General features: G+C 48.8%; 55 protein-coding genes and 3 riboswitches. Of the genes, 23 read left to right on the forward strand and 32 right to left on the reverse strand.

Annotated elements, in window-relative coordinates; all coding sequences use genetic code 11:
* Positions 1 to 124: 124 nt before the first annotated feature.
* Complete coding sequence (locus ACE3MQ_RS22950; protein ID WP_379397124.1) at positions 125 to 1,885, reverse strand: B12-binding domain-containing radical SAM protein; 1,761 nt, start codon at positions 1,883 to 1,885, stop codon at positions 125 to 127.
* Positions 1,886 to 1,897: 12 nt separating this feature from the next.
* On the reverse strand, positions 1,898 to 3,733 hold the full coding sequence (recQ, locus tag ACE3MQ_RS22955) for a DNA helicase RecQ (RefSeq protein ID WP_379397126.1): 1,836 nt from the start codon (positions 3,731 to 3,733) through the stop codon (positions 1,898 to 1,900).
* A 294-nt stretch (positions 3,734 to 4,027) separates the two neighbouring features.
* Here recQ and rlmD point away from each other — a divergent pair, with 294 nt between their 5' ends.
* The 4 genes from rlmD (at position 4,028) to ACE3MQ_RS22975 (ending at position 7,764) form a co-directional block, all read left to right on the forward strand.
* Positions 4,028 to 5,692: a 23S rRNA (uracil(1939)-C(5))-methyltransferase RlmD gene (gene rlmD, locus ACE3MQ_RS22960; protein ID WP_379397129.1), complete on the forward strand. Its 1,665-nt coding sequence runs from the start codon at positions 4,028 to 4,030 to the stop codon at positions 5,690 to 5,692.
* A 92-nt stretch (positions 5,693 to 5,784) separates the two neighbouring features.
* Positions 5,785 to 6,351 carry a DUF4256 domain-containing protein gene (locus tag ACE3MQ_RS22965; protein ID WP_379397131.1) on the forward strand — a complete coding sequence of 189 codons (567 nt, stop codon included), beginning with the start codon at positions 5,785 to 5,787 and terminating at the stop codon, positions 6,349 to 6,351.
* Positions 6,352 to 6,675: 324 nt separating this feature from the next.
* On the forward strand, positions 6,676 to 7,233 hold the full coding sequence (locus ACE3MQ_RS22970; RefSeq protein WP_379397133.1) for a helix-turn-helix domain-containing protein: 558 nt from the start codon (positions 6,676 to 6,678) through the stop codon (positions 7,231 to 7,233).
* A gap of 54 nt (positions 7,234 to 7,287) precedes the next feature.
* Positions 7,288 to 7,764 carry a YbaK/EbsC family protein gene (locus tag ACE3MQ_RS22975; RefSeq protein WP_379397135.1) on the forward strand — a complete coding sequence of 159 codons (477 nt, stop codon included), beginning with the start codon at positions 7,288 to 7,290 and terminating at the stop codon, positions 7,762 to 7,764.
* A gap of 149 nt (positions 7,765 to 7,913) precedes the next feature.
* Here ACE3MQ_RS22975 and ACE3MQ_RS22980 read toward each other — a convergent pair whose 3' ends face one another.
* From ACE3MQ_RS22980 to ACE3MQ_RS22990, 3 genes are all read right to left on the reverse strand, one after another.
* Positions 7,914 to 8,585 (reverse strand): CatB-related O-acetyltransferase, encoded by a 672-nt coding sequence (locus ACE3MQ_RS22980; RefSeq protein ID WP_379397137.1) that lies wholly within the window; start codon positions 8,583 to 8,585, stop codon positions 7,914 to 7,916.
* A gap of 195 nt (positions 8,586 to 8,780) precedes the next feature.
* Complete coding sequence (locus ACE3MQ_RS22985; RefSeq protein WP_379397139.1) at positions 8,781 to 9,977, reverse strand: hypothetical protein; 1,197 nt, start codon at positions 9,975 to 9,977, stop codon at positions 8,781 to 8,783.
* Positions 9,978 to 10,462: 485 nt separating this feature from the next.
* Positions 10,463 to 10,819, reverse strand: coding sequence for a hypothetical protein (locus ACE3MQ_RS22990; protein ID WP_379397141.1), 357 nt, complete (start codon positions 10,817 to 10,819; stop codon positions 10,463 to 10,465).
* 330 nt (positions 10,820 to 11,149) lie between these two features.
* Positions 11,150 to 11,232: riboswitch (ZMP/ZTP riboswitch) on the forward strand.
* A gap of 55 nt (positions 11,233 to 11,287) precedes the next feature.
* Between ACE3MQ_RS22990 and ACE3MQ_RS22995 the strand changes: the two genes are divergently transcribed.
* Positions 11,288 to 11,860 (forward strand): DJ-1/PfpI family protein, encoded by a 573-nt coding sequence (locus tag ACE3MQ_RS22995; protein ID WP_379397143.1) that lies wholly within the window; start codon positions 11,288 to 11,290, stop codon positions 11,858 to 11,860.
* 151 nt (positions 11,861 to 12,011) lie between these two features.
* Here the strand turns inward: ACE3MQ_RS22995 and ACE3MQ_RS23000 are convergent, their stop codons facing one another.
* The gene (locus ACE3MQ_RS23000) at positions 12,012 to 12,386 is read right to left on the reverse strand and encodes a VOC family protein (protein WP_379397145.1); all 375 of its coding nucleotides are present in this window, start codon (positions 12,384 to 12,386) and stop codon (positions 12,012 to 12,014) included.
* A 112-nt stretch (positions 12,387 to 12,498) separates the two neighbouring features.
* Here ACE3MQ_RS23000 and ACE3MQ_RS23005 point away from each other — a divergent pair, with 112 nt between their 5' ends.
* The 3 genes from ACE3MQ_RS23005 to ACE3MQ_RS23015 all read left to right on the forward strand — a co-directional run bounded on the left by ACE3MQ_RS23005 (position 12,499) and on the right by ACE3MQ_RS23015 (position 14,272).
* On the forward strand, positions 12,499 to 13,032 hold the full coding sequence (locus tag ACE3MQ_RS23005) for a DUF4269 domain-containing protein (RefSeq protein WP_379397342.1): 534 nt from the start codon (positions 12,499 to 12,501) through the stop codon (positions 13,030 to 13,032).
* Between the two features lie 144 nt (positions 13,033 to 13,176).
* Positions 13,177 to 13,605 carry a MarR family winged helix-turn-helix transcriptional regulator gene (locus ACE3MQ_RS23010; protein ID WP_379397147.1) on the forward strand — a complete coding sequence of 143 codons (429 nt, stop codon included), beginning with the start codon at positions 13,177 to 13,179 and terminating at the stop codon, positions 13,603 to 13,605.
* Positions 13,606 to 13,630: 25 nt separating this feature from the next.
* A complete protein-coding gene (locus ACE3MQ_RS23015; protein ID WP_379397149.1) occupies positions 13,631 to 14,272 on the forward strand; it encodes a nitroreductase family protein in 642 nt (213 codons plus the stop codon).
* Positions 14,273 to 14,311: 39 nt separating this feature from the next.
* Here ACE3MQ_RS23015 and ACE3MQ_RS23020 read toward each other — a convergent pair whose 3' ends face one another.
* Positions 14,312 to 15,145, reverse strand: coding sequence for a methyltransferase domain-containing protein (locus ACE3MQ_RS23020; RefSeq protein WP_379397151.1), 834 nt, complete (start codon positions 15,143 to 15,145; stop codon positions 14,312 to 14,314).
* Positions 15,146 to 15,300: 155 nt separating this feature from the next.
* Positions 15,301 to 15,861 carry an AAA family ATPase gene (locus tag ACE3MQ_RS23025; protein ID WP_379397153.1) on the reverse strand — a complete coding sequence of 187 codons (561 nt, stop codon included), beginning with the start codon at positions 15,859 to 15,861 and terminating at the stop codon, positions 15,301 to 15,303.
* A gap of 629 nt (positions 15,862 to 16,490) precedes the next feature.
* Between ACE3MQ_RS23025 and ACE3MQ_RS23030 the strand changes: the two genes are divergently transcribed.
* A complete protein-coding gene (locus tag ACE3MQ_RS23030) occupies positions 16,491 to 17,090 on the forward strand; it encodes a DUF2087 domain-containing protein (RefSeq protein ID WP_379397155.1) in 600 nt (199 codons plus the stop codon).
* Between the two features lie 125 nt (positions 17,091 to 17,215).
* Here ACE3MQ_RS23030 and ACE3MQ_RS23035 read toward each other — a convergent pair whose 3' ends face one another.
* Positions 17,216 to 18,133, reverse strand: a complete 918-nt coding sequence (locus ACE3MQ_RS23035) for an aldo/keto reductase (protein WP_379397158.1) — start codon at positions 18,131 to 18,133, stop codon at positions 17,216 to 17,218.
* Between the two features lie 131 nt (positions 18,134 to 18,264).
* Between ACE3MQ_RS23035 and ACE3MQ_RS23040 the strand changes: the two genes are divergently transcribed.
* From ACE3MQ_RS23040 to ACE3MQ_RS23050, 3 genes are all read left to right on the forward strand, one after another.
* A complete protein-coding gene (locus ACE3MQ_RS23040) occupies positions 18,265 to 18,639 on the forward strand; it encodes a MerR family transcriptional regulator (protein ID WP_379397160.1) in 375 nt (124 codons plus the stop codon).
* 77 nt (positions 18,640 to 18,716) lie between these two features.
* Positions 18,717 to 19,238 (forward strand): ankyrin repeat domain-containing protein, encoded by a 522-nt coding sequence (locus tag ACE3MQ_RS23045; protein WP_379397162.1) that lies wholly within the window; start codon positions 18,717 to 18,719, stop codon positions 19,236 to 19,238.
* 433 nt (positions 19,239 to 19,671) lie between these two features.
* Positions 19,672 to 21,732 (forward strand): glycosyl hydrolase family 18 protein, encoded by a 2,061-nt coding sequence (locus tag ACE3MQ_RS23050; RefSeq protein ID WP_379397164.1) that lies wholly within the window; start codon positions 19,672 to 19,674, stop codon positions 21,730 to 21,732.
* A gap of 86 nt (positions 21,733 to 21,818) precedes the next feature.
* Here the strand turns inward: ACE3MQ_RS23050 and ACE3MQ_RS23055 are convergent, their stop codons facing one another.
* From ACE3MQ_RS23055 to ACE3MQ_RS23065, 3 genes are all read right to left on the reverse strand, one after another.
* Positions 21,819 to 22,805: a zinc-dependent alcohol dehydrogenase family protein gene (locus ACE3MQ_RS23055; protein ID WP_379397166.1), complete on the reverse strand. Its 987-nt coding sequence runs from the start codon at positions 22,803 to 22,805 to the stop codon at positions 21,819 to 21,821.
* A gap of 87 nt (positions 22,806 to 22,892) precedes the next feature.
* Positions 22,893 to 24,860 carry a serine hydrolase domain-containing protein gene (locus ACE3MQ_RS23060; RefSeq protein ID WP_379397168.1) on the reverse strand — a complete coding sequence of 656 codons (1,968 nt, stop codon included), beginning with the start codon at positions 24,858 to 24,860 and terminating at the stop codon, positions 22,893 to 22,895.
* A gap of 19 nt (positions 24,861 to 24,879) precedes the next feature.
* Positions 24,880 to 25,452, reverse strand: a complete 573-nt coding sequence (locus ACE3MQ_RS23065) for a TetR/AcrR family transcriptional regulator (protein ID WP_379397170.1) — start codon at positions 25,450 to 25,452, stop codon at positions 24,880 to 24,882.
* Positions 25,453 to 25,854: 402 nt separating this feature from the next.
* On the opposite strand from ACE3MQ_RS23065, the gene ACE3MQ_RS23070 reads away from it, so the two are divergent.
* The gene (locus tag ACE3MQ_RS23070) at positions 25,855 to 26,448 is read left to right on the forward strand and encodes a 50S ribosomal protein L25 (RefSeq protein WP_379397172.1); all 594 of its coding nucleotides are present in this window, start codon (positions 25,855 to 25,857) and stop codon (positions 26,446 to 26,448) included.
* Between the two features lie 75 nt (positions 26,449 to 26,523).
* Here the strand turns inward: ACE3MQ_RS23070 and ACE3MQ_RS23075 are convergent, their stop codons facing one another.
* On the reverse strand, positions 26,524 to 27,090 hold the full coding sequence (locus tag ACE3MQ_RS23075) for a GNAT family N-acetyltransferase (protein WP_379397174.1): 567 nt from the start codon (positions 27,088 to 27,090) through the stop codon (positions 26,524 to 26,526).
* Positions 27,091 to 27,257: 167 nt separating this feature from the next.
* Here ACE3MQ_RS23075 and speD point away from each other — a divergent pair, with 167 nt between their 5' ends.
* The gene (speD, locus tag ACE3MQ_RS23080) at positions 27,258 to 28,067 is read left to right on the forward strand and encodes an adenosylmethionine decarboxylase (protein ID WP_379397176.1); all 810 of its coding nucleotides are present in this window, start codon (positions 27,258 to 27,260) and stop codon (positions 28,065 to 28,067) included.
* 53 nt (positions 28,068 to 28,120) lie between these two features.
* On the opposite strand, the gene ACE3MQ_RS23085 is transcribed toward speD, so the two are convergent.
* From ACE3MQ_RS23085 to ACE3MQ_RS23100, 4 genes are all read right to left on the reverse strand, one after another.
* The gene (locus tag ACE3MQ_RS23085; RefSeq protein WP_379397178.1) at positions 28,121 to 29,368 is read right to left on the reverse strand and encodes a metal ABC transporter solute-binding protein, Zn/Mn family; all 1,248 of its coding nucleotides are present in this window, start codon (positions 29,366 to 29,368) and stop codon (positions 28,121 to 28,123) included.
* 46 nt (positions 29,369 to 29,414) lie between these two features.
* Positions 29,415 to 30,284: a metal ABC transporter permease gene (locus tag ACE3MQ_RS23090; RefSeq protein WP_379397180.1), complete on the reverse strand. Its 870-nt coding sequence runs from the start codon at positions 30,282 to 30,284 to the stop codon at positions 29,415 to 29,417.
* Positions 30,221 to 30,937, reverse strand: a complete 717-nt coding sequence (locus ACE3MQ_RS23095) for a metal ABC transporter ATP-binding protein (protein WP_379397182.1) — start codon at positions 30,935 to 30,937, stop codon at positions 30,221 to 30,223. The genes ACE3MQ_RS23090 and ACE3MQ_RS23095 overlap by 64 nt, the downstream gene beginning before the upstream one ends.
* A gap of 105 nt (positions 30,938 to 31,042) precedes the next feature.
* Positions 31,043 to 32,260, reverse strand: a complete 1,218-nt coding sequence (locus tag ACE3MQ_RS23100) for a GTP-binding protein (RefSeq protein ID WP_379397185.1) — start codon at positions 32,258 to 32,260, stop codon at positions 31,043 to 31,045.
* Between the two features lie 205 nt (positions 32,261 to 32,465).
* Here ACE3MQ_RS23100 and ACE3MQ_RS23105 point away from each other — a divergent pair, with 205 nt between their 5' ends.
* Positions 32,466 to 33,557: a permease gene (locus ACE3MQ_RS23105; RefSeq protein ID WP_379397188.1), complete on the forward strand. Its 1,092-nt coding sequence runs from the start codon at positions 32,466 to 32,468 to the stop codon at positions 33,555 to 33,557.
* 33 nt (positions 33,558 to 33,590) lie between these two features.
* Positions 33,591 to 34,457: a TIGR03943 family putative permease subunit gene (locus ACE3MQ_RS23110; RefSeq protein WP_379397190.1), complete on the forward strand. Its 867-nt coding sequence runs from the start codon at positions 33,591 to 33,593 to the stop codon at positions 34,455 to 34,457.
* 14 nt (positions 34,458 to 34,471) lie between these two features.
* On the opposite strand, the gene ACE3MQ_RS23115 is transcribed toward ACE3MQ_RS23110, so the two are convergent.
* The 5 genes from ACE3MQ_RS23115 to ACE3MQ_RS23135 form a co-directional block, all read right to left on the reverse strand.
* Entirely contained in the window at positions 34,472 to 34,879 is a 408-nt protein-coding gene (locus tag ACE3MQ_RS23115; RefSeq protein WP_379397192.1) for a NusG domain II-containing protein, read from the reverse strand.
* A 335-nt stretch (positions 34,880 to 35,214) separates the two neighbouring features.
* Positions 35,215 to 36,009 (reverse strand): ABC transporter ATP-binding protein, encoded by a 795-nt coding sequence (locus tag ACE3MQ_RS23120; protein WP_379397194.1) that lies wholly within the window; start codon positions 36,007 to 36,009, stop codon positions 35,215 to 35,217.
* Positions 36,009 to 36,926: an ABC transporter permease gene (locus tag ACE3MQ_RS23125; RefSeq protein WP_379397195.1), complete on the reverse strand. Its 918-nt coding sequence runs from the start codon at positions 36,924 to 36,926 to the stop codon at positions 36,009 to 36,011. Before ACE3MQ_RS23125 ends, ACE3MQ_RS23120 begins: the two co-directional genes overlap by 1 nt.
* A gap of 31 nt (positions 36,927 to 36,957) precedes the next feature.
* Positions 36,958 to 38,022 carry an ABC transporter substrate-binding protein gene (locus ACE3MQ_RS23130; RefSeq protein ID WP_379397196.1) on the reverse strand — a complete coding sequence of 355 codons (1,065 nt, stop codon included), beginning with the start codon at positions 38,020 to 38,022 and terminating at the stop codon, positions 36,958 to 36,960.
* Between the two features lie 316 nt (positions 38,023 to 38,338).
* The gene (locus ACE3MQ_RS23135) at positions 38,339 to 39,841 is read right to left on the reverse strand and encodes a copper amine oxidase N-terminal domain-containing protein (protein ID WP_379397198.1); all 1,503 of its coding nucleotides are present in this window, start codon (positions 39,839 to 39,841) and stop codon (positions 38,339 to 38,341) included.
* Positions 39,842 to 40,004: 163 nt separating this feature from the next.
* Positions 40,005 to 40,048: riboswitch (PreQ1 riboswitch) on the forward strand.
* Positions 40,049 to 40,189: 141 nt separating this feature from the next.
* On the opposite strand from ACE3MQ_RS23135, the gene queC reads away from it, so the two are divergent.
* From queC to ACE3MQ_RS23160, 5 genes are all read left to right on the forward strand, one after another.
* The gene (gene queC, locus ACE3MQ_RS23140; protein WP_379397200.1) at positions 40,190 to 40,858 is read left to right on the forward strand and encodes a 7-cyano-7-deazaguanine synthase QueC; all 669 of its coding nucleotides are present in this window, start codon (positions 40,190 to 40,192) and stop codon (positions 40,856 to 40,858) included.
* Entirely contained in the window at positions 40,855 to 41,349 is a 495-nt protein-coding gene (queD, locus tag ACE3MQ_RS23145; RefSeq protein WP_379397202.1) for a 6-carboxytetrahydropterin synthase QueD, read from the forward strand. Before queC ends, queD begins: the two co-directional genes overlap by 4 nt.
* Positions 41,342 to 42,079 (forward strand): 7-carboxy-7-deazaguanine synthase QueE, encoded by a 738-nt coding sequence (gene queE / locus ACE3MQ_RS23150; RefSeq protein WP_379397204.1) that lies wholly within the window; start codon positions 41,342 to 41,344, stop codon positions 42,077 to 42,079. The genes queD and queE overlap by 8 nt, the downstream gene beginning before the upstream one ends.
* Positions 42,080 to 42,124: 45 nt before the next feature.
* Positions 42,125 to 42,622 (forward strand): preQ(1) synthase, encoded by a 498-nt coding sequence (queF, locus tag ACE3MQ_RS23155; protein ID WP_379397206.1) that lies wholly within the window; start codon positions 42,125 to 42,127, stop codon positions 42,620 to 42,622.
* A gap of 90 nt (positions 42,623 to 42,712) precedes the next feature.
* On the forward strand, positions 42,713 to 43,690 hold the full coding sequence (locus ACE3MQ_RS23160) for a 2-hydroxyacid dehydrogenase (protein WP_379397208.1): 978 nt from the start codon (positions 42,713 to 42,715) through the stop codon (positions 43,688 to 43,690).
* A gap of 86 nt (positions 43,691 to 43,776) precedes the next feature.
* On the opposite strand, the gene ACE3MQ_RS23165 is transcribed toward ACE3MQ_RS23160, so the two are convergent.
* Complete coding sequence (locus ACE3MQ_RS23165) at positions 43,777 to 44,019, reverse strand: hypothetical protein (protein ID WP_379397210.1); 243 nt, start codon at positions 44,017 to 44,019, stop codon at positions 43,777 to 43,779.
* A 64-nt stretch (positions 44,020 to 44,083) separates the two neighbouring features.
* Complete coding sequence (locus ACE3MQ_RS23170; protein WP_379397344.1) at positions 44,084 to 45,613, reverse strand: MDR family MFS transporter; 1,530 nt, start codon at positions 45,611 to 45,613, stop codon at positions 44,084 to 44,086.
* A gap of 373 nt (positions 45,614 to 45,986) precedes the next feature.
* Here ACE3MQ_RS23170 and ACE3MQ_RS23175 point away from each other — a divergent pair, with 373 nt between their 5' ends.
* Positions 45,987 to 47,072, forward strand: coding sequence for a M24 family metallopeptidase (locus ACE3MQ_RS23175; RefSeq protein ID WP_379397212.1), 1,086 nt, complete (start codon positions 45,987 to 45,989; stop codon positions 47,070 to 47,072).
* 65 nt (positions 47,073 to 47,137) lie between these two features.
* Here the strand turns inward: ACE3MQ_RS23175 and ACE3MQ_RS23180 are convergent, their stop codons facing one another.
* Entirely contained in the window at positions 47,138 to 47,836 is a 699-nt protein-coding gene (locus tag ACE3MQ_RS23180) for a queuosine precursor transporter (protein ID WP_379397214.1), read from the reverse strand.
* Positions 47,837 to 48,062: 226 nt separating this feature from the next.
* Between ACE3MQ_RS23180 and ACE3MQ_RS23185 the strand changes: the two genes are divergently transcribed.
* Positions 48,063 to 49,751 carry a methyl-accepting chemotaxis protein gene (locus ACE3MQ_RS23185; protein WP_379397216.1) on the forward strand — a complete coding sequence of 563 codons (1,689 nt, stop codon included), beginning with the start codon at positions 48,063 to 48,065 and terminating at the stop codon, positions 49,749 to 49,751.
* A gap of 76 nt (positions 49,752 to 49,827) precedes the next feature.
* Here the strand turns inward: ACE3MQ_RS23185 and cobS are convergent, their stop codons facing one another.
* From cobS to ACE3MQ_RS23220, 7 genes are all read right to left on the reverse strand, one after another.
* Entirely contained in the window at positions 49,828 to 50,655 is an 828-nt protein-coding gene (gene cobS / locus ACE3MQ_RS23190) for an adenosylcobinamide-GDP ribazoletransferase (protein ID WP_379397219.1), read from the reverse strand.
* Complete coding sequence (cobU, locus tag ACE3MQ_RS23195; RefSeq protein WP_379397221.1) at positions 50,652 to 51,236, reverse strand: bifunctional adenosylcobinamide kinase/adenosylcobinamide-phosphate guanylyltransferase; 585 nt, start codon at positions 51,234 to 51,236, stop codon at positions 50,652 to 50,654. The genes cobS and cobU overlap by 4 nt, the downstream gene beginning before the upstream one ends.
* Positions 51,233 to 52,312, reverse strand: a complete 1,080-nt coding sequence (cobT, locus tag ACE3MQ_RS23200) for a nicotinate-nucleotide--dimethylbenzimidazole phosphoribosyltransferase (RefSeq protein ID WP_379397223.1) — start codon at positions 52,310 to 52,312, stop codon at positions 51,233 to 51,235. The genes cobU and cobT overlap by 4 nt, the downstream gene beginning before the upstream one ends.
* 137 nt (positions 52,313 to 52,449) lie before the next feature.
* A complete protein-coding gene (locus ACE3MQ_RS23205; RefSeq protein WP_379397225.1) occupies positions 52,450 to 53,235 on the reverse strand; it encodes an ABC transporter ATP-binding protein in 786 nt (261 codons plus the stop codon).
* Positions 53,232 to 54,278: a FecCD family ABC transporter permease gene (locus ACE3MQ_RS23210; RefSeq protein ID WP_379397227.1), complete on the reverse strand. Its 1,047-nt coding sequence runs from the start codon at positions 54,276 to 54,278 to the stop codon at positions 53,232 to 53,234. The genes ACE3MQ_RS23205 and ACE3MQ_RS23210 overlap by 4 nt, the downstream gene beginning before the upstream one ends.
* On the reverse strand, positions 54,275 to 55,294 hold the full coding sequence (locus tag ACE3MQ_RS23215; protein ID WP_379397229.1) for an ABC transporter substrate-binding protein: 1,020 nt from the start codon (positions 55,292 to 55,294) through the stop codon (positions 54,275 to 54,277). The genes ACE3MQ_RS23210 and ACE3MQ_RS23215 overlap by 4 nt, the downstream gene beginning before the upstream one ends.
* A gap of 197 nt (positions 55,295 to 55,491) precedes the next feature.
* Positions 55,492 to 55,741: riboswitch (cobalamin riboswitch) on the reverse strand.
* A 69-nt stretch (positions 55,742 to 55,810) separates the two neighbouring features.
* Positions 55,811 to 56,767 (reverse strand): TRM11 family SAM-dependent methyltransferase, encoded by a 957-nt coding sequence (locus ACE3MQ_RS23220; RefSeq protein ID WP_379397231.1) that lies wholly within the window; start codon positions 56,765 to 56,767, stop codon positions 55,811 to 55,813.
* Positions 56,768 to 56,972 lie beyond the last annotated feature (205 nt).

The following is a 56,972-nucleotide window of genomic DNA, read 5'->3' on the forward strand; positions in this document are numbered from 1 at the left end:
GCTAGTGGACGTTCAATGATCCAAATGCAGCTTTTAAATGGACTAAATCCATTTATTATCGCTTCATGTTTGTTGGATAATAATAAAAAAATCCAATCCAGTATGGTTTAATGCTTTTACCTGTTTAAACCTTCGCTAGAGGCTGCGAGAAATACAGCGGCTTCTCATCCTCGGTCTGCTGATAGAGAACGACGAGGAGACTGGATTCCGAGCTTGCTGCTGACAGTTCTTTGCCCTGCAGCACGTCCTCCAGCAGGAAGGGCAGCTCCTCGACAACGGCGAACTTTTGCAGCTCACGTTCATTCAGCTTCAGTTCGGCAATATGCGTCGGCAGCTCCTCCGGCAGCTCGGCCAGCCTATTTAGGTGGCTTCCCCGCTGATCCTTGCCGAGACGGTCATCCCACCAAATTTTACGAGGCTTATATTTATGGCCCAGAAAGTAGTCCAGCTTCATCAAGCCAAGCACGATGTCCGGCGTCTTCAATGTGCGCTGGCCAAGGAATTCGTCCAGGCGGAGGAACAAATCCTCAAGCTGGTGACCGATGCGCTGCCAGCCCTGCTCCTCCCAATAATCTCCGAATTCCTGAAAGAAATCGAACGGAGAGTCAAACTCTACTTTCATCAAATAATTTAGCGTATAATCCATCCTGTGCGCATTCCAGTATTTCTCCAGCACATCCTCCAGCCGCTTCAGGCGGACGATGTCCGCAAAGGACAGCACGTCATTGCTCAGCATTTCGTAAGGAGCGTGCTCCATATACGTGTAGTTGTATTTCGCCGCATCGTTCCGCAGTCCGGTGCCGCGCAGCATTTTCAGGAATCCGAGCTGCAGCTCCTCCGGGCCAAGGGCGAACACGTCGTTAAATGTCTTGCGGAAGGTCGCATAATCCTCTAGCGGCAATCCGGCGATCAAATCCAAGTGCTGGTCGATTTTTCCGCTATTTTTTATCTTGGTCACGGTGCGCGTCAGCTTCGTAAAGTTCTGCCGGCGCTTCACCAGCTCATTCGTCGGATCATTCGTCGATTGCACCCCGATTTCGAAGCGGAAGATGCCCGGCGGCGCATTTTCGGCGAGGTAATCAAGCACCTCCGGCCGCATAATGTCCGCGGTAATCTCGAACTGGAACACACAGCCGCGATGGTTCTCGATCAGAAACTCAAACATTTCCATCGCATAGCTGCGGTTGATGTTAAAGGTTCGATCAAGGAATTTAATGATTTTGGCGCCGTTATCGATCAGATACAGCAGATCCGACTTCACGCGCTCGATATCGTAATAGCGCACGCCGACCTCAATGCTGGACAGGCAGAACTGGCAGCTGAACGGACAGCCGCGGCTCGTCTCGAAATAGACGATGCGTTTGCTGAGATCCGGGATATCCTCGGGAAATCGATGCGGCGAAGGCAGCGTGTTTAGATCCGATTTGGGACGTCCCGGGTTAATGATCACTTCGTCGCCTTTGCGGTAGGCGGTTCCGAATACATAGTGGAACTTCCGATCCCCGGACAGCTCCTGCAGCAGATGGTGGAAGGTCTCTTCCCCATCCCCCATCACGATGAAATCCACGCTCTTGACGCGCTCCATCCAGTACTGCGTATCATAGGACACTTCCGGCCCGCCGAGGACGATGGTCGTCTCCGGCAGCACTTTTTTCAGGATATCGACGACGCGGATCGTCTCTTCAATGTTCCAAATGTAGCAGGAGAACCCGATCACATCGGGCCTGCGCTGAAATAAATCCGATACGATATTCATCGTCGGGTCTTTGATCGTATATTCGGCGAGCTCGATATCGAAATCGTTCCCGCTGTAAGCCTTCAGCAGGCGGATAGCGAGTGAGGTGTGGATGTATTTCGCATTCAATGTAGTTAAAATAACCTTCATGATTTCACAGTCCTATTCCATATTTTGAAAAAAATCGAGAAACGCCTGTCCGTATTTCCGGTACTTCACTTCCCCGACCCCTTTAATGTTCAGCATATCCGCTTCACTGGCCGGGCAAACGATACTCATCTCGCGAAGGGTCGCATCGTTAAATATAATGTACGACGGCACGCGCTCCTTCTCCGCCAAATCCCGGCGGATCAGGCGAAGCTGCTCAAATACCGTCTCGTTGACAGCAGACGGCCCTTCGTCGTACGCTCCTCTGCGGCGACGGCTGCTTCCGGCCGTCTGAGCCGCGGCAGGCTCCGGCTCGCGCATCATCACCTGATGCTGCCCCTTCAGCACATCGACCGCCAAAGGCTGCAGCCGCACGACCGGGTACTGTCCCTCGGACAGGGCAAGATAGCCTTCGGCTATAAAGACATTGATGAGCTCGGAAATTTCTTTCTCAGTGCGCCTTGGCATCATGCCGTAGGTCGGCAGGCTGTCAAAGCCGTATTGCAGCACCTTTTTATTGCGAGAGCCCTTAAGCACCGAGGCAACCAGCGTGACACCGAAGCGTTCCCTCATCCGGTGGATGCAGGAGAAAACGATTTGGGCATCGCGGGTCATGTCGACCAGCTCGCGCTCATCCGTACAGGAGCTGCAAATGCCGCAGGGCTTCCGATCATGGTTCTCCCCAAAGTAATCGAGCATGCCCCAGCGCAGGCAGCTGGTCGAGTAGCAGTATTCGATCATCTGCTGCAGCTTGCGGTACTCATTGCGCTTGCGCCCTTCATCCTGCGGGTTCTGCTCGATCAGGAATTTCTGCGTCATGATGTCCTGCGGACTGAACAGCAGAATGCAATCGCTCGGCTCGCCATCCCGCCCGGCGCGGCCGGCCTCCTGCACATAAGCTTCCATATTCTTCGGCATATTAAAGTGAATCACGTAACGGACGTTGGACTTATCGATCCCCATGCCAAAGGCATTCGTCGCGACCATCACGCGGATATCGTCATAGAGAAACGCTTCCTGGCTCGCATCCCGCTCATTGTCGGACAGCCCGGCGTGGTATCGTCCAGCCGGAATGCCGCTCTGCCGCAAACGCTCGTAAAGGTCGTCCACCTCTTTGCGGGTCGCCGCGTAGACGATGCCCGGCTGATGACCGTGCGACTTCGCATAGTTCAGCACGAATTCACGCTTGTTCTCGCCGCGCAGCACGGACATGGCCAAATTGTCGCGGCCCAGTCCGGTGACGAATACTTCCGGCTCGCGCAGCTGGAGCAGCCGGGTCATATCGTCCATGACCTCCGGCGTCGCCGTCGCCGTAAAGGCGGCCACGATCGGCCGCTCAGGCAGCCCGTTTACGAACGGCGCTACGGCAAGGTAGCTTGTCCGGAAGTCATGGCCCCATTGCGATACGCAGTGGGCCTCATCGACAGCGACGCAGGAGATCGTCAGGCTGCCCATCTCCTCGCGGAACCAGTCGAGCTCCAGCCGCTCCGGGGCGACGTACAGCAGCTTGAGGTCGCCCCTTCTCGCTGCTCGGATACGTTCATTCACTTCCTTGCCGGACAGCGTGCTATTAATATAAGCCGCGGATACGCCGGCTGTAGTGAGCGCGTCCACCTGATCCTTCATTAACGAAATGAGCGGCGAGACGACCAGCGTCAAGCCGGGCAGCATGAGCGCCGGGATTTGGTAGCAGATCGACTTCCCGCCGCCTGTCGGCATGATGCCGAGCGTGTCAGCGCCGGACAAGACGCTCTCGACGATTTTTCGCTGGCCTTCCCGGAAATCCGGGTAGCCGTAATATTTTTGCAAATAAGATTTGGCTTGTTCCATTAAAGTGGATTGCATATTCATTCGAAATAAGCTCCTTACTCATAACCATCGTTCTTGCATACGTTCCTTATTCAGTTTACCGGGAGTGGGCGCGTTGGGCAAACCATTTTGATTTTTTTGTGGATGCTTTGGAAAAGCTGGTAGCTTGAAGTCCATTGAAAAGTCTAGTTGCATGAGGGTGTTTGTTATAAGCGCTGCCTCATTCTCGGGACGTCAAGCTTGTAGTCTTCCTTTCCGCCCTCTGCATGGTGGTTGTCCGTTCAGCATGGTATATTGGATTTGTACAATTCATAACAGGATGGAGCTAACTTAACTATGAAGGAATCGCCAGGATCCCATAATAAACATAAAAATAATCATAAACATAATAATCAACCCCATAAATCTAAATCCAACCAGTCGAGCGGGAAATCAGCTATATCCGGGGACTTCCGTGGAGCGCGGCAACAGGAGTCACGCAGCAGTAAGCAATATCAACCGCATAGCGCGAAGAACGAAGCACAACGAAAGCAGCAAGAGCTTCGCACTGCCAAGCCGAACAAATCCCACCAGGCAAGGCCGGACAGACTTCGCAGCGCTAAAGGGCAGCAGCCTCGCATCTCTGGACGCGAGCATGCCGAGGAGCTGCGAACCGGCGATCAGATCGTTGTCACGATCAAGCGGCTTGGCATCAATGGCGAGGGGGTTGGCTATTTCCGGCGCAAGGCCGTTTTTATTACGGGAGGTCTGCCGGGTGAAGTCATTCAAGCCAAGGTGACCCGGGTCGAGAACAAGTTCATCGGCGCAGAAATGACAAAAATCGAGAAGCGCTCGCCACAGCGTGTAGACGCTCCCTGCCCGGTGTTCGGCATTTGCGGCGGCTGCCAGATTCAGCATATATCGTATCCGGGACAGCTTACGGACAAGGAGGAGATCGTCCGCGAAGCGTTCTCGCGTTATGCCGGCTTGCAAGAAATTCGCATGAAGCCGATTCTCGGCATGGAGCATCCTTGGGGATATCGCAACAAAGCCCAGCTTCAGCTGGGCATGCAGGAGGAAGGCGTCATCGCTGGACTGTATGCCGCGGATTCACATAAGCTGATCGACATTACGGGCTGTCCGATCCAGCACCCAAAGGTGAATGAGGCGGTCGACAAGACACGCAATGTATTGCAGCGGCTGAATATTCCCGTCTATCAGGAGAAAGGCAATCAAGGGCTCGTACGCACGATCGTCGTCCGCTGGGGCTTCCAATCCGGGCAGCTGCAAGTGACGCTAGTGGCCGCAAACGAGCGCATTCCGCGGCTGGATCAGCTCATTAAAGAGCTTAGATTGGCCATGCCAGAGCTCACTAGTATTGCGCTGAATGTCAATCCGAAGAACACTTCACTCGTGTTCGGCAACAAAACGACGATTCTGTGGGGCAAGGACAGCATTGAGGAGGCACTGGGCGATCTGGAGTTCACCCTCTCCCCTCGCGCCTTCTTCCAGCTTAACCCCCTGCAGACGGTCAAGCTGTATGAATCGGTACGCACGGCGGCTGCCCTCACGGGCAAGGAAATCGTCGTAGACGCCTACTGCGGCACAGGCACAATCGGGCTGTGGCTCGCTCCTTACGCCAGCGAGGTTCGCGGCATCGAGTCGATTCCCGAAGCGGTGGAGGACGCTAAGGCAAACGCGGCCCGCAACGGACGCGATAACGCCTCCTTCTACGAGGGACATGCCGAGGAGCTGCTCCCACGCTGGGTGAAGTCCGGCTTCAAGCCCGACGTCATCATCGCCGACCCGCCGCGTACCGGGCTTGATCCGCGCTTCATCGACGCGGTGCTGCGAACGAAGCCGAAGCGCTTCGTATACGTATCGTGCAATCCTTCGACCTTGGCGAAGGACTGCAAGGAGCTGCTCGACGGCGGCTACTCGCTGGAGTGGGTGCAGCCAGTGGATATGTTCCCGCAGACGAGTCATGTGGAGACAGTATGTTTAATGCAAAGCAAAGCGTAGGAAACAAATCAGGATGGAAAGACTATGAAATAAGGGTTTAGGAGCATGATATTATTATTTTGAAGTTTCGCCAATTTCAAGGAGGTTTCATTATGATAAATGAAAAAAGGGAGTTATCACCAGAACAACGTGAAGAACTACTCAGATCATTGAAAACCCGTTTTGAGAAAAACATGAACCGCCATAAAGGATTTGAATGGGCTGAAGTACAAGAAAAGCTGGAAGCTAGTACTGTAAAACTGTGGTCGCTCCATGAAATGGAAAGAACCGGCGGAGAACCAGATGTTGTTGGTCATGATAATAAGACAGGCGAATACATTTTTTATGATTGTTCAGCGGAAAGTCCTAAAGGCCGCAGAAGTGTTTGTTACGACCATGAAGCGCTGGAGTCAAGGAAACAACATAAACCGGAAAATAGCGCTATTAATATGGCGGCTGCCATGGGCATTGAGCTTTTAACGGAAGAACAATATAGAGAGCTGCAGAAACTTGGAAATTTCGATACGAAAACATCAAGCTGGGTGAAAACACCTTCAGAGATTAGAAAACTCGGTGGTGCCATCTTTGCTGATTTTCGCTACGGCAATGTCTTCGTGTATCATAACGGTGCGGAATCTTACTATGGCGCCAGGGGGTTCCGTGGCTCGCTCAGAGTCTAAATTTTGCAGAGACAGTGAAGTGTGATGACTAATATTACCAGATGAATCAAAATATTATTAAGGCTCAAGCAATCATATGCTTGAGCTTGTTTAGGTTTCATGAATTCTATAGAAAGCAACCCCCGTAAATGCATTAAACTCCGGTCTGCTGTATGGAGTGAACTATGCTGTAAACAATTTGGAGTCAGAAATTTTTCTAAACAATGATCCGTATTTAATTTCTCTGAACGGTGGTTATTGTTTTTGATATCTGTCATCGCATCTTGACTTGTATTTTATATTGTTATATTTGTATAATATACTAAACGAAAGTAGGTAAATAATTTGGATGCTATTCACATTAGAATAGGACAAAACTTGCAACGCTTGAGAAAGCAAAGGCAGTTAAGTTTAGGCAAAGTGGCAGATTTAACTGGAGTTAGCAAGGGGATGCTGCATCAAATCGAACGAGGGGACACACAGCCGACAGTAACCACCGTTTGGAAAATTGCTACGGGACTTAATATTTCTTTTTCATCACTAATAAAAGACGATGATTCTACAATATCCATTGTTAATCGAAAGAAAGAACCTGATATAACAGAGGATAATGGTAATTGTCTCGTTTATGTATTATTTCCGTTCAACCCACAAACCCAAATTGAAATTTTCACGATTGTATTAAAACCTAAAGCAAGCTATGTTTCTACTCCACACAATGAGGGGGTTTTAGAGTACATTACTGTTGTTTCAGGAGAGTTTAAGATTATGGTTAAGGATGACGCATATACTTTACATGCAGGAGACGCGATACGGTTTGCAGGTAATGTTCTGCATCAATATATTAATGACACGAATGAGGATGTGGTCATACAAGTCGTCATGCATTATCCAGATTCGTAAGGGAAAGAAAGAACAGAAATTTAGGTGATCGAATAATAGGAGGTAAACATGTTGATGAGTCAACTTAAAGAAAGCGCACAACAGGTTCAAAACAAGCTAATAGAGTTAGGTTATCCTAATAAAGTAATAGAATTACCAGATAGCACAAGAACTGCTCAGGAAGCTGCCGACGCGATAGGCTGTAAGGTTGCACATATAGCTAAGTCAATTATCTTTCGACTAAAAAATTCCGACAAACCGTTATTGGTTGTAGCAAGTGGAGTAAATCGAATTAATGAGAAACAGATTGGTAACCAACTCGGTGAGAAATTAGGAAAAGCTGACGCTGATTTTGTCCGTGAACACACAGGATTTGTTATTGGGGGCGTCCCACCTTTAGGGCATATAGAGTCAATCCTAACTCTTATTGACGAAGACTTGTTTCAATATGATGAGATATGGGCTGCGGCCGGACATCCAAGGGCAGTGTTTGAATTAACACCCGAACAATTAATGCAAATGACCAAAGGCAAAGTAATCTGTGTAAAATAAATACGAAGTTAACGATACAATCCCTTATTTATAGCTAAAACAACAAAAAAATGGAGCAAAAATGATTCTGCTCCATCTTTTTGTAGATTGATTTATTACTTCACTTGATCCAAGTTCTTGTTCCTTGCCATCCGTCATTCTTGTCTATATTAAATGCGATTACCATATGGTTGTATTTCCCTTTGATAAAAGTCATATAATTGATTAATAGAAGAACTTGAGAGGATATGACTGGATCGTTCAATTTTCTTACGTTCCCAATCGAACCAACGCATTTCCTTTAATTTTTCGATTTCTTTGTCTGTGAAGCGTTTCTTTATCTCTTTAGCAGGGTTGCCGCCTACTATCGTATATGGTGGGACATCTTTTACAACAACCGATCCTGCCGCAACAATGGCACCTTCACCTATTTTCACACCGGGCATAATCATTGCATTCATGCCAATCCAGGAATCACTTTCGATGATTGTATCCCCTTTTGGTTCGTAAGAGGCTTCAATCTGCTCCACAAACGGATACACGGTAATCCATTCAGGATGATGATTGTGATTTCCACCCATTAAAATAATTACACCACTTGCAATGCATACGTAATTTCCTATAATCAATTTATCTAAATGCCAACCATAGTCTTCGGTGGGGTTAAATAACTTTCTTGATTTTTCATCTCCCCAAAGGTATCTAACGCACCCATCTTCAAAATCATGATTATCGTAATAACCAGAGTAGTAGGAGTATTCCCCTACTTCAATCATTGGGTTAGTGACAATATCCTTTAGATACTTGATTTCCGACCAGTGGTTAAACCGATGTTGTTTCATTTTTACCCCTCGCTTCTAAGTAATATAAATATTTTTTTACTTAGAAGCTTAATGCAGTAGCAACATTCTTAAACCGTTTCAAACGACGAACCATCGTTCTCATCCTTTTCCTATTTGATGGGGACATTGTAACAAACGAATCTTTTGTTGGTCAAATCATACCTCACTGCCCTAACTTATTGGAGGATCGAAACACTAATTACTCTTGACTATAAGAGCCCCTTTTTCCTTATCCATATTTACGGCAGTGTTGCTTATCATTTCAAGGTCGGATTGCGAGATTCCCCCACACTCATGGCCACTGTATTTCAGCAAGTTGCTTCCTCCGTTCTTTTGGAGGGACCAGTCTTTCAATTTCCTGACAGTGTAAGTGTCTGTGCCCACTTGCCAATCTATAGGCGCTGAGTAATTTTGGGATTTTGATACCTTGTATCCCAGCAGAGTCAGGATATCTTCAAAATCTTTAATATGATACTGCTCTGTAGCTGCACAATAATTTACGCTATCTGCAAAAAAATAGATACCTTCTTCCTCGTAATTCTCTCCAACATCATACTCTTTGCCGTTAATTATCACATTATCGAGTTTTTTTAAATTTCCATCTATGTACTTCAGCGATTCCAGATAATCCTCCATAGTGATCCAAGTAAACGAGTCTGTCTCCTTGTTATATGTCCCATGGTATCCGCTATCATAGTTTTCCCCCTGCACTTCAACGGGAAGGAGATCATAATTATCCACATACTTAGCATAATCTATTAATGCCTGTTCTATTTTTGCTATCAGCTCTTTCATCTGGTCATCGTCGTCGTCGATTAAAGTATTGAACTTAAAGCTATAGGAAGCCCCCCATTCATGAATAAGTTGCTTCGGATGAATCGTTTTCAGTTGAAGCCCTTTTTTGGGGTGAACAAAATTTGTATAATAGTCGTCGCCTTTAAGTGGATACTCATTCATGACTAAAACAGATGTTTTCGTTTCATTCGTACTGTCTTCTTCTTGTAATCCGATTTCGTCGGGATGGAAGTATTTAAGAAGCACATCCGTTATAATTTGCTCTTTGCCTAAGCTCATGGCATATTCCATTACAGCATACCCGAAATTGGATTGATCCCCGCCTTGCGTATACCCGTAATTGCGAAATTCAAAATCTCTTTCGTTCCCCCGGTCGTCCGTAAAGCCTACAACCCACCGCAGACCCGTTCCGCTTACAGGCAGAGGGTTCGCTCTCCACTTGATTTCCTGCTTATCGATAACTTCGAATTCCCCTAAGGAATATTGGAGATAGGAATCGAATTTCTTAAGAAAATCTGTTCTGTAATGTTCCGAGCAGCCTGCCGTGATTGAAGCCAGCAGGATAGATAACAACAAAATGCATATGGATCGTTTCATGCAGCACCTCTCGCATACAGTTTAAGTCATGGACACCATTTCAATAGTTGGTATTTCTTGACTTAATACTAACCGAAGGGTAGTTTTTTTAAAAGTGCTAATCTTTTTGTAGTGCTATGGGGGGATTTATCCACATGTAGCAACCCTTTACTGTAAAAGCAGCCGTGTGAAATGTTCTTTTGAAATTATACGATTCTTCGCGCAGCAACTATAGTGCCAGACCGCCTTGCGCACGCCTTTGTACGATTCTTCGTTCAAAATTCTTGCTGCGGGCGCTTTCGAGAGCGTCTTTGTACGATTCTTCGTTCAAAACTGCCTCAACTGACCGCCTCATAAGCTCTTTTGTACGATTTTTCGTTCAAAATTGTTGCTGCAGCCGACAAGGTCGGATTCCGCTTGTTTTTACCTCCGTATAACCATCAGTTGAATAGCGGAAAAACGATAATTTGTCCTCCGGATAGGCATATGATTGCTCACACATTCTGTTATTCCTGAGCATCATTAAGATAATATTGTAAGGACTGATATGGGGGCATCTTAACAGCGTTTCTTAATAACTGAATTACTCCCCTAACGTTAGCGAGGTACTCACTAGGAGATAAAACCTCAATTAACTCTTTAGAAATATCATCGAAGGAAGGTTTATTAGTATCTTGCTCATGATTAAGGAGCAATACATACTTCTTTAGGATAGCTTTAATTTCATTAAATTGCTCCCCATTTAAGCCATTTGCAATTATCCAATCCCAGAGACGATATTGTTCCGGTTCAAGTGTAATTTGGCGTAACAAGTTCACATATAATTCCAATCGCTGTACCTTTTCTTCTAGGGATTCAGACAAATTGTTTCACCCACTTATTTTATAGAAATATAAAAACTAGAACATTCGCAATCGTATTTGCCGTCGAACTATTGATTGAACCGCCTGCTACACTCATAATAGCCTGAACGATTGCATTTTGTACTGCTTCTTCTAATTGATCACCAAGTGATGCGATAAATTTCAATTCATTAGCAATCTCGCTAGCCGCCTAATCGAACGCATCCTTCAACTTGTCACCTTGCAAATAGCTTTTGACGTCATCAATACATTTTCGATCGGAAAGTTTGTCTGCCAACGCTTCACTAGTTGTTAAATTCAGGAATATTTGATATAAAGAGATTAGGATTATTGGGTATGTGCGACTGGCGTAAATGTGGAGAACCACCAGGAAGCACATATGATCATATCAGCCGTACGCCTGGGCAAAAGTATTTGGTAAAATGACCAGATGCTTTTTTTATTTCATGAAAAGGTCAGGTGTTCTTGATGAAAATGGCTTTTATTCTGTTTGACAACATGACTGCGCTCGATTTTGTTGGCTTCTATGAAGCCGTTACCTGGTTGGGTATTCTAAACGTCAAAGAAAATGTGCGATGGGATTTTTGTTCAACGAAAGAAGAAGTCAAGGATGACCGACGATTAACTGTAAAAGTAAATCATGTTTCCCCTGATCTGTCAGGCTATGATTTAATATTTATTCCTGGAGGGTTATCCACAAGGCAGCTAAGGCATGATCCCGAATTCATTTCATGGATTCAGACGGCCAGAGATGTGGAATACAAAGTGTCCGTTTGTACAGGAGCTTTGATTTTGGGTGCGGCCGGATTTCTACATGGCAAAAAAGCAACCACGAATCCATCGGCTTACGAACTATTGGCTCCTTACTGTTCGGAAGTCGTCAAGGAACGTTGCGTAAAGGACGGGAACACATTTACTGGCGGCGGAGTGTCGGCTTCCATCGACTTAGGGCTGTATGTAATTGAATCGCTTACCAATAAAGATGTGGTTCGGCAGGTTCAAGAAAAGATGGATTATCCTTATTACCGATCAGCTAAATAAATTAAGATTATACGGTTTATATACGATTGAATAATTGAATGTTAAAGGGGAACTAAGAGGTGCATATTCGGCCGCTAGCATAAAGAACAAGTAATGCCGAAGCCATTATAAGAGAACATCTCTTCAGTTCCCCGAGTTCATTATTAAGAATTTATTTTTCCATGACAGCAAAATAATTTTCTTCATGGTCTGCAAAGTTGAACACTCGTCCGGAAGGCATATTTACGATGTCTCCGACTTTGATATTTTTATGGGATAAGTCGCTATGCAATTCATCCAGATTTTCCGTAAAAAACATTAAAGACGGTGTGCCAAGATTTAAGCCAGGCGACATTTTAGCAACGAACTCCTTATTGTGCAGAATGATGCTCGTTTCCGCCCCAGTTGGAGCTACTTCAATCCATCTCATGCCTTGGCCGTTGTCTTCTTCGGAAATTATGCTAAAACCAATTTTTTCTGTCCAAAAGTTTACGGCCTCATCCTGGTTATTGACGTATAACATAATTTGACCTACTTTGCTAATCATGGATTGTTCGCTCCTTTTACATATCTATTTTGAGTTTGATGACAAATTCTATATCCCTCAGGAACTTTCCTTTAGATTTTCAAAAATATTTTCAGAAAGGGAGGAAATCCTTATTTTTAAGACGATAAGCTATTTGGAGTTTGGTAGCCCTGTTCAGCGTCAAGCCTTCAAGGCTATCAATAAATTGAATATTGTTCACAATATGGCACAATACACACCAGTCCTATGCGGAACGATTCCCATTTCAATTGATGTTCGTAATTCAGACTTGGATATAATCATGGAAGTTTATGATTTTGAAAATTTTAAAGAAGATGTCACGCTTCTATACGGCAATTTGCCAGGATTTCTTCTTCATGAGTCAGTGATTAAAGGAACTCCGACAATTACGGCCAATTTTCGCTATGGCGGATTTGAGTTCGAATTGTTCGCCCAGCCGAGGCCCATAGAGCATCAAAATGCATATCTTCACATGTTGGTTGAACATCATCTTTTAATGACAAATCCGCACCTGAGAACGGAAATCATTCGCTTGAAGGAACGGGGGATAAAAACAGAACCAGCCTTTGCTCAAGTTCTTGGATGGAATGGCGATCCCTATGATGAGCTTCTTATTTATGGGCGGACATTAGGCATCATAAACTAACAAACTGCCCTCTTGCATTATTAGCTTTTTTGTATTACATTGATTGAGGGGTCAATGATTGACCCCTCAATCATTGAGTTCTAGATTAGATAACCTGCCTCACGCATGCAGGCTCGTTGGTTACGGAACTTAGGAGGTCATCACATGAATTCCCCCGCTTCAGATCAAGAACGCATTTTGTTCCTGCTTAAAGAGCTCTGCAATCAGTTTGGCCCCAAGTTTGAACGCAACACCAATATGAGCTTGTCCCGATTCGAGCTCTTGCATCAATTGTATCAGGAGGACGAGGTTAATCAGTCCTCTCTGCAAAAATCGGTCAATATCGACAATGCAGCCGTCACCCGTCATTTGAAGCAGCTCGAATCCCAAGGGATGGTAACTAGACGCAGAAATCCGTCCGATCATCGGGAGACCTTCGTCAGCCTGACGAAAGAAGGACGCGAACAAATCCTTAGCTGCAGTACGGAAAAGCGCTGCTTTGTGAATCAAATGCTGCAGGATTTCAGTCCAGAAGAGCTGGATACGCTGACCGATATGCTGATGCGGATTCAGCAAAATATAAGTAGATACTAGATCCTTAGGAGAGGAAGAAACTAAAATGAATACAAATACAATCCATGCTAAAGATTTCAAAGAAATCATGCTGGGGCGCCGTTCCGTCAAAAACTATGATCCAACCGTCAAAATAAGCCGCGAGGAAATGACGGAGATTCTGGCAGAAGCAACTACCGCCCCATCCTCAATCAATATGCAGCCATGGCGCTTCGTGGTTATCGACACGCCGGAAGGCAAAGCCAAACTGGCCGAGCTGGCTGGAGCCAATACGAACCAGGTCACCACATCTGCGGCTGTGATCGCCGTTTTTGGCGATATGAAGTCCATTGAAAAGGCCGATGAGATTTACGGAAAATCGGTAGAGCTTGGTTATATGCCCGAAGATGTCAAAGAGAAGCTGCTCTCTTCCATCAAACCGCTTTATGAAAAATTGCCGGATCAAACGATGCGGGACATCGTGCTTATTGATGCCGGTCTCGTCTCGATGCAGCTTATGCTCGTCGCGCGTGCTCACGGCTATGACACGAACCCGATCGGCGGATATGACAAGCAGCAGATTGCCGAAGCCTTTGGCCTCGATAAGGATCGTCACGTTCCTGTCATGATCATATCGATCGGCAAGGCCGCTACCGAAGGCCGCCCATCCTATCGTTTGCCCGTCGATGCCGTGACTACCTGGAAATAATATTCCAGCATATTAAAAACCGCCCTATAGGCGGTTTTTTTAGTGGTCTAGCGAGGTCATTTTCTGGGCAATGAGGCTAGTCATCGCGTGCTTATGGGGAATGCCGGACGAATTGCAGTCAAATACAATTTCCGAACTCTCTTGAATAAACCAGTCTTGGTAGTGCGCAAGCAGCTCGCCGGAGTGCCACTTGTATGCGTTAGGTTCTTTTTCAGGAGGAGGTGCAATAAACGGCTTATTTACAAACACATTTAAAAAATGTATACCGTTTGGATTTGTAAACTGCTTATAATTATCAAATATTTCTTGGCGAAATTCCGGTTTTATGTAGTGCAGGACACCACTAGAAAAGATAACGTCAAACTGCTGATCCAAACGATAATCTAAAATATCGGCCTTAAACACATTAACATGGACACCGATCTGATCAGCCAATCTTTTGGTTTTCTCGATGCCTGCGTCTGAAACGTCGAAGGCTGTAACCTCATACCCGTTTCTTGCAAAGAACACGGCATCTTTGCCCTCACCGCAGCCAATATCCAGCAACTTTATGGGTTTCGTAGGCGGCATCCTTTGCAGCACCTGGTAGCATGCTTGGTTAGGTTCAGTGCCCCAGTAATAATCCTGCGTCAGGTAGGCTTCCTCATAAATGGTAATCGGCCTATCCTGCGAGGCGTACCCGAGCAGCTTGTCGATGCTTACCTCCAAGGTTCTTGATAACTGAGGCAGCAGCGCAATATCGGGCATGGTCTGAGCATTTTCCCATTTAGATACGGCTTGAAATGAAACCCCTAGTATTTGCGCAAGTTCCTCTTGTGTAAGTCCTTTTTCTTTGCGGTATATGTTTATATTTCTTGCTAATTTTTCTTTCATTATTTCTCACGCCCCTTTCGTAATCCCATTTTATTGGAGCTGCTAGGAGGGGACAATAACTTCATATTTGATTTTCTATAATATTCAACCACGAGTTGAACGAAATCATCATTTTGTGTTATAAGATGATGTACTATTGCCGGCCTAACACTCCGTCACTCTTTGTCAGCGATGCTCGACCGGATGTATTCGGCGCGTTCTTCGATGCTGCAACGCGGAAGCTCGACTAATTCGTATCCAAGCTCGGTGTAAACGGCTGCCATCGTGTCAAAGGTTCGGCAAGCTGTCTTCAGATCCTGTTTTCGCTCGGCATCCTGACGATAAATGTCCGGCCAGGGCGGGGCGATAAAGACGCGTTTATTGTAGCGAAATAATTCGCCAGCGCGCTGGATATGAACCGGAACATCCAACCCCTCCAGTCGAAGATACCCGATGACGTCAGGCACACCTCGATCAAACAGCACGGGGGCGGTATTTCCTTGCTTCAATTCTTGTCGGTATGAACGCGCTTCCCAAGATAGCATAAGCTCTGCGAAGAGTATTCTGTCTTTCCAAGGCAGAGCGGCACCGCCAATCATCGTCTGCTCCTGAATGATGCTTCGTCCCGCTTCGACCGACCGCTTGAAGCCTTGCCCTTCGAGATAATCGAGGAGCGTACTCTTCCCAGAGCCAGGGCCACCTGTGATGACAAAAAAATGATGTCCTTCTAACTGCATAAAATCCTCCTTAGATAGAGCTTGGATAGGCGAGTTCGGCCCGTCCGTGATTTCGTTAAACGTAGAATGAATAGAATAGGTGCGGTCAACTTTCAAGGATGGCGAAGCAATAAGCATCGGATGTGGTGACAAATGAGGATTGCAGCGGCGTATGTTGTAGGCATATGCAATCTGTAAGAGGTGAACTACGGAGTAATTAAATTCTATGGAGCATTATATCATACAGTCGAAAAACATGGTGGTGTAGAAATGGGCTTTTCGCCTTGTCACCAAAGTCTTAGAAAATCCCGAATCAAGCTCCTTGCTGACATCCATAATGATAAAGTACAAAACATCTTGTTTCAAAGTGCTGAATTTAACGCAATCAATAATGCCCTTCATAACGGAAGCGCGTTGGAGGATTTATGACGGACCCTTTAGTAGTATTCGCGCCTGAGAAAATCTCTGGAACTTCATCATCGTGATCAATAAAAGCGATAAACCCGTCTTGAAAGGAAGGCTCAAAATGAATATTGCCATACTAGGCGTTTTTCATTTATTCATTGACAATGCCCTCCAGTTTCCTTAGAATCTAATTTAACATATATCTAATTAGATGATTGTTAAATCTAGTACGGAGGTGTCCTGGTTTGCAACTAGACAAGGTCGTGACCTACCATAAGGCACTCGCCGATCCTACTAGGATTCGAATGCTGATTTTACTTGCGGACGGCGAACGGAATGGTCAGGAGCTAGCAAAGAGGCTTGGCGTAACCCCGGCTACCATTACTCACCACGCTGCAAAGCTGCGAGAAGCGAGCCTGATTAACGAACGCAGAGACAAGAATACAATTTTTTTCTCACTAAACCATTATTTTCTGAAAAATAACGCCGACGCCACGCTCAATTTGATTAACCGGGCATCCGAAGGAGGAACAGGCATGTTGAATGAGCAGCAGCAACACATGAAGGAATCTGTCATTAGGAACTTTTTTACTACTGAAGGCCGGTTGAAGAGCATTCCTGCCCAGCTTAAGAAGAAGCTGATTGTACTCGAGCATTTGGTCTCCCGGCTGGAAACCGGCCGCAAGTACAGCGAGCCGGAAATGAATGCGTTCATCAAGAACTATCACGAGGATTTTGCCACGATTCGCAGGGAATTTATTATGCACCAGTTCATGTTCAGGGAGAATGATATTTATGAGCTTAACCCGCAGGAAATGTGGGCGAAGTGGGAGATACTTTCGTGAAGGTCAAAGCAAACATAGGAAAAGCGGGAGCATATTGAACATGCACCCGCTTTACTATTGTTTCTCACAAACGTACAGAAACTTTATGGCTTGAGCCGATTGAATTTACTTACTCCTCGCTCCACTTAAGGAAGCACATTCCCCGCAGCGCGGTAAATTTCGTACCATTCTTCACGGGTTAGCGTAATATCGGCTGCCTTGCTGCAATCCTGGATTCTTTCCAGATTCATCGTCCCGGTCACCGGCTGCATCTTCGCCGGATGACGGAGAAGCCACGCAATCGCGATCGTCGTGTTGGAAACCTCGTATTTCGCGGAGATTTCATCGATTTTCCGGTTCAGCTCCGGGAACTTCTCGCTGCCAAGGAATACACCCTCGAAGAAACCGTATTGGAAAGGCGACCATGGTTGAATCGTGATATCATGCAATCGGCAATAATCCAAAATGCTGCCATCACGGTTCACTGCAGCAGCGTTCTCCATATTGACGTTAATTCCATTTGAAATCATGGTTGCGTTCGTGATGCTCAACTGCAGCTGGTTGGCAACTAGCGGCTGTTTTACATACTTTTTAAGAAGCTCGATCTGCATCGGATTTTGGTTGGATACTCCGAAGTGTCGTACTTTGCCTGAGCTCTCAAGCTGGTCGAAAGCCTCTGCCACCTCTTCCGGCTCCACCAAAGCATCGGGACGGTGCAATAGCAGCACATCGAGATAATCCGTTTTCAATCTTTTCAGGATACCGTCTACCGAATTTAATATATGCTCTTTAGAGAAATCGAACATCCCCTGGCGAATGCCGCATTTGGACTGCAGGATGATTTTCTCGCGGACGTCGTCATTCATCTGGATCGCATCGGCGAAAATCTCCTCGCATTGGCCCCCGCCGTAAATATCTGCGTGGTCAAAGAAATTTGCACCGGCTTCGAGCGCCGTCCGAACAAACTTCTCCGCCTCAGCTTGTCCCAGCGAATTAATGCGCATACAGCCAACGGCAATCACCGGCACCTCTAGGTTGCTGGTTCCAAGTTTCATTGTTCTCATCGTTTATATCCTCCTCGTCTTGACCTTTTGAATCATCATCATGTATTGTACAATAGAATTTTAAAGCTTAAAGTTAACTTCAAGTCAAGAGTTTGCTGCTCCTGTTTGAAATATATGAAGGGAAGATGCCAATGAGCTACTCCATTAAACAAGTATCTGAACGCACCAAACTGGCCAGTCACACACTGCGCTATTATGAAAAAGAAGGCCTGCTGCCGTTCGTCAAACGAAGCGAGGGCGGAATTCGCCGCTTCTCCGATGATGATTTGGAGTGGCTGGGATTAATCTGCTGCCTGAAGGAAACCGGTATGCCTATAAAGCAAATCAAGGAATTCGTTGACTTAAGCCTACTAGGCGGCGATACGCTAAAGCAGCGCTGCGAGATGTTAATCAAGCACAAAAAAAGCGTAGAAGATGAAATCAAAACGATGGAAAAGCACCTGCAAAAAGTGACGATGAAAATCAACCACTTCACCGCGCAGTATGAGGAGCACACTCGCCCTTGACTATTGCAATTGAGCAAGGTCTTTGGAATAATCAATAGTATAGCTTATCCAAATGATGCAAATGGAGGCGAATGAAAATGGACTTATCCCCAATCCTCAATGAGTTTTTTCAAGCCGTTCAATCCGGCGATGCAGCCCGGCTGAAAGAACTCTTGGAAGCTCACCCCCATCTGGCGAATGCGGAAAATAACGATGGACTTGCTCCCTTAGGGTATGCAGCTCATTTCGGCCAAAAAGAAGCGGTACAGATCCTGTTGGATCACCAAGCCGATGTAAATGCGGTGTCTCATTCAAAAGTTTCCTATATTCCCTCCAATACGGCTCTGCATGCCGCCATCGCAGGGGAACGGAGCTTGGAGGTCATCCGCCTGCTGCTTGCCCATCGCGCCAAGACCGACATTCTAGACAGCAATGGTCATACTTGTCTGCATACCGCTGCTTTTCACGAGGATAATGTAGAAATCATCTCCTTGTTGATTGAAAACGGCGCAGATGTAAACGCTCAGGCTGAAGATGGCGAAACTCCTTTATCTCTTGCTATTAAGCAAGGAAATCATAAGGTAGCAGAGCTGCTTCGGGAACACGGTGCCCTGTTATGATAGACAACAGGGCTGATCTCAATCCCCTTTAGGAAATTTCGTAAATCCGCCCCTTTTTCCCTCACGAATCCGAAGGTCTTGTGACATTTTTAATTGCAATAATTGAATGATAACAGATTTTTCTCCCTCCACTACACAAACCTCTCCCTTTATGGGATTTAATCTACCATTTACAATGATAGTTAAATTAAACCAATAGAATCCAACTTACCTTTTCACCGAAAAATGAAAACGCTTTATAATTACCCGCCGATCGCTCTTATTCTTTCATGATCCTCATCTTGATTATCAGCTGCCGCTCGCATCCCATAGACATAAGCATTGGGTTTTGCCTTGCTGATCATTCCATGAAGGAGGTGATAGACTCATAGATTTGCCGTTTTATATGGTACATGCACCAAAAAAAACTATGAGAAAGAGGTGGATTTTAGTAATGACACTGCGTAAACAATCATTTTCAAAGGGTAGTATCGTCCTGTTGGCATTTGTCGTGATTCTATCATTGTTTTCCTCCTTAGCCTACGGAGGGCAAAAAGCGGAAGCGGCTTCGGATTACAAAATCATCGGGTATTATACATCTTGGGGGGCCTATGAACGGAACTACAATGTTACAGACATAGACGGCAGCAAGGTGACGCATATCAACTATGCATTTGCGGATATTTGCTGGAACGGAAGACACGGAAACCCAGATCCTACCGGACCAAATCCAGTTACATGGACTTGTCAGGACGAGGTCGGATCGATCAACGTTCCGAACGGAACAATTGTGCTAGGCGATCCCTGGATCGACGCTCAGAAATCATTTCCCGGCGACACATGGGACAAACCCTTAAAAGGGAATCTCGGACAGCTTATTAAGCTGAAGCAACAAAACCCGGGCCTGAAGACGCTTATTTCCGTCGGCGGCTGGACCTGGTCGAACCGCTTCTCCGATGTAGCGGCGAACGCTCAGACCCGCGAGAATTTCGCTAATTCGGCGGTCGATTTCCTGCGCAAATATCAATTTGACGGCGTTGACCTGGACTGGGAATACCCGGTTAGCGGCGGCTTGGCAGGCAATAGCGTGAGAGCTGAGGATAAGCAGAACTATACGCTGCTGCTGCAAAAAGTCCGCGAGAAGCTCAATGCGGCCGGAGCTGCAGACGGCAAAACCTATCTTCTGACCATCGCTTCGGGTGCCGGACCATCATTTGCGCAAAATACCGAGCTCGCGAACATTGCTACGATTGTCGACTGGATCAACATTATGACCTACGACTTCAATGGAGGATGGCAGACCATTAGCGCGCATAACGCTCCTCTCTACCACGATCCTGCCGCAGCCGCCGCAGGAGTTCCCAATGCGTCGACATTTTATGTAGCCGCCGGAGTGCAAGGCCACTTGGATGCAGGCGTTCCGGCTAGCAAAATTGTACTAGGCATGCCGTTCTATGGAAAGGGCTGGGCCAATTGCGGCAATAGTGGAAACGGTCAATATCAAAACTGCTCAGGAGTATCCAATGGGACATGGGAATCCGGCGTTTTCGATTTCAGCGACCTGGAATCGAAATATATTAACAAGAACGGATATACCCGGTATTGGAACGACGCGGCCAAAGTGCCGTACTTGTACAACGCCTCGAACCGCACATATATTTCTTATGACGATGTTGAATCCTTTGGCCACAAAACAAGCTTCATCAAGAGCAAAGGACTTGGCGGGGCCATGTTCTGGGAGTTCAGCAGCGACCGGAACAAGACACTCTTGAATAAGCTGGCGAGTGACTTGTCTACTGGCTCGGGTAATACGGACACAACGCCGCCAACGGCGCCGACAAACCTTCAAGTGACTGGGAAAACATCGTCAAGCATAAGCCTTTCATGGACCGCCTCTACCGATAACGTAGGCGTTACTGGCTATACGGTCAGCTATGGCTCCAACGAGGTGAACGTCTCGGGAACAAGCACTACGATCAGCGGGCTTACACCGAATACGGCTTATACCTTGACGGTGAAAGCACGGGATGCGGCGGGCAACGTATCCGCCCCTAGCAGTCCGCTCTCCGTCACGACGAATCCGGACTCAGGCGACACAACGCCGCCGACAGCGCCGACAAATCTTCAAGTAACTGGAAAAACGTCATCAAGCATAAGCCTTTCATGGGCGGCCTCTACCGATAACGTAGGTGTTACTGGCTATACGGTCAGTTATGGCTCGAACGAAGTCAACGCCTCGGGAACAAGCGCTACGATCAGCGGGCTTGCACCGAATACGGCTTATACCTTCATCGTGAAAGCACAGGATGCGGCGGGCAATGTATCGGAAGGCGCATCGGTTACGGAAACCACCGATGCAGACAGCGGAAACGCCGCTCCTTGGGCACCCAACGTCAGCTACAAGGTGAACGATCAGGTTACCTACGGAGGCAAAACGTACTATTGCATCCAGCCCCATACATCCCTGCCAGGGTGGGAACCAGCCAACGTCCCTGCATTATGGGGATTGCTGTAGAATAGAAGAAAAGCAGACCAAAGCAGCAGCCAAAGAGGTGATCTCTTGGCTGCTGTTTTTTTATCTATCAAACTATCATTCCAATATTAAATAAGAAAGCATTTCCCCTGATTGCCTTCATTGCTTTCAGCCGCACGCACGGCCTCGCTTATCTTTGACAGTTCAAAGCGCAACCGCGGCGGCGGCAACAACAGCTTCTTCGCTTGTGTCAAGGAGATCAGCTCACGAAAAGTATCCTGCCAGCCCTGAACGCTGACCGTCTCATTCCAATGCCGAAGATGGAACATGGTCGCCCTTGCATTCGTTTTGCGCTTTATTTCAGCCCAATCCAAAGGAACCCCCGACAATAGCCCCAATGTCACGAAAATGCCAGTTGCGCGTACGCAGCAAGCCAGCTCCGTACCGGGCTCTCCCCCGACCATATCGACGGCTGCGTTCGCACCAAGGCCGCCGGTCAGCTCCATTAGGGCTGGCAGCAGAGCAGTATCCCTCGTATTGATCACAGAGGCTGCCCCGAGCTGAAGCAGCTCTTTCGCGTGCCGATCATTCCTCGTCACGGCGATGAGCCGAATGCCGAAATGCTTGCATAGCTGCGCAAATATCCGGCCAAGCGAAGAACCGCTCGCATTGACAATGAGAACATCGTCCGGCTGCAAGTGCAGTATTTCGCGGCAAATAAGCCAGGCGGTTACCGGATTTATATATAGCTGTGCCGCGGTATCATCCGCGACGGAATCCGGGAGCGGCACAGCCCATGACGCCGGCGACTTTACATATTGCTGCCATGTGCCCTCGCCACGCAAGGGGAGCACGCGCTTGCCGATCAGCTCTTGGTCGACGTCCTCGCCCACAGCTTCAACGATGCCCACGCCTTCATACCCCGGAATGCCGGGGAGCGGTATGCGATGCGAATAAGCCCCCCGGATCGGTATCAGATCGGATGGATTAATAGGCCGGGCTATCATTCTCACAAGCACCTCTCCCTGCTGCGGGCCGGAAATGCTCCTTTGCTCAATCTTTAGGACGTCGCCAGGACTTCCAAATTCACGAAAAGTAATATATTGGTTTTCCACGCTAACGCCCCTCTCCCGCTATGTCCTACTGCGGTTATTCACTTCTACTCATCCGAAATATACTATCATTCATCAAATGTAAATTTATTATGAAATGAGCTGCCAGTACATAAACAGCGATAACACGATCCAGGCCGAGGCGGTAAACAGAATGTAGTGAATACGCCCGGAAATTTTCCAATATCTTCTCCACAAAGCTAATAAAGCGAAAATAAGCAAGGCTGCCCCGACTTCGACCATGAGCCATGGAAGTACATCCAGCACAGGATTCCACGAAGGTAAAATGCCAAGCGCGGCATTTGGCAGACCGTATACCGGGTCGATTTGGCCGTTCAGGGCGACTCCGACCAGGCTGGCTACAGTCAGCACGCCGAAACCAATCGCTGCTCCTACTCCGGCATTGGCCCATCTAGGCTGCTGAATACGGGAACGTCTCATCAGGCGAAATATCGCTCGAAGCATCCAAAATATAAGGGAAATGATAATAAATAGTAGAGCGGCAATCAAGGTCAGGAATGTAAAGGAGCTCGTGGCATACCAAGGAGCTTTTGAGTAAGTCATCGGGCCGTCGGACATCAGCATCGTATTCCCCATGGGGTCGGTGCCAAACACGATCGTCTTGAAGTCGCCATAATAATCCTGTGTCCGGTGCTCCCTGAGATTGCGGTAGATGCCGGGTTCTATTTCCACAAAGCGATTGGCTTCTCCTGCATGGTTCACAATCAAATAGCCCTCTTTATCCATCTGCACATGAATGAGCCCCATCGTCAAGCTCAGAAATCGTTCCGAGGTCGTAAAGCTGCGGCGGTTCTGCTGGTATTCCCCGACATATTGGCGGGAGCGCTCCATAGTACCTTCGGGAGGCGTGAGATTTGGATCATGCGCTGCGGCTGTCGGATAGTATTGATCCATAAAGGCTTGAAAAAGCCCGGTATGCGCAAGGTAACTGCCCCCGCTGAGGGAGACAAATAATCCCACCTTGTGCTCGGGAATTAAATACAGCCCCGTATCAAACAGCATGGTGCTTCCGCCATGAAAAAGCGTTCTCTCCCCGTTGAAGCTGCCCTCTATAAAACCAAACGCTGTACCACTCAGCAGCGGATGTTGGGTAAACTGCTGATTCTGCATGGAGCGAATCGTTTCATCGGCAAGAATCCGCCCTGCCTGACCACGTCCCCCTTGCAGATAGGCCAGCATGAATCGGGACATATCGGAGGCCGAGCTGCTCATGCCGCCAGCGGGCTCCGGCACATATTCAAATCGCCCCTCCTTGTATTCTTCTTGAACGAAGCGATAGGCTCGAGCCATATCGGGCTGCAATTGTACCGGGAGCGGTTGGCGGAAGCTGCTATGTTTCATCCCCAGCGGGGTAAAAATATGCTGTTCGATATAGTCCGCGAAGGGCTGACCCGATACTCTCTCAACAATGTACCCAGCCAGAGCTGTACCGTAATTGGAATAGGCCGCCACCTCTCCCGGCGGGAATACACGCTTCGGCATATAGACCTGCAAATAATCGGCAAGGGGAAGCATTTGCTGCTCTTCCAGCCTGAAAATAGTGTCCGGGTAATCCTCGAATCCGGCGGTATGCGTCATCAGATGAGTTAATGTGATAGGCGCAAGCGGCTCTTGGGAGGAGGCGTGATGGAGCTGGCCGGGAATTTGAAAATCCAAGTATGTACGGATATCCGCTTCCAGATCCAGCTGCCCCTGTTCCACAAGCTGCATGACGGCGATCCATGTGAATAGCTTCGAGGTTGAGCCTATCCGAAAAAGCGTACGCTCCGAATCAACGGGGGTTTGCTGCTGCAAATCCGCATATCCGTAACCTTTGCTGACGCCAACCCTTCCATCGGCCACGACAGCTACAGCGGCGTTCGGGATGTTGAATCGTTCCATTTGTATTTTCATTTCTTGATCGATAAAAGCTTCTATATCCGTATCTGTAAAATTTGCCTTACTCTCCTGATTGCCGGCCTGAACAGCCTTGCCGGGAAACAGCACCATGCCAAGCAATAAACTGAATAAAGGAACAAACGTCCACAGCCTCCGCATATCGAACCTCCCCTAAAAATCAAAATCCTTGTCGCAAGCGAGCGCCCGCAATCACATCAGCAGCAGCACTGTCCAGCATCGCAATGGCCTGCTCTTCGCTGAAGGAATCGGGAAGCAATCCGTTTGCGATCATGACTGACAGTCCTAATTGGAATATTTTCATTTTTAATAAAATAAGTTTTAATTCTTCGTCTGTGAAGCCGGCTAGATCAGAATCCCCCCTCATCTGCTCGACGAGGAGCGAAGCCATATCTTGATCTGAATCCTTCATGTGATCGTTTCTCTTCATCACCAGATCCCTGAACAGTACACTATATTCTTTAGCAAACCGCAAGCTGGCTACGCCAATGTCATGAAAGGGATTGCCCGTGTCCTGTTCCCGCAGTATTTCCCTGCTAAGCTCGGAAATTTTACCGATGACGGCCTGAATCAGCTCTTCCACGCTTGCAAAATTGACATAGATCGGAGCAATGGAGCTGCCCAGCCGATTAGCTACTTTTCTAATGGTGATCTGATCCAGCCCTTCCACCTTGGCAATTTCAAAGGCGGCCTGAATAATCTCTTCTTTGGAAAATTTCGTTTGAGGCGGCATGGCCTGCTCACTCTCCTTTCGACACCATGTAGAACACATGATACATATCACTTGATATATTAAATGCAATGATGCTAAACGTCAATATTTTCCTTTAAAAAAACAATCATCCTCTCAGCCTAGAGTATAATACTGGAAACTGATACAATTTGATGAATAACAGCTAACAGTTGTCGACATACCACTGGGTTTATGCTATCGTAAAATAACAAGGCATTTCGCTCCGCCGGAGCGAGATGCCTTCATGTATATACGCATCTATTAACATTTAATGTAACCAAGGCGGTGATGTCATGGTGCTCTTTATATCCCCCGAGCAGGGGGCGAAATCAATGTTCATTGACGGATAAAGATTTTGGGAGCACAAAATATTATTGTTGAAATATAAGGAGTGTTGTAGTGATGAGAGCATGTTTTGCAGCGGAACAAAGATCACCAATGAATAGGTCCGGTCTAAAGCGTCTACGCAATCAGGGACGTCTGCCGGGAGTAGTTATGGGATTGAACAAAGAAAGTGACATGATTCATATTTCATCGCAGGAATTTCAACGTTGGGTCAGAGGCGGAGGATCAGGGTTATTGGAAGTTCAAGTCGGAGGCACTGATAAAATCCCTGTTTTGCTCGAAGGATTGCAGCGGGATGCTGTGACGCGCGAATATATTCATGTTGACTTCCTCCGCGTAAGGACGGATGAACTCGTTCGAACGAGAGTAACGCTGGATTACGTCGGTACCCCTAAGGGTACAAAGCTAGGCGGAATCGTACAAACGCAGAGCACGTTCATCGAGGTCGAAGCATTGCCTCACCAATTGCCGTCATCAATCAGCGTCGATATTAGCGAGCTGGAAATTGGCGATTCACTTCTAGTTGGAAATATTGAGCTTCCTCCTGAAGTAACGTTGCTGTCTTCGGATAAAGAGCTTCTGGTTTCTGTCGTTACACCAAGAATCCAAGCGGAAGATCTTGAAGCACAGGACGAGTCGGCAGAGGAATAACCATAAATGCAAATCATAGCGGCAGGCCCGGCATCATGCTGGGCCTGCCGCTTTTTCTAATAGCTTAGAAGGATATTATGCGTAATCCTCTTTCAGAATGCCGTAGATCTCCAAGTCGATCACGCCCTTGCCAGACCATAAATGAGCTTGCCTCAGCACGCCTTCCTTTTTGAAGCCATTTTTGAGCAGCACCTTCTTGGAAGCATCATTGGAGGGCATCACGTCCGCCTGGACACGATTTACGAGAGCGTTTTCAAAAAGAAACTTTACTAGCGCCTGAACCGCTTGCGTGGCAATCCCTTGCCCCCAGTACGACTCTGACAGAAAATAGCCGATGGTCACCATGTTCACCTTCGGATTGAAATCAAAGGCTTCCAAAATACCAAGCAATTTGGTGTCGTCCTGTCTTTTGAAAATGCCCCATTTTATCCGGGAGCGCTTCGTGAAATCCCGCTCAAAATGCCCGATCATCGATTTGACTGTCTCTATGTTATGCTTGGGAATAATTCCGCAATATTCAAATACGTTGTCGTTGCTATAAATGGAATATACCTCGTCAAGATGACTGAGCTCAATCTTCTTCATGATCAGGTCACTGGATTCCAGTACCGGGAATGAGTCGAAAATACGGTGAAGATTCATTGCATCGCCCCTTTTACGAAATGAATGTCTCCAGCCAATTATAATCTTTTGGGCGGCCGATCGGCAAAAAGTTTAATAGAGCGGGAAGATTTTTTTTCAATCGTTAGGGATAAGGAAGAATGGGTATAAAGATAATTAGGGCATATCACATTGAAATGGAGGACACTATGACACTGACACCCGAGCAGCGAATAGAATTGCATGAATTCAACAATTTGACGAAGTCTTTAAGCTTCAATATGTACGACATTTGCTACACCAAAACAAAAGAAGAGCGTCAAGCCTATATTGAATATATTGACGAGCAGTACAATTCCGATAGACTGACCCAGATTCTGATGGCCGTATCCGATATCATCGGAGCCCATGTTCTCAATGTGGCGAAGCAGGACTATGTCCCGCAGGGAGCGAGTGTGACCGTGCTCGTATCCGAGGGGCCAGTCGTGGAGGTTCCGACGGAATCTTTTGAGGAGTCGCCGGGGCCGCTGCCGGACAACGTGGTTTTGCAGCTGGATAAGAGCCATATTACCGTTCATACGTATCCCGAATATCATCCAAATGAAGGAATCAGTACGTTTCGGGCGGATATCGATGTGTCCACCTGCGGGGAAATTTCACCGCTTAAGGCACTCAATTATTTAATCCATTCCTTCGATACGGACATTATGACGATCGATTATCGGGTTCGCGGATTCACGCGGGATATTAATGGGCAAAAGCTGTTCATTGACCATGAGATCAGCTCCATTCAGAACTATATCCCCGATGAGGTCATTGATGCCTACCAAATGATTGACGTGAACGTGTATCAGGAGCATATTTTCCATACAAAATGCAAGCTGAAAAAATTTGACCTGAACAATTATCTGTTCGGCTATACAAAGGATAAATTGAGCTTGGAGGAGCAGACAGAAATCACTGATCGGCTCAAAACCGAAATGGATGAGATTTTCTATGGCAGAAATATCTCATCCTAGTTATGGCTAGTCAATTACTGTTATTGCTGATCAATACGCTGGCGTTCCCAATCCTACTCATTAAGCGCTGTCTGTAGTGCCGCCAAATTTTGGCGCATGATGGCGATATAGTCCAAATTATTGTTCAAGTCTTCCTCCGTCACCCCTTCGAGAGTGTGAAGCACAGCAGCCTTGGCGCCGATTTCTTTCGAGATCGTTTCAGCTACTTTGGAGGATACCAGGGTCTCAAAGAAAATAGTCTTCACATTATTTTCACGTGCAAATTTGACGATCTCCGCCATTTTTGCCGCTGACGGCTCCAGATCCGGCGACAGCCCTGCAATCGGCACCTGTCTAAGTCCGTATTCTCTCGCCAAGTACCCGAATGCCGCATGCTGCGTAATAAAATCCTTGCGCTTAGCCGTAGTCAAAGTGTCTCTGAATTCCTGATCCAATGCCTCCAGCTTGGCGACATATGCATCCGCATGCTGTTTAAACTGTTCTATATGCTCTGGGGCGGCCTGGGAAAGGCCAGCTTCAATATTGCGGACTTCCTTAATCGCCAAAGCCGGAGAGAGCCATACATGCGGATCCAACCCGCCATGGCTGTGATTATGGCCATCGCTGTCCTCTGCATGCGCATGATCGTGTTCATGGCCATCGTTGTCCTCTGCATGCTCATGATTGTGTCCTTGACCATGGGCGTGATCCTGCGTATGATCGTGTTCGTGGCCATCGTTGTCCTCTGCATGCTCATGTTCGTGTCCATGACCATCGGCGTGATCATGCGTATGATCGTGAGCCTCACCTTCAGCATGCCCATGCTCTCCGTCATCATGGTGATCATGTGCTTCCGTTTCCTCAATGATATCGAGTCCACGACTGGCTTCGATTGTGATGAGCTTGTCACTGCTGACAGCAGATAGAACCTGCTCAACCCAGCCCTCCATGCCAGCGCCATTATAGATGAATACATCGGCCTTCTCCAATTTTGCAATATCCCGCGGCGCAGGCTCCCAATCATGCGGCTCAACGCCACTCGGGACGAGCATTTCCACATCAGCCAAATCTCCGGCAACCTGTCTCGTAAATTCATACATGGGATAGAAGCTTACCTGAATGTTCAGTTTGTTCTCCGTACCGGAGGTACGAACGCCCGATGATACAGCTTCCGATTTTTCAGCACCGTTAGAACCGGAATTCCCCTTTGCCCCGCAAGCCGATATCACCATCATAATGGCAAGCAGCAATGAGGCGGCAGCGATTCCTTTAATCCCTATCCTTTTCCCTGTATTCCTTGCTCCGCTTCCTGATTTATTCACAGACTCCACTCTCCTTCAATATTTTCAATTCGGATTTTTCTTAAAACTAGTCCTTATCGACAGCGACCCATCTCTCTTGGCCCGCGACTATTGTTCCTTGTTTAGATTTGGCCCGCCTTCTCCTTAACTTTTGCGCAAGCATGGCGGATAATAGCAAAAGCAGCAGCATAAGCGAAATCGTTCCGCCCGGCGGAATACTAACGTAATAAGAAATAGTCAAGCCGCTGAAAATCCCCACCCATCCGACCAAGACCGAAACCAGCAAAGCCATCGCGAACCCGCTGGCTACTCGGAGCGCGAGAGAGGCTGGCAGAACCATAAGCGCCGATACGAGCAGAACGCCGACGATCGGCATCGCCGCCGCTACCGTCATCCCCGTTAACACGGCAAATGAAAAGGATAGCCATTTTACTTGCAAACCGCCGATTTGCGCCGTTTCTTCATCAAAGGTCATATTATAGAGCGGTCTTCGCAACACGAAAAAATAGGCCACGCCCGCTAATGTTACTCCGCCGATCCACCACAATCCCGTATTATTTACCGCAACGATCGACCCGAACAAATAGGAGCTGAAGCTTTTGCTTAAATTGCTCTGCAGACTCATAAGAACAATGGCAAGGGCAAGTCCAGAAGTCATAACAATCGCTACAGGCACTTCGCTGTATGTTCGATAAGCCCGTCTTAGTCCATCCACAAGTACTCCGCCTAACACAGCGGCAGCGATACCCGTAATCACTGGATGTAGCCCAAGAATGGAACCGAGTGCTACTCCCGCCAAAGAAACATGCGACAGCGTATCTGCCATCAGCGCCTGACGCCTGAGCATCAAATAGACGCCTAGAACGGGAGCGATTATTCCAAGGAAAGCTCCGGCCCAAAACGCACGCTGCATGAATTCGTACTCAAACATTGCCATCCCTCGCTCTCCTGCTGTTCCAGCGAAATAATGCGATCCAAATATTGGCCTGACTCCTCTAGTCCATGCGTAACCATAATCACTGTCATCCCGTGTTCGGATACATAGTGGCGCATAAGCTGGTAGAAGCCCATTCTTCCCTGTTGATCCATTCCCGCTGTAGGCTCATCCAAAATAAGCACGTTAGGCTGTCCCGCCAAAGCTCTAGCGATGCATATTCGCTGCTTTTGCCCACCCGAAAGCTCCCCGACTTTACTCTGCCGGTACTCCCACATGCCCACCTGCTTTAAGCTCTGCTCGACGATATCGTGCTGCTCCGCCGTAAATCGCTTGAACAGCCCTAGCCGAGAATAGCAGCCCGACCTGACCAATTCCAGCACCCGGCTGGGAAAGCCGCTATTGAAAGAAGCCACGTTCTGCGGTACGTAGCCGATATTCAAGCTCTGACTCTCTAACGCTTCGGCATAGATTCGCACTGTCCCACTCCACGGCTTAAGCAAGCCGAGCAGCAGTTTCAGCATCGTTGTCTTAGCAGCTCCATTAGGCCCGGTAATTCCGACAAACTCTCCTTTGTAAATATCCAGAGAAATGCCGCTCAGCACAGGGGTATCCCCGTAGCCGAACACGACATTCCGCATGGAAGACAAAATCATTCTATCCCCTTCTTTATCCGTAATAATTACGATTAACAAAAACGACACTACGACCTGCAATTTTCCTATCTGGCTTCGCAATAAAACGTATTTTTCGATCTCTACCTAGTCCATGCTGGCGGCCAGGTATTCCTCATCACTGATCCACGGAAGCGGGTTATGAAAGACAGCCCAATCCAAGTTCATCTCTTCTTCCGTCAAAAGACAACGATCCAGCCATTTCTCTACTTTCGGACGGTTCATATCAATGCCAATAAAGACAATTTCGTTGAGTCGATCCCCCCACACTTGATCCCATCGCCGTAAAATCTCCGGCTCGCTGCGGAAGACCTCCTGCTGCTCCTCCTCGGAAAAGGAAGCCAGCCACCGCCCGGCAGGCCCAAACTGAATCGATGATCCAGCCTGACTTAAGCTCGCCGCCAAATCCGCCTTTGCCGCGATCCAGACTAATCCTTTTGCCCGTACGACCTCCTCAGGCCAATCGCCCATAAACCCAGCCAGCCGCTCAGGATGGAACGGCCTAGCTCTACGATATACGAAGGAGCTGATACCATATTCTTCGGTTTCAGGGGTATGGCCTTCTTGCTGCAGCTCCTTAATCCAGCCGGCGGATGTGCTCACCCGTTCGAAATCAAACAAACCCGTATTCAATATTTCTTTAGGATCAATGCTGCCATTCTGCGTTCTAATGATTTTGGCGGTCGGCTGCAGCTTCCGCAATACGCCCTCCAGCTCATCCAGTTCCTCGTTTAAGACTAAGTCGCATTTATTCAGCAGCAGCACATTACAGGTCTCGATTTGGTCGATTAACAGATCTACGACATCTCGCGTATCCCCTTCCCCGCTGGCCTCGCCCCGCTCCAGCAGCGTCTCTCCACAAGAGAAATCATGCCAGAAACGATATGCATCCACGACGGTCACCAGGCAATCAAGCCTGGCCAGGCTGCGAAGATCTATTCCTGTCTCCGTATCCTCATAGGTGAATGTCTGAGCAATCGGAATCGGCTCACTTATGCCGGTAGATTCGATAAGTATGTAATCAAATCTCCCCTCTTTCGCCAGCTTCCGCACCTCCTGCAACAAATCATCGCGCAAAGTACAGCAAATGCATCCATTAGACATCTCCACCAGCTTCTCTTCCGTGCGCGATAAATTAGCTCCTGCGCCCACTAGCCCTGCATCGATGTTAATTTCGCTCATATCGTTGACAATAACGGCAACCTTCAGCCCCTGGCGATTGTTCAGCACGTGGTTTAACACCGTAGTTTTCCCGGAACCCAAGTACCCACAGAGTACAGTAACCGGTATTTGTTGATCCGTCATTCCTTATCTCCCTTCGTTAATCAATATGATCCAGCGCATTTAATCGTAATTATTACGATTAACAAACCCTAATATAATACCCTGGTTGCCATTTGTCAATCGAGTACGCCCATTAAATATCATGAAATTATGTTCTGAACCCCGATTTTCATTAATAGTAATTATTATGATTAAGCTAAACCTATGAAATATTAAGGAGATTGCTATGAACCAAATGAACCCATCGCGGTGGCTTCCATTTCTGCTTCCCGCCGCCTTAGTAGCGGCCTGCCTCATCGTTATCGTTCCCCCTCTGCTGGCCTCGGTTTCGATGGACTTTAATTACATACATTTGTTCAAGACAAGCTTTATCGGCATTTTGCTGGAGGCACTCCCTTTCGTGCTCATCGGGGCACTGCTCTCCTCACTTGTGCATCATTATATTTCTGAAGATACGTTAAGCAAATGGATTCCGAAAAACCCTGCCGTCGGCATTCTATTCGCTTGTACCCTAGGATTCATATTTCCGGTATGTGAATGCGGAATGATTCCCCTTATTCGCAAGCTCATCCAAAAGGGGATGCCCGTATACATCGCAGCCGTGTTCATCCTTGCCGGCCCTATTGTGAATCCTGTCGTGTACGGCGCTACCTATATGGCCTTCCGCCTCCATCCTGAAATGGTATATGCAAGAATGGGATTAGCTTTCCTTGTCGCAGCAGTTATCGGCTGGATGATCTATGCCACCTGGAATAGCAGCCCTCTGAAAACTAAATCCCTTTCCGATCCATCTATTCAGCACCATCACAACCATCGTACTCACCGCCAAGATCACCAGCACACTCATATGCATGATCATACGCACCACGCACATCCTCACAAGCACGAGACTGGGCATTCGGAGCAAAGGGGGAAAATGACGTCCATATTCATCCATGCGGCTGATGAAGTATTCGATATGGGAAAATATTTAATCATGGGCTGTCTCATTACAGCCGCCATTCAAACCTTCATTCCAAGAGAAAGCCTTGTCGCCGTCGGCGGCGGGCCGGTCAGCTCCTATATATTCATGATGGGATTTGCCTTCTTACTATCGCTATGCTCGACCTCTGACGCTTTCGTAGCCTCTGCATTTACGCATACGTTCTCTGGAGGCTCCTTGCTGGCTTTTCTCGTATTCGGGCCCATGCTTGATCTCAAAAACATCCTGATGCTCCTGTCCGTCTTCCGGGTCAAATTCGTGCTCTATTTCGCCTTTCTTATCTGCACAGTCGTATTTATCGGCTCGGTAGTCGTGGGCAAGCTTTATTTAAGTTAGTGTCCATTCCTTAAACGAAGGAGGTTTACAGAAATGAAGGAGACCCCAAGAGCACAGCGGCGGCAGCAGCTAGCAAAAAGCTTTATTCTGCTCGCCTTTGCCTTGTTTATCGCCCATTTGTCCAAAAGCGGCACACTGCATTATTACATCGCTCCAAAAATGGAGCCTTGGATACGCTATAGCGCCATTCCATTAGCCATCATGTCCTTGTGCCTCGCCTGCCAGGCACTACTTAACAGGGACAGCACAGCTTGCGGCTGTGAACACCATTCGCCTAGTTCGAAATTGAAAAATACCGCCGTCTACGCACTCTTCCTTTTTCCGCTCCTGCTTGGCATATTTTTACCAGATCACGCCATGGGAAGCATGGCTGCTGACAAAAAGGGCATGCTGCTCACCTCTCCCCTCTTGAACTCGGAGCATCTTAATGACATATTCATATCTCCGGACAAGTACAATACGGAATTCGCTGAGCTGGCCAAGAAATTATATCCCGCCGAGGTCATTGAAGTTAAACCGGAAATTTTTTCTGAAACGATAGGCGCTATCGAGCTATTTAAAGAGAAATTCAAAGGAAAAACCATAAAGCTAAGCGGCTTCGCATATGACGATCCTGGCTCAGACAACAGGGGGGTATTTATTGTTGGAAGATTTCTTGTACAATGCTGCACGGCGGATGCCTACCCTTTTGGCGTCGTCGTCCATTCCGCTCAGCCTTCCCTCCGGTTCGAACGGGATGCCTGGATTGAAGTGCAAGGAACACTGCAAACAATCATCCGTGACGGCAGGGAAATTATCGCGGTCTCGGCGGAGGAAATACGCGAGATTCCTCGTCCTGACACTCCCTACGTATATCCGAATGATCATCCGCTCGAAGCTTGGGATTCAGACATAAATTAACGAGCTTCACTGTCTCAGCGTACGTAAGCATCGACCTCCTCCTCGTCCAGCTCTGTCGTTCCGTCGTTTATGATTTCTACGAAAATTCGGTTGGGCACACATACAATCGTCTCGTTAGGTCTGGAAACAACCCCCATGGCCATCGATATTTTCTTAGGGCAATCCGCGTAAACCATTTGAATTCCATCATTATATTTTCTAAGAATGTTATGTCCCAATGCCGTTTTAATCTCAATTTCCTCTTCTTCTCCGCTCAGAGGAACGGTTCGGTAAAGCTCGCCGTCGACCGTAATAACTGCACTTAATTCGTTTGGATTATACGTCCGGTTCTGCTCAAGAACATGGCGAGCCCCCAGCCAAATGAAACCAGCCGCCAACAGCAGTACGATCAATCCAATATCGCCTCGTTTCAGCTTAAGCATGCCTGTCTTCTCCCTCATCCTTTTAGTATAATTTGGAGTTCAAACTCTGTTTTCGATCACTATTCGGTAATCTGTAATAATTACGATTTATTCATAAACAAATATTAAAAATTTCCCCTCCGTTTTGTCAATCTCTTTTGATACAGCTATCTAGTAACGTACTACCCCCACCATCCAACTAAAAAAAGCTGCTGCACCATTACGCAATACGTAATGATACAGCAGCTTTTCATGATGCTGACAAAACTGCGAATGCCGAGCTCTCCCGACAGCTTGTTCCTTTAATCTCAACTATAACGTTTATTACACCCGCGCTTCGTACGGTTGTAGTTGCCTTACCCGAGCACGACACGGTCGTCGGACAGCTTGTGACCGCTGATTCTCTCGAATTCGCCAATCAACTGCTCCATCGTTAGCGTTTTTTTCTTGGCTTCATTCACATCGAGAATGATACGCCCCTTATCCATCATGATGAGACGATTGCCAAGACGTATAGCCTGCTCCATGTTATGCGTCACCATCAGCGTCGTCAGCTTCAGCTCGTTCACGATGCTCTGTGTAAGCTTCGTCACCAGCTCGGCCCGCGCCGGATCAAGGGCAGCGGTGTGCTCATCCAGCAGCAAAATTTGCGGCTGGGTAAAAGTAGCCATGAGCAAGCTGAGCGCCTGGCGTTCTCCGCCGGATAACGTACCGACCTTGGCCCGCAGCCTATTCTCCAGCCCGATGCCAAGACGGCTTAGCTGGTCACGGAACATGACGCGGCGGGAGGAATTGATGCCAAGGCCCAACCCCCGCTTCTTGCCCCGGGAATACGCCATCGCCAAATTCTCTTCAATCGTCATATTCGGCGCTGTACCCGCCATCGGATCCTGAAAGACCCGGCCGATCCAGCGGCTTCTCTGATGCTCGATCAAATGGCTGACTTCATTGCCGGCAATCCAGACTTCTCCTACATCGGGCTTGATCACGCCGGAGATCATATTCATCAAGGTGGACTTCCCTGCCCCATTGCTCCCGACCACAGTTACGAAGTCGCCGGGCTTCAAATGCAAGCTGACGTTGACAAGCGCAATTTTCTCATCCGGCGACCCGGGATGAAACAGCTTGGATACATTCGATAGCTGCAGCATTAGCGCCCACCTCCAAAGCCTGCATTTTCACCAGTCGTCTCCACGATTTCTCTGGAACGTCTTCGGCCGAGCGTGCGCTGTTTCGATGCGCGGCGCATGGATGGAAGCACCAAAGCAACGATGACGATCACTGCGGTAATCAGCTTCAAATCCGTTTGCTCGAACCAATCGATCCGCAGCGCCAGGGCTACGACCATACGGTAAACGATCGAACCGATCACTGCAGCCAGCGTGGCAAAGAAAACAGTTCTCGCGCCGAGAATCGCTTCTCCGATAATGACGGAGGCGAGCCCGATGACGATCATGCCAATCCCTGATGATATGTCCGCAAATTGCGACTGCTGGGCAATTAACGCTCCCGACAGCGCGACGAGTCCATTGGACAAACTCAGGCCTAAAATAATCGTGGAATCCGTATGCGCGCCGAAGCTGCGAATCATTCGTTTGTTATCGCCGGTGGCGCGCAGCGCCAAGCCAATATCCGTCTTGAAGAACAGATCCAGCAGCAGCTTGATCGCAAGAACGACAAACGGCATTAGCCACAGCGGAGAAATGGAACTGAAGATCGTTTTCTCGCCAAGCAGAGCTACGTTCGGCTTTCCCAGTATCCGCATATTTATCGAGTGCAGCGCAATCATCATCAATATCCCTGACAATAATCCATTAATGCGGCCTTTCGTATGGAGCAGCCCGGTCACTATACCGGCTAATATGCCGCCGCAGCAAGCTAATAAGGTAGCCGTTAATGGATCGGCACCTTTCGTAATCATAACCGCAGCGATAGCACCGCCCGTTGTAAAGCTTCCATCGACCGTTAGATCCGGAAAATCCAAAATCCGAAAGGTAATATATACTCCGAGTGCCATAAGCGCATAGAGCAGGCCGGATTCGAGAGCTCCGATTAACGAGTTCACCATGATGAGTACCTCCTAAATAATTGAAACCAGCCTATTCAAGCAAGTTGTTCTCCTTGTCTTTGACCAAATCCTTCATCGCATCGGTGACTTCGATCCCTTGTTCCTGAGCCGCCTTTAAATTCAGGATCAGGTCGAGCTTGTCAGGAACGGTTACCGGCATGTCGCCGACCTGCTTGCCTTCCTTCAACACAGCTACAGCCATTTCCCCAACCTGGTACCCATGATCATAATATTTAAAACCTACTGTAGCGAAAGCGCCCTTCTCCACCGTATCACGGTCACTCGAGAAGAATGGAATATCATGCTCATTCGCAACCTGAATGACTGTGCTGACCGCCTCGACAACCGTATTATCAAGCGTAGTATACAGAGCGTCAGCGCGGCCAACCAGCGATTCTGCCGCCTGCTTCACCTCAGACGTGTTCGTTGCCGATGCCCTGATTAGCTTGATCCCATGCTTCTCCAGCGCCTTCTCGGCGTGTCCGGCCATGATAACAGCATTCGGCTCGCCTTGGTTCATGACGACGCCAACCGTCTTCACGTCCTTGAAATGCTCGGCGATGAAATCCATCAACTGGACAATCGCCTCCGGATTCGTATCGGATGCCCCGGACACGTTGCCGCCCGGCTTCTCCAAATTATCGACCAGCTTAGCATCAATCGGATCAGTAACCCCGCCGAACAGGATCGGTGAGTTCTTTACCTGGCTCACGAGAGCTTGCGTAGAAGGTGTGGCAATCCCCAGAACGAGATCGTATTTATCTCCGGCAATTTTTTGCGCAATCGTCATGTAATTCGTCGGATCTCCCTGCGCGTTGTTATAGTCGAGCTTCAGGTTCTCCCCTTCTACGATGCCCGCATCCTTAAGCGCAGCTAGAAATCCTTCGCGAATTGCATCCAGAGACGGATGCTCGACGACTTGCGAGATCGCAACTTTATAGCTCTCCTTGCTCGTATCTGCTGGCGCCTCTGCTCCCGGTGCACTGTTATTTGCTGGACTGCCTGAGTTATTGCCTCCAGCGTTATTGCTGCCGCAGCCGATCACTGTAACTAGCATAGCCACAATGGCCAAGAGTACCCCTAATTTCTTTTTCACTTCGATAACCCCTCTCTCAAACAATAATAGATCCCCCATAAAGATTTAGGCCACGAAAGCATGATCTTGCTAACGCTTTCCCAGGTGAAAGTGTTAAAGCGAAAAATCATGACTGGCTTCTCTTTTTGAAGTAAAAGTATTATTCCTATCTTAAATGGAGGTTTATTGTACGTCAATTATTAAATCACGGTCAATTTTTCGTTTGCCGAAATCTGCGATATGTGAAAAAAAGGACTGCTCGCTTATTGGGTAGAATAAGCTGCAGTCCTTTCTTCAAGAATCCATGCATGAAGCACAGATTGTTATACCTAAGCAATTAATCGCGAGTTACTGTAATCCATCCGTCGCCGTCCACTTGCACCTTCGCTCCTAGAGCTTCAGCGATAAAGCGCAGCGGCACATACGTCTTGCCGTCTTCATGAATAAATGCCGGCTCGGATAACGTTACTGCCTTCCCGCCTACTTTCGCTTGCTTGGAACCGACGGTCAGCACGATTTCCTCTTGCGTAATATCGTCAATGATCGTAATCGTCTTCGTTTCCTTATTCCATTTGATCTCTGCGTCCAGCTCAGCGGACATATAACGGAGCGGTACAAAGCTGGAACCGTTCTTCTTAATCACTTCATAATAGTCGCCCGGATAGCCGACCAATACATACTTGGAAGTGATATGCATCTCTTCCTTCAAGAGCTTGTAAATGATAGAACCCGGCTCAAAATTGCGCAGCATTTGTCCCGGAGTAATCTCCCCGTCCGTGACGACCAGCTTGCCTGCACTTACATTAACTTGATCCATAGTTACGTTTCCGCCAACATTCCACATTTCGGCTTCACTGCGAATCGTGAATGCTTTGATAGGAACGCCTTCACCTTGAGGAATCGCTACCGTAAGCTCCATGTTCTGCTTGCGCATGTTCAGGCTGCTGTCGAAATACACATCCGTTTTGAGCACCGTATCTTTGCCAAGCACGGTATTCAGCTCCGGCATTTCTTCAAACAAAGCGGCAGCCTGCTGATCGTATTCCTTCAGTACCTCGGTCAATGTTTCTTGAACAACGCCGTACATTGCGGCAACGGTCAATTCCTTGGAAGAGGCCTGGCCTTCTCCAAATGCATCCGTTCCGAATTGAGCGCTCAAAACTGGATAGAAGAAGTCATAGAATGCCCCGATAAGCTCCTTCAAGCCCTCTTCGTCTTTCGAAACATTCGTCAAAAGAGGCTTAACCAGCTTCACCAGCTCATCGCCGCGAATTTCGGCATGAAGCTGAGTCAGGCTGAGCGATTCATCATTCACTTTCTCCTGCACTTTTTTCACGGAAATCGTGGATGGATTCGGCATATGCTTCAGCAGGAAGCCGGTAGCTTTTACGCCGAACTCTTGAGCCTGCTCATTGTATTGCTCCAGCTCAAGATACTCTGAAGATGCATCCTCGAGGGATATGTACAGCGGCTGCTTAGCCCCTTCTACCTGAATCGTCATCCCTTTAGCGTCCATGGAAATATGATACGGCAGCTTCTCGCCGGAAAAGCCGATCGAGCCTTTGAGCGACATCGTCGCAGTATCTTGAAACTTGGCATGATCAACAGTTAAAGACAGCGAATTAATAAGCTCTATGATTTCCTTGTCTTCTTTAGAAACCTTATCCGCAGGCACGACTTCAATCGAAATCGATTGTTTGGATTCGCTGGCCTGCACCTCCATACTTTTCAGCAAAGCCTTATTGACATCAAGTCCTCCTACTGCTTCGCACCCTGTAAGGATAACCAGTAGCAGGACTAGTGGCAGCGATAGCCATTTACTCATTTTCTTCAAACACATTACCTCCCCGAATTAATATATTCTATTATCCTGTATCCCTTTCTCCTTGTAAATAAGAGAAAACAACTAGTTGACATGTCTTGGAACAACAGTTTCAGCTTCATTTATGCTATAATGGCATCGAAACATTGACACAATTGAAGAAGATCCATGCTATTTCTGCATGGGAGAGGTTCGCGAACTCCCTCTATAAAAAACTAACAGCGCTTTTGCGCTCTTTTTGCCGTGCTCTTCTACGGGCTGCGGTATGTTTTTTCATAGTGTTCCAGTTCAAGAACTCTCTTTCTTCTATGTAAATGGTGTCCTACGCACCCTTTAACTAAATTCAGAAGAAGAGAGGTTTTTTTTATGCTTCATAACGAGAAGGCCGTTGTCGTATTCAGCGGCGGCCAAGACAGTACTACCTGCCTGTTTTGGGCTTTGAAGCAATTTCGTGAAGTCGAGGTCGTGACCTTCAATTACGGGCAGCGCCATCGGCAGGAGATTGAGTGCGCCCGCGGCATTGCCGCAGAGCTTGGCGTCAAATTCCATCTGCTGGATATGGGCCTATTGTCCCAATTAAGCCCGAATGCGCTGACCCGCCATGACATGGACATCGTCCATCAGGACGGAGAGCTGCCCAACACCTTTGTAGAAGGTCGCAACCATCTGTTCCTCAGTTTTGCCGCAGTCCTTGCCAAAGGAGTTGGGGCAAGGCATCTCATTACCGGCGTATGCGAAACGGACTTCAGCGGCTACCCCGATTGCCGGGACGCCTTCGTTAAATCGCTGAATGTGACGCTAAATCTGGCGATGGATTATAGCTTTGTCATCCATACCCCGCTTATGTGGCTCGATAAAGCCGCCACCTGGCAGCTTGCCGATGAGCTTGGCGCCTTCGACTACGTTCGGGAACGGACGCTTACCTGTTATAACGGCGTGATCGGCGACGGCTGTGGAGAGTGTCCTTCCTGCAAGCTAAGACTTGCCGGAATGGAGGCCTATCTTGAGGCACAAGCAAAGGAGGAAAAATCATGAGCTTCGTTCCTGGCCAATTTCGCATCGTGGAAAAACTGCAGAAGCTGGGAGAGGACATTCCTCGCTCGCGATTAAGATACCATGAGAGACGTGTGCTGGTGAGCAAGGAATTCACTTTTGATGCCGCACACCATTTACATGCCTATGAGGGCAAGTGCAAAAACTTGCATGGACATACCTATAAAGTCATTTTCGGGATTAGCGGCATACCGGATGAGCTGGGCATTACGATGGATTTCGGTACGATCAAAACGATTTGGAAGCAGGAAATCGAAGGAGTTCTTGATCATCAATATTTAAACGAATCGCTGCCACTGATGAATACGACGGCGGAAAATATGGTCGTATGGCTGTACGAGCAAATGGAGCAGGCGCTCCAGTCCGATGCATACCATTCCCCGGCACTCAAGGCTCGGACGGAATTCGTCCGCCTGTACGAGACGCCGACCAGCTATGCCGAAGCCAGACGGGAGTGGATGAGCGTTGAGTAACCATCAGCTGATTCCCGTGCTGGAAATATTCGGGCCGACCATCCAAGGGGAAGGGATGGTCATCGGCCAGAAGACGATGTTTGTCCGTACCGCAGGCTGCGACTACCGCTGCTCCTGGTGCGACTCCGCCTTTACATGGGATGGCAGCGCCAAGGATGACATCCGGCGAATGACGGCCGAGGATATTTATGCCGAGCTCTATTCCCTGGGGGGAGATCGTTTCTCCCATGTCACGCTGTCCGGCGGCAATCCCGCCCTCCTCGGCGGACTCGGTGCGTTAGTAGCGCTGCTGCATGAGAAAGGGATCGTCGTGGCGGTAGAGACACAGGGCTCTCGCTGGCAGGATTGGCTTGCTGAGGTCGACCAGGTAACCCTGTCCCCGAAACCGCCAAGCTCAGGCATGACGACCGACTGGGATGCGCTCGACGAGGTGGCATCGAAGCTGTCGGCAAGACCTGATCCTTTGGATCAAAGCCTTAAAGTCGTCGTCTTTGATGAACAGGATTTAGCCTATGCCAAGAAAGTCCACGCCCGCTACCCGCATATTCCATTCTATTTGCAGGTCGGTAACCCGGATGTAAAGAGAATGGATATCCAGCAGCATACCGCTGATCTTCTGGAGAGATACGAGCAGTTGATCGATCAGGTCGTCTCCGCGCCGGAGCTGAACGATGTGCGCGTGCTGCCCCAGCTCCATGCCCTCGTTTGGGGAAATAAACGCGGCGTGTAGCGATCATTCTTCTGACCAGAAACAACCTATTAGGAGGATATAAACATGACTGGAAGACAAAACGATGAGCTTCAGGATTTAACTCTGCTGGGAAATCAAAAAGTGCCATATTCCTTTGCCTATGATCCCGGCATTCTCGAAAGCTTTGACAATAAGCACCCGTACCGCGATTACTTCGTCAAGTTCAACTGCCCGGAATTCACGAGTCTGTGTCCGATTACGGGACAGCCTGATTTCGCAACGATTTATATCAGCTATATACCCGATATTAAAATGGTGGAGAGCAAATCACTCAAGCTGTACCTGTTCAGCTTCCGCAACCATGGCGATTTCCATGAGGACTGCGTCAACATCATTATGAATGATCTGATTAAGCTGATGGATCCCAGATACATCGAGGTCTGGGGCAAATTTACCCCGCGGGGCGGCATTTCGATCGATCCGTACTGCAACTACGGCCGGCCAGGCACAAAATATGAGACGATGGCCGAGCAGCGCCTGATGCAGCATGACCTGTATCCGGAGAAGATTGATAATCGTTAACGGATTAGCGAGATTCTATCGGCTGCAATCTGTTACAATTAATAAATAATTGAAATGATTGCAACCTATTCCGGAGGGGAGAGAACTGCCTTGAAGCCGAAAGTATTCATTGCCCGCAATGTTCCTAGGGAAGTAGAAGATTATATCGCAGAGCATTGCACCTATGACAAATGGGATCGCCCCGAGCTGATACCGAGAGACGCCCTGCTGGCCAGTCTGTCCGATGCGGAGGGACTGCTCACCTTTGGCGGAAAAATCGATGACGAGCTTCTGGATCATGCGCCGAAATTAAAAGTAGTCAGTACGATGAGCGTGGGCTATAACCACTTTGATCTTGCGGCTATGAAAGCCCGCGGGGTCATGGGAACCAATACGCCGGACGTATTAAACGAAACGGTAGCTGATTTGATTTTCGCGCTGATCCTTGCTGCTGCCCGCCGGGTTACCGAGCTTGATCGCTATGTAAAGGAAGGTCATTGGAAGCGCGGAAACAACCAGAATCTATTCGGTCTCGATGTCCATCATAAGAAGCTCGGGATTATCGGGATGGGCGGCATTGGGGAAGCCGTCGCTCGCCGGGCCAAATGGGGCTTCCAGATGGATATTTTGTATCATAATCGCAGCCGGAAGCCGGAAGCCGAGTCGGAGCTCGGCGCCACATATTGCGCGATGGATCAACTGCTTCAGGAAGCCGATTTTATCGTCCTGATGACACCATTAACTCCCGAAACGCAGCGCTTAATCGGTCAACGGGAATTCGAGCTTATGAAGCCGTCTGCTATTTTTATTAATGCATCCCGAGGACAAACCGTGGATGAGCAGGCCCTCATTACGGCCCTGGAGCAAAAAACGATATACGGTGCAGGACTGGACGTCTTCGAGCGGGAGCCGGTATCCCCGGACAACCCTTTATTGAAGCTGCCTAACGTCATTACCCTGCCTCATATCGGCTCGGCCACAAGCAAGACGCGATTTGACATGGCGATGCTCGCGGCTGAAAATCTGGTCGTTGCCCTTAGCGGCCGAATTCCGCCTCAGCTTGTGAAGGAACTGCGCTCTTCATTTTAAACATGCTAACCGATCGTTTTCATCCAAATCAAAAGGGATGGATCCGGGTTTAACCCCGAATCCATCCCTTTTTTTGCTCATGCCAGCTATTCATCATCCTCGAAGCCGGTATGATATTTGCCCTCGCTCGAGGAATGGTGCTTGGTAGCTTCTTTATTCCTTTCCTCCTGCACCTCGAACTTTAAATCCTCTACGGGAATCGGATCAACATGCATCTCGCTCTCATGCAGGTCAAACAAGCTGGGCTTGTCCGTCGGATACTGCTCGGGATGACTCCTGTCTTTTACCTGATCAGCTCCCGGGCTGGCGTCACGTTTTGAATTGGCCATATGATCATCACCTCGCACACGTTGTTATCTCTTTATACCTCAAAAGAGTACTAAATAAACGTGCCTACGAGGTATGCTGCGGTTGCTTCCCGCGATTTTTCTGCGGAGAGATGCGATCGCCCGGCATGAATAATACGACCAGGACGGCTAGTCCAGCAGGAATCAGAGCCCACATAAACGTATGGGCAATGGAGGAGGATAGAGCCGCTGTTATTTTCTCCAAAATCGGTGGCGGAATTTGCATTCTCTTCTCCGGAGACAGTATTTCCTTCATATCGCCAAACGCTTGCGCGGACTCTCCAGCACCCGTTCCGCCAAATACGCTTTTCATTTCATTCGCAACCAGGTTTCTCTGCACGATCCCAAAAATCGTGATGCCCAAAGTCATCCCGAGCGACCGCAGGAACGAGTTGGTGGATGTCGCCGCCCCTCGCTGACGCATATCGAAATGATGAACAGCCGCCATGCTCAACACGGAAAAGGAGTGTCCGACACCAAACCCGGTCAAAATGCTGTACATCGTCAGCAGCATCCGGCTGGTATCATTGGATAGCGTGCTTAAAGCAAAGATTCCGCTCACAAAACAAAAGACGGAAATCATCATAATCGTTCGGTATGACAGCCTCGTGGATAAGAATCCGCCGAGCATACTGCCCACAACCGAGCCGATCATCATCGGCATGAGTATTAGCCCCGAGTTCGTCGCTGAACCCCCAAATACGCCTTGTACATAAATAGGGATGAACACGGTGGCTACAATAAACACGCTGCCGTAGAGCAAAGCTAATACACTGCTTGTCGCGTAGAGCCTGTTCCTGAACATGCCAAATGAGATGATCGGTTCCTCCGCTCGCGTCTCTATGAACAGGAAGGCTATAAACAGTACAGCAAAACTAGCAAATAAACCTAATATTACGGTAGATCCCCACGGGTACGTTTCCCCGCCCAATTCCAGCGCAAACATCAGGCATACGACCGAACCGACGAGCGTAAATGCGCCGCCCCAATCGATGCGCTGCTTGGAACGCGACAGAGACTCGCGATAGAAACCGATAATTAACCCGAGGCAAACCAAGCCGATCGGCACATTGATCAGGAATACCCAATGCCAGCCCAGCGTATCGGTGATATAAGCACCGAGTAAGGGGCCGAATATGCTGGAGGTTCCGAATACTGCCCCTAGGAGTCCCGTCATTTTACCGCGCTTCTCCAGAGGAAAGATATCATAAATTATCGTAAAAGCAATCGGCATCAGCGCTCCGCCGCCGATACCTTGAACAGCTCTAAAAATACTCAGCTGCATAATGCTTCCGGCCATGCCGCACAGCACCGATCCAATTAAGAACGTAATGATGCCAAAGATGAAAAAACGCTTGCGTCCATACATATCGGACAGCTTGCCAAAAATCGGGGTACCGGCCATTACGGCAACCATATACGCCGAGGTTACCCAAACGAACTGCTCCATATCGCCAAGCTGCGACACAATGGTGCCCATTGCCGTTGTAACGATCGTATTATCCATGGCAGACATCAGGATGGCCAGCATCAAGCCGATTAAAATGAAAGATGTGTTGTCCTTCTGTTTTGTAATCAAATAGGTATGCCCCTTTTTAACTTATTCAAATTAGAAATATTTGCCCTGTTGTTTATTTTATTAGAAAAAGGCAGAAAGTAAAGCAAGTCCCTTTCATTCCTGTCGCAGCCTCGCATCCTACAAAAATTTGTAATACGACAAAGTACGAGCATCACTTACAAATATTGTAATAATATGATACAATTAATCCGTGATCACAGCCTCATCCGTTTCAAGCTTGACATAGATATACCATAATGAGGATGTCCCGAAAGAGGACGTCTTTTTTCTTGAAAATCCTAACCGCAATGATAGTACCCGCGAACTATCTACGTTTCACCTTTTACCCTATAATAGATAAATAAGTTTCAAAGAGAGGGAGGTTCACCATATGAACTCCAAATGGACCATACTGGAACAAAAAATGCGGGAGGTGGGTATACAAACATTAATTATTACCGATCCCAAGCACGTTTATTATTTGACAGGCTATCTGAGCAACCCGCATGAACGATTTCTGGGCGTCGTATTCTCTATGGGCAAACAGCCTTTCCTGCTCGTTCCCGAGCTGGATGAAGAGAATGCCCGAGCTGCGGCCGACATCACCGAAATTGTAACGCACAGAGATACGGATAACCCTTATGAAATATTGAAGAATAATCTTAAATCCTCGGTCGGAACCATCGGCTTCGAGAAGGAGCATATGTCGGTTGCCCGCTTCGAGACGCTGCAGGAATCCTTGTCCTTCGCCAGGTATTTAGATGTCGGGCCATGGCTTCGCCAGCTTCGGAATCGCAAATCCAAAGAAGAAATCAAGAAAATCCGGCATGCAGCCGCGCTCATCGAGCAAGTATTAAAGGACACCCTGCCTCATGTTAAAGCAGGCGTTAGGGAAAACGAACTTGTTGCCGAAATCGAATTTCTCATTCGCAAAGTAGGCGCCGACGGCCCGGCCTTCGACACTATGGTGCTGTCCGGCAAGAAAACTGCTCTCCCTCACGGAGTTCCGGGCAATCAAACGATATCGAACGGCGACCTGCTGATGTTTGATATCGGACTCTATGCGAATGGGTATGCTTCGGACATTACACGTACCTTTGCTGTCGGTCATTTGGCCGAACCGCTCCAGCAAATCTATCATACTGTCCGCGCCGCCAATGAAGCCGCGATCCGGGCCATTAAGCCAGGCGTCACCTACGCTTCGATTGACAAGGCGGCCCGAGACGTCATTACGGCTGCCGGATACGGCCCCTACTTCATTCACCGGCTCGGTCACGGTCTGGGCATCGATGTCCATGAATTCCCCTCCGTTCACGGCGAGAACGAGCTGCTCCTGGAAGAGGGCAACGTATTTACGGTCGAGCCGGGAATATACGTTCCTGGACTGGGCGGCGTCCGTATCGAGGATGACGTGGCGGTGACGGCGACAGGAGTAGATGTGCTGACAACTCTTCCAAAAGAGCTTACTTATTTATAAGTCCGTTTGCTGCAAATAACCTCCGGTGTACTGACCGGAGGTTATTTGCATGGGACGGCTAGCCGCTACCTGGCCTGCGCCGACCCATCCTCTTCCTGATGAAAATTTCGGGCGATGTACAGGAACGGGGTGCCTGCTGCGGTCAAAATAAATTTGACGATATAAGTAGTCAGCAAAATTTCCGTCCAGATCCGCAGGCTGTATTGACCCGCAAAAGCAATCGTGCAGAAGATAAGCGTGTCCACAAACGAACTGACCATCGTGCTGAAATTGTTGCGGATCCACAGCTGTCCCCGGCTCGGGTAAAACTTCCGGATCCAGGCAAACAGCCGGACATCCAGAAATTGGCTGACAAAATATGCTGTCAGACTGCCCAGTGCAAGCCGCGGCATCCAGCCAAATATGCTCTCTAAGGACGTTTGGGCCAAATCTCCGGGCTGGGGGGTAAAGACCAAAGCCATCTGCATAATGATGGTTGTCATAATCAAAGTAAAGAAACCAAACCACACCGCTTTTTTAGCTTCCCCTCGTCCATACTTCTCGTTGAGCAAATCACTGGTTAAATAAAGACTGACATACATCGTATTGCCCAGAGTCATCACAATCCCGAACATTTCAATCGTCTTTACCACTTGAATGTTGGCAATGACCGTAGCCACGCCAATCCACGCATAGAGCCCTTTTTTTCCAAACCAGCGATAGCATATCAAGAAGAACATAAAGTTCACCAGTACGAACAGAATGCCCCATCCCAGGTTGAACATACAACTTCCTCCCTACATTTCGATCATATATTAAAAATTGTAAAAATCGTGAAAACTTTATGAAATAAGGAAAAATTGCGAAAACCCTATTTCCAAATGGGAAAACTTACTATAATATAAGTCTATTGAACCACTGGTTAATAACTCGCTTAGGTTAATGGAAGGAGGCTAATGGTCTTAACGATTGACCTATAATGGAATACATGAATTAGGAGGATATTATGTCATGCCCGGAATCAAGCATTCAATCGGCCGCAAATTCATGACAACCTTTGCCGTCGTCATTGTCCTAGCTTCACTACTGTTCAGCATAAGCTTTTATGTCGTATCCATGGGGATTATCAATAAAAACGTCCTGCCCCAGTTTGACAAGGTTCTACATACGAGTACGCAGGATATTTACCGTGGCCTCGATACTACGATGTCCCTTCAACTGCTCAAAGGGGGAGAAAACGCCCGATTTGGCGTTGAATCCTACTTAACGAAAAGCGTCGAGGATTTTCAATTACATACCGTTTACCTCATTCATCTTCAGGCTGATCAAGCTATCGTCCTTGCGGCCAATTCCGAATCCGCCCTACAACCGTCCGATCCGATTGCCGTTCAGGATGCAATGAAACAGGCTATCGGTGGAAAGCTGACGATTAGTGATTTATATTCAGACCAATTTGGCTACCACAAGACCGCGTATATCCAAGTGCCGGGCAGCGAGGTTGTGCTGGCCGTCGGAATGGATGCTACCTTTATCAAGGAGAAGCAGACGGAGATATTATGGATCTGCTTCGGTATTACGGCCGCGATCATCCTGCTTGGAATCACAGCTGCTTACTTGGTCAGCAAACGAATTACGAAGCCGCTCAAAAGTCTGGCCCAGGTCACGGAGAAAATGGCGCGCGGCGATTTCCGCCAAACGATCGAGGTTCGAGGCCATGATGAACTGGCCCTGCTTGCGGCCAGCTTCAGGACGATGACAGAGCAGCTAAAAGGAATGGTCTCCCATGTCCTTCATACTTCCCAGACCGTCGTTGACACCTCAGACAATTTGCTTATTTCCGCACAAACCTTCGAACAGTTGATTTACAGCTCGAATGAAGCTACTCGGCAAGTGGAATCAGGGAGCGCTACGATGGCTTCAACGGCAGCTGAAAATGCACGAGCCATGGAGGAAATCTCTGAAGGCATACATGAAATCGCCTCTTCCTCGGCTGAAATCACCGAAAAAATCGGTGAAGCCTCGCACAAAGCGATTTCAGGGAATCGGCTTGCCCATGCAGCCGTCGACGGAATGCTCCTGGTCGAGGAGGCGGCCGTGGAATCCATGAACCATATTTCGCTGATGAACGAGCGTTCCGCCGCGATCGCTCAAATCGTCGGAACGATTACGGAGATCAGCAAACAGATAAACATCCTGGCGCTTAATGCCGCCATTGAATCAGCTCGGGCAGGCGAACATGGAAAAGGCTTCGCGGTCGTAGCCGAGGAAGTACGCAAGCTCGCCGAGCAGTCCCGCATCGCTACGGACGAAATCGGCGACTATCTCCTCGCCATTCAGGAGGAATCCGGCAACTCCGTACGCGCCATGCAGCGGGTCAGCGAAGAGATTCAATCCGGGACGGCTCGCGTCAAAAGCGCGGAAGAGGCCTTTTCCCAGCTTTCGGAATGGATTCAAAGCATCAGCTTGACCGTCCATTCCATATCCTCTTCAACCCAGCAGGTTTCTGCCAGTGCCGAAGAAGTGACCGCTTCCGTAGAGGAGGCTGCCAATATTACGGCCCAATCCCTCGTGACGATTGAGGAGATTGCCCATAATTCCGTAAGGCAGGCGGATGAAATCAAAGACCATGCCCATTCCGTGCGCAATCTGCACGAAGGCGCACTCTCCTTACGAGAATCCGTTAGTCAATTTATCATCTGATAAACTCGTATAAATTATTTACAGGCAATAGCAATGCCGTACTATCCAAAGATAGCACGGCATTGCTATTTTTCATCTATCGAAAAATAATCACGGCACCCAGCAGCACCACGGCCTCTAAACCCTCATTCAAAGCACCATACACATCTCCGGTTAAACCGCCCAGTCTCTTGCTGATTCGGTTAGCCGCCAAAGCCCCGATGACCCAAACTACGCACGGTATCAGTATAAAATACAGCAGACAGAGCGTCCATGACATGGACGACGGTTCCCACAAGGCAACGAGCGCTAACCCTAGGGCCGACAATAATAGGGCGGCTGCCGTGGAGAATACGATTCCGCTCAGCTTCTTCCCGTGGAAGCGTTCCGCGAGCCCTTCGCCCTCCCGAGCGGTCGGCCAAGCTTTTAATGCATAGGTCATAAACCATCGGCTCCACACCGGGGCCGTCAACAGCGCGGCCCCCATCTTCACGAAGCCGTATCCGATCAAGGAATGAAGGAGAGACATTTTAAACAGGAGGAGCAGGATGCAGGCGATGACTCCCATCGCTCCGACGCGGCTGTCCTTCATAATCTCCAGCATCTTCTCCCTGCTGCGATAGCTGAGCAGCGCATCCGCCGAGTCCATCCAGCCGTCCAGATGCAAGCCTCCGGTTAACCAGATCCAGACGGCAAGAATAATAACCGCGGCAGGCATGGCCGGAAGCGACCAAGCAGAGAATGCGGCAGCTATACTGAGCGCAGCGCCGATAGCGAAGCCGACCAGCGGATAATGCTTCACACTTCGCCGCAAAAGCTCCGGCGTAAAATTCACCTCGAGCGGAACGGGGAAACGCGACAAAAATTGAAACGCTGCCACGATCGGCCGATCCTTGCTCCTGTTCGTACTATGGCTGCTTTTCATAGCTTATACTCCCTGCTCTTGAGCTCGACCGGAATTCCCGCTGTAACGAGAAATACCTGATCCGCCATGGCGGCTAAACGCCGGTTCATTATACCGGCCAGATCCCGATACTGCCGGCCTAGCGGATAGGCGGGAACAATCCCACTGCCTACCTCGTTGGTCACAATCACAAGTGTTCCTTGATAGCTTGAGACTGCCTCCAGCAGTCGCTCTATTTCCAGCATCGTTTTGGCCTCTGCATCCGCTTGGTCGCCTGCATCGAGCAATACATTGGACAGCCATAGCGTGAGGCAATCGACCAGTACAGCCGGCGCTTGTCCGGTCGAGTCCTGTCCCCCAGTAGACTCATTGCCTTGCAGCTCCAGGAGCAAGTCACATAACCGAAGCGGCTCTTCGATCGTCTTCCACGAGTAGCCTGCCGTCTCTCGATCCTGGCGATGCAGAGCAATTCGCTGCTCCATTTCGGTATCGAAGGCCTGAGCCGTGGCGATATAATATGCCCTGTCGGCATGCTTCATGCACCACCGCTCGGCAAAGCTGCTCTTTCCACTCCGAGCCCCGCCCGTCACCATGACGATCACTTCGCATCCACTCCTGCAGATGGCTCACCCGAGGAGATGCCCGCACTTTCAAAAGTAGCCATTTCATTCATAATTCGGCAGGCTCCATCAATCAGATGCAAAGCAAGCGCGCCCCCAGTGCCTTCTCCCAGTCTCATCTCGAGCTCAAGCATCGGAGATAATTCAAGCTCCCGCAGCACCTGGATATGTCCCGGCTCCTGCGAGTGATGGGAAGCAACCATATAATTTACCGCTTCCGGGCATAAACGTTTGGCGACCAATGCGGCCACACTGGAAATAAATCCGTCAATTACGACGGGACATCGATGTGCTGCCGCGCCCAGTATAATCCCGGTTAAGCCAGCGATTTCAAGCCCGCCCACCTTGCTCAGTACATCCATTGGATCACCGGCATTCGGTTGATTCACCGTTATCGCCCGTTCAACGACGGAAGCTTTGTGAAGCAGCTTCTGCTCATCAATGCCCGTCCCCCGGCCAACGCATTCCCTTGGCGCTATGCCTGTCAGTACGCTCATTACCGCAGCGCTTGCCGTCGTATTGCCAATTCCCATTTCACCTGTTACAAACAGCGTTGTGCCTTTATTTACGGCTTCCTTTACAATCTCGATTCCACTCCATACGGCAGCCTCGGCCTCTGTACGGCTCATCGCTGGCCCAACAGCCATATTCGCTGTTCCCATTCTTACCTTCCGATTTACCAAATCGGGATGACTTAGCTCAGCATTCACGCCGATATCGACGCACAGCACATCAGCTGCGGCCTGGCGGGCAAACACATTAATCGCTGCCCCGCCCGCCAAGAAATTCAATACCATCTGCGGAGTCACCTCCGCCGGGAACGCGCTAATGCCTTCCTCGCAGACCCCGTGATCTGCGGCCATTACGATGATAGCGCGCTGGGCAAAGCTCGGCTTCACTTGCCCGGTAATCCCGGCAAGCTGAATCGCCAGCGCCTCCAGCTTGCCAAGGCTGCCTGGAGGCTTGGTCAATTGATCGAGATGATCCGCGGCTGCCGCAGCGGCCTCCGTATGCAGCGGTGAAATTGATCCGATAATATCCGAAATGGAATAACTCATCCTATTAGCCCCTTTCTCTAGCTCGTTCTCCTTATTGCAATATTCTAAAACCCTCCGCGTTCAGCTTCCAAGCATAAGCAAATGGCATCATATGCCTCCGATTACTAGCATCCGAGCCCTTATCATGCCTTCAAGCCTCATGTCCCCTGCTCGTTTCGCAGCAGCAGCTGGGGGACACCCCGATCCGGATGGATCACGGAATAAGAATCCACTTCAAATAGCGACTTCACTATTTCCGGGGTAATAATTTCGCTTGGCTCTCCCTGAGCAACGACTTTACCATCCTGTAAAGCAAGCAGCTTATCACAATAGAGCGCAGCCAAATTCAAATCATGCATCACTGCAATGACTGTCAAATGCTCTGCCCGCTGCCAGCTGGATACCAACTCCATAAACTGCATTTGATAGCGAATATCAAGGTATGTCGTCGGCTCATCCAGCAGCACGATTTCCGGCTGCTGCGCCATGACTTTGCCCAAGGCAACCCGCTGTCTCTGGCCTCCGCTCAACACTTGCAGCGGCTTGTGCTCCAGCCCTTGCAGATCCAGGCGGTGAACAATCTCATTGAGCAAGCCTTCCGCACCGTCTCCCGCTTCTTTTCCCCGCCAATTTTGAAAAGGGAATCGCCCCATCTCTAGCACTTGGCGCACCGGGAAAGCCATCGGCGGCAAACCGTCCTGCTGGAGGACGGCCAGCTTCTTTGACAATTCCTTACGCTGATAGGAAGCCAGCGGCTTGCCAGCCAGCGCAATTTCCCCAGCTTCCGGGCTCTCAACTCCGGACAAGACATTCAGCAGCGTTGTTTTTCCACTGCCGTTCGGCCCAATAATACCCCAAAAATCTCCCCGCTCCACTTGCCAGTCAATTCCCTGCAATACCGTTTGCCGGCCATAGGACTTGCCCACTCCTTGAACATGAATCATTGCAGCTCCTCCATTCTCCGCTTCTTATTGCGGTACAGCAAATAAGCAAAGAAGGGAGCGCCGACAAACGCCGTAACAACGCCAAGCGGTATTTCTGTAGGGGCGAGCACCGTTCGCGCCGCAAGATCGCTTAACATCATAAAGATCCCCCCGCCAAGCGCTGAGAGCGGAATAATCAATCGGTAATCCGGGCCCGTCATCAGCCGGATCATATGCGGAATAACCAAGCCCACAAAGCCGATCACCCCGGACACGGATACGGCCGCTGCCGTCATCAGCGTAGCCACAAGCAGCACCAGCACTTTCGTCCGATCGACATTCAACCCGGAGTGGGCCGCCTGACGCTCTCCGAGAGCAAGCAGGTTCAAGCTGCGTGCTTTGCTCCACAGAAACAGCATACCGATGACCAAATACGGGAAAAGGATGATCGTATACGACCATCCGCGCAAGCTGAGACTCCCCATTGTCCAGTACAAAATTTCATTGACTGTCTTTTTTGACATTGCCGTCAAAAACGAAACAATCGCCCCCAGAAAAGACTGCATCACTACGCCCGACAAAATGAGGCTTTCAATCGGAATTTTCCCGTTCTCCCTAGCCAGCCACATCACGACAAGCAGGGTACATGCCCCTGTTACAAACGCCACGAACGGCAGCGTAAATACTCCGGCTAATGAGAACTGCCAGCCGAAAAAAATAAGCGTAGCAGCGCCGACCGCCGATCCCGAAGATACGCCCAATGTAAAAGGATCTGCCAACGGATTGCGCAGTACGCCTTGAAAGGCGGCACCCGCCACCGCGAGCGAGGCGCCGACAAGCATGCCGAGCAAAACGCGGGGCAGCCGAACCTGCATGACGATCTGCATGGCCGAAACATCCCAGTCCGGCGTAATCATGCTGCCGATTCCCGGCAGCCGATGAAGCAAAATGCCGATAATCTGGCCGGTCGGCAGATAGACGGAACCGACGCCGATACAGATCAGCAAGGTTGCAGCCAGAAGTATCAAGCCCGCCGCTCCGTATCCCGCCAATTTATGCCTCATTGCTGAATCAGTTCCGGATAAATGGCTCGGGCCATTTCAAGCAATCCCTGGGTAACGCGCGGGCCGGGACGGCTTAGCAAATTATCGTCAAGGCCAATAACGCGGTCTGCCTTAACGGCTGTAATTTGATCCCAGCCGCCGCGAGCCTTGATCATATCGCCAATCGTCTGATTGTCCTCATACAGCACGTTTCCGGCAAATAAAATGACATCCGGGTTGGCCTTGATAATGTTCTCTTCGTTGATTTCATTCCAGCCTTCAAGATCCGAGGCTACGTTCTCGCCGCCGGCCAATGTAATCAATTCATCCATAAACTCGCCTTTGCCGACGGTCCAGCCTGGCGAGAACTCGATATACACTTTTTTGCGCTGATCCGGCCCCAAGGATTTAACGGCATCCAAGACGAGATCGCGTTCTTTTTCCATTTGAGCCACCACTTCTGCGGCTTCCTTTTGACGGTCGGTAATTTCGCCTACCGCTCTGATATGCGCCATCGTTTCGTCCAATGTATTCGGATTGGATTGATAGACCTTGATTCCGAGATCGGTTAAGCTTTTTACGGTCGCCGGGTCGATCAGACTGCCTACCACCAGCACCAAATCCGGCTTGGCGGCAATGACGGACTCAACGTTAACCTGAAATCCGCCCATTCTCGGCTTGTCCTTTACGGCTTCGGGGTAATCATCGGTATCGGATACGCCTACGACTTGCTCATCGAGTCCAAGCGCGAATAATCCTTCTGTCTCCGAAGGAGCCAGCGATACGATTTTTTGCGGTGCGGCTTCAAAAGTAAACTCCGCTCCCGTCGAATCCTTCACTGTCAAAGGATAAGTCGTTCTTTGCGCATCGGACGGCGAAGCCGTCTGTTCTTCTCCCTGTCCCGCTTGAGTGTTCTGCTCCTGCTGGGCAGGTGCACTTGTATTATTATTGCCTGCCGCGTCCTTGCCGCAGCCGGCCATCACAACGAGCATGATCGCTAAAATCAAAATCCCCCAGAAATGCCTAATCTTGTTCATTCATCTCTCTCTCCTTATGAGGTCGTATAGTATATTCATGGATTACCGGCAGTTGAATGGAAATACTTCACCAGAACAAGAAAAAAACCCATCCATTCAGGATCGGGCTACGTCTACAAGACTATACGCAGAGCTCAAGCATCCGCTTGTCCAGGGCATAGTTCTATCAGCAGAACGTCTTCCTTTCCTCGAAGGAACGTCTCTTATTCCCGTGGGCAGGTCTCCTGACTCCAGGTTGTCGATGCAGCTCGCCTTCCCATCCTCGAAGCCTCGCCCCAAACCATGCATGGTATAGCGGCATTGCAACGATTGACAGTGACATCTATGAGCTTCATCCCTGTTTACAGTGGCGGGACCGTGCCGGAATTGCACCGGCTTCCCTTTTAACCCGAGGCAGCAGCATATTCGGTAAACTGCCGATTCGGGACCTACGGTTTTTTTCCATTCATTCATTTATCATTCATACATCTGCGTCTGTATTGGATTATAGGGGAAAACCTCGCGACTGACAATCATTTATCCCCATTGTTCCGACTCGCACAACCAAATATGTCGAACAAAAGAACTTTTGCAGACCGTCCCATAATCACGAATGAGAAGGCCGGATCGGCTCATTTCTTCCTCAAGCTGCTCTGTGGAGACGATGACGGCCCTCTTGCTGAACCGCCCTATGCTGCTCAGCATTTGCCGGCGCTCCTCCGGAGAGAGCACGGAGCATAAATTATAGGGCATATCCACGATAGCCGCATCATAAAGTGTATCCACCTCATTCAAATCGCCGAGACTGACCCGGTTATCGTCATATCCGAAATGCCGTAAATTCACTCTTGCTCCCCTGATGGCCAGGGGATTAATATCCCTGCCTATGATATCGATCCCCATCGATAATGCCTCAATGATCACATTCCCCATTCCGCAGCAGGGATCGATCACCCGAGCGGCATGCGGTTCAGGCACCGCTATATTGACCAATGCCCTAGCGACGATCGTGCTTAATCCCGTGGAATAATTGCGCGGCTTGCTCTTATGGCATAGCCATACGGACTCTGCCTTATGGCAAATGCCAAGCGACCAATGCCCATCGAACGAAATCAGGCCATAGGTCACCTCCGGTGTGCGCATTTCCGCCTTTCCGCGAATCTGCCTTCCGACCTGCCGCTCGATGTCGCGCTGCTCATCATAGCTACGCGTATCGCCTTGCTTCATATAGACGACCTTAAAGGTTCTGTCATTCAAACGAAGACCAGCGGCTTGCGAGACTATGCTTTCCAAGCTTTCTCCTCTAAATAATATGTCCAATCGATATGAAATATACGGACTGCGGCTCGGATCAATCCGTCTTTCCGTTTCCAGATACCCAACGCTTCCCGGCCGCTGCCCAAACAAAGCCTCAAGCTCCATTTCACATAGCCGCCGCTCATTATCATGACAAGCATAGGTATAAATATATCGACCGGTGCCTTCCTCACACATTCTGATCCACGCCTCCCCTTCATCTTCAGCGGTCTTGGCACCCGCCATGAGACGCTATTTGCCGCACCGGGAGCTCGCGCGGCGCAAACACAGCCGACCACGCTTTACCGTACTGTAAACAAGGCAGCCCCTACGTATGGTGCAATTATTTGTTCTTCACCCCGCGCAGCCCCAGTGCACAGTATTGCGCTGCACGACGGCGATC

This window comes from Paenibacillus lentus (assembly GCF_042714055.1).
GTDB lineage: Bacteria > Bacillota > Bacilli > Paenibacillales > Paenibacillaceae > Fontibacillus > Fontibacillus lentus_A.

What these genes read in the sequence shown, in the direction of transcription:
- ACE3MQ_RS23000 (WP_379397145.1), bottom strand. Translation starts at nt 12,386, where the DNA reads ATGATTAGCAAAGTAGGTCAAATTATGTTATACGTCAATAACCAGGAT.
- ACE3MQ_RS23105 (WP_379397188.1), top strand. Translation starts at nt 32,466, where the DNA reads ATGAACCAAATGAACCCATCGCGGTGGCTTCCATTTCTGCTTCCCGCC.
- ACE3MQ_RS23125 (WP_379397195.1), bottom strand. Translation starts at nt 36,926, where the DNA reads ATGGTGAACTCGTTAATCGGAGCTCTCGAATCCGGCCTGCTCTATGCG.
- ACE3MQ_RS23165 (WP_379397210.1), bottom strand. Translation starts at nt 44,019, where the DNA reads ATGGCCAATTCAAAACGTGACGCCAGCCCGGGAGCTGATCAGGTAAAA.
- ACE3MQ_RS23050 (WP_379397164.1), top strand. Translation starts at nt 19,672, where the DNA reads ATGACACTGCGTAAACAATCATTTTCAAAGGGTAGTATCGTCCTGTTG.
- ACE3MQ_RS23115 (WP_379397192.1), bottom strand. Translation starts at nt 34,879, where the DNA reads ATGCTTAAGCTGAAACGAGGCGATATTGGATTGATCGTACTGCTGTTG.
- speD (WP_379397176.1), top strand. Translation starts at nt 27,258, where the DNA reads ATGACACTGACACCCGAGCAGCGAATAGAATTGCATGAATTCAACAAT.
- ACE3MQ_RS23185 (WP_379397216.1), top strand. Translation starts at nt 48,063, where the DNA reads ATGCCCGGAATCAAGCATTCAATCGGCCGCAAATTCATGACAACCTTT.
- ACE3MQ_RS22965 (WP_379397131.1), top strand. Translation starts at nt 5,785, where the DNA reads ATGATAAATGAAAAAAGGGAGTTATCACCAGAACAACGTGAAGAACTA.
- ACE3MQ_RS23035 (WP_379397158.1), bottom strand. Translation starts at nt 18,133, where the DNA reads ATGAGAACAATGAAACTTGGAACCAGCAACCTAGAGGTGCCGGTGATT.
- ACE3MQ_RS22985 (WP_379397139.1), bottom strand. Translation starts at nt 9,977, where the DNA reads ATGAAACGATCCATATGCATTTTGTTGTTATCTATCCTGCTGGCTTCA.
- ACE3MQ_RS23075 (WP_379397174.1), bottom strand. Translation starts at nt 27,090, where the DNA reads ATGAATCTTCACCGTATTTTCGACTCATTCCCGGTACTGGAATCCAGT.
- ACE3MQ_RS23025 (WP_379397153.1), bottom strand. Translation starts at nt 15,861, where the DNA reads ATGCAGTTAGAAGGACATCATTTTTTTGTCATCACAGGTGGCCCTGGC.
- ACE3MQ_RS23100 (WP_379397185.1), bottom strand. Translation starts at nt 32,260, where the DNA reads ATGACGGATCAACAAATACCGGTTACTGTACTCTGTGGGTACTTGGGT.
- ACE3MQ_RS23095 (WP_379397182.1), bottom strand. Translation starts at nt 30,937, where the DNA reads ATGATTTTGTCTTCCATGCGGAATGTCGTGTTCGGCTACGGGGATACC.
- ACE3MQ_RS23120 (WP_379397194.1), bottom strand. Translation starts at nt 36,009, where the DNA reads ATGCTGCAGCTATCGAATGTATCCAAGCTGTTTCATCCCGGGTCGCCG.
- ACE3MQ_RS23070 (WP_379397172.1), top strand. Translation starts at nt 25,855, where the DNA reads ATGAGAGCATGTTTTGCAGCGGAACAAAGATCACCAATGAATAGGTCC.
- ACE3MQ_RS23175 (WP_379397212.1), top strand. Translation starts at nt 45,987, where the DNA reads ATGAACTCCAAATGGACCATACTGGAACAAAAAATGCGGGAGGTGGGT.
- cobT (WP_379397223.1), bottom strand. Translation starts at nt 52,312, where the DNA reads ATGAGTTATTCCATTTCGGATATTATCGGATCAATTTCACCGCTGCAT.
- ACE3MQ_RS22975 (WP_379397135.1), top strand. Translation starts at nt 7,288, where the DNA reads ATGAGTCAACTTAAAGAAAGCGCACAACAGGTTCAAAACAAGCTAATA.
- ACE3MQ_RS23010 (WP_379397147.1), top strand. Translation starts at nt 13,177, where the DNA reads ATGAATTCCCCCGCTTCAGATCAAGAACGCATTTTGTTCCTGCTTAAA.
- ACE3MQ_RS23090 (WP_379397180.1), bottom strand. Translation starts at nt 30,284, where the DNA reads ATGGCAATGTTTGAGTACGAATTCATGCAGCGTGCGTTTTGGGCCGGA.
- rlmD (WP_379397129.1), top strand. Translation starts at nt 4,028, where the DNA reads ATGAAGGAATCGCCAGGATCCCATAATAAACATAAAAATAATCATAAA.
- cobS (WP_379397219.1), bottom strand. Translation starts at nt 50,655, where the DNA reads ATGAAAAGCAGCCATAGTACGAACAGGAGCAAGGATCGGCCGATCGTG.
- ACE3MQ_RS22980 (WP_379397137.1), bottom strand. Translation starts at nt 8,585, where the DNA reads ATGAAACAACATCGGTTTAACCACTGGTCGGAAATCAAGTATCTAAAG.
- ACE3MQ_RS23015 (WP_379397149.1), top strand. Translation starts at nt 13,631, where the DNA reads ATGAATACAAATACAATCCATGCTAAAGATTTCAAAGAAATCATGCTG.
- ACE3MQ_RS23210 (WP_379397227.1), bottom strand. Translation starts at nt 54,278, where the DNA reads ATGAGGCATAAATTGGCGGGATACGGAGCGGCGGGCTTGATACTTCTG.
- ACE3MQ_RS23020 (WP_379397151.1), bottom strand. Translation starts at nt 15,145, where the DNA reads ATGAAAGAAAAATTAGCAAGAAATATAAACATATACCGCAAAGAAAAA.
- ACE3MQ_RS23040 (WP_379397160.1), top strand. Translation starts at nt 18,265, where the DNA reads ATGAGCTACTCCATTAAACAAGTATCTGAACGCACCAAACTGGCCAGT.
- ACE3MQ_RS22995 (WP_379397143.1), top strand. Translation starts at nt 11,288, where the DNA reads ATGAAAATGGCTTTTATTCTGTTTGACAACATGACTGCGCTCGATTTT.
- ACE3MQ_RS23065 (WP_379397170.1), bottom strand. Translation starts at nt 25,452, where the DNA reads ATGCCGCCTCAAACGAAATTTTCCAAAGAAGAGATTATTCAGGCCGCC.
- queC (WP_379397200.1), top strand. Translation starts at nt 40,190, where the DNA reads ATGCTTCATAACGAGAAGGCCGTTGTCGTATTCAGCGGCGGCCAAGAC.
- ACE3MQ_RS23135 (WP_379397198.1), bottom strand. Translation starts at nt 39,841, where the DNA reads ATGTGTTTGAAGAAAATGAGTAAATGGCTATCGCTGCCACTAGTCCTG.
- queF (WP_379397206.1), top strand. Translation starts at nt 42,125, where the DNA reads ATGACTGGAAGACAAAACGATGAGCTTCAGGATTTAACTCTGCTGGGA.
- ACE3MQ_RS22950 (WP_379397124.1), bottom strand. Translation starts at nt 1,885, where the DNA reads ATGAAGGTTATTTTAACTACATTGAATGCGAAATACATCCACACCTCA.
- queD (WP_379397202.1), top strand. Translation starts at nt 40,855, where the DNA reads ATGAGCTTCGTTCCTGGCCAATTTCGCATCGTGGAAAAACTGCAGAAG.
- ACE3MQ_RS23180 (WP_379397214.1), bottom strand. Translation starts at nt 47,836, where the DNA reads ATGTTCAACCTGGGATGGGGCATTCTGTTCGTACTGGTGAACTTTATG.
- recQ (WP_379397126.1), bottom strand. Translation starts at nt 3,733, where the DNA reads ATGAATATGCAATCCACTTTAATGGAACAAGCCAAATCTTATTTGCAA.
- ACE3MQ_RS23060 (WP_379397168.1), bottom strand. Translation starts at nt 24,860, where the DNA reads ATGCGGAGGCTGTGGACGTTTGTTCCTTTATTCAGTTTATTGCTTGGC.
- ACE3MQ_RS23205 (WP_379397225.1), bottom strand. Translation starts at nt 53,235, where the DNA reads ATGATTCATGTTCAAGGAGTGGGCAAGTCCTATGGCCGGCAAACGGTA.
- ACE3MQ_RS23045 (WP_379397162.1), top strand. Translation starts at nt 18,717, where the DNA reads ATGGACTTATCCCCAATCCTCAATGAGTTTTTTCAAGCCGTTCAATCC.
- ACE3MQ_RS23215 (WP_379397229.1), bottom strand. Translation starts at nt 55,294, where the DNA reads ATGAACAAGATTAGGCATTTCTGGGGGATTTTGATTTTAGCGATCATG.
- ACE3MQ_RS23220 (WP_379397231.1), bottom strand. Translation starts at nt 56,767, where the DNA reads ATGTGTGAGGAAGGCACCGGTCGATATATTTATACCTATGCTTGTCAT.
- ACE3MQ_RS23110 (WP_379397190.1), top strand. Translation starts at nt 33,591, where the DNA reads ATGAAGGAGACCCCAAGAGCACAGCGGCGGCAGCAGCTAGCAAAAAGC.